The following is a 54,552-nucleotide window of genomic DNA, read 5'->3' as shown; positions in this document are numbered from 1 at the left end:
AGCCATTCAGCCTTTTGACTTCCTTGACACATTCTCCCCGCAGTCGTTCCAGTGACACCGGATTGATGCTGTTATTCGCTGCGACCACGTTCATCATGACCGCCATCTCCACAGCTAACTTGAAGATCATCCGGTTCTGCCGATGATCGCTCTCCGCCACAATGCTTTTTAATGTGGATGTGACGATATTGGGGAGATAGGTTTTGTTGTCCTCTGCGGAAACATATGGAGATGATTGACCGGATATAATGGATTCTCTTTATCGTTCAGCTGTTTTATTTTATTAGATAAATATACTTCATTTTTAATCCTAGTTCTTCAACAAGTATGTTATGAGATTTTTCTTCATCATGAACGATTGTCGAACCTTCGGCTATATGTTTTCCATAGGTTCTCATTGTCGAGGTCCTGGATGGTTTTGATGTTCCTGTCACTATGTAGATGGATGCCTTATCATTGCAGGCAACCCCTACTCCTATTTTGTTCCTGGATATTCCTCGCAGTTCTTTTTCGTCTTTTTTGATCTTGTTCTGTTTGGCTTTTGAAAAATACGTTTCGTCTAAATATACAGTACCATCCAACACTATATCATCTTGGATCCCTTTTAATACTTCAAATACTTTAATAAGCCAGTATTTAGCGGTTGTCTTTGAATTCCTGTTGTCATAAGCTGTGGAATGGAGTGAATGAAATTCAAACAAATGCAGAAGGTATTCGATTCATTCCGAAATAGGTATTTTCTTTGAATCAAAGATTGTATTTGCTAATGGATTAAATTGATGATGACATGTCTTAGAAAAATAAATCTGAATTCCATCTTTTCTATGCCCATTTTTAGTGAATTCTGAAGAATTGCATAGCCTACAATTTTCTATAGGTAAAGAGTTTATAAATATTATTTCTTCCTTTGACATCGTACGATGTTTGGCATCATACCATTCAGAAACTGTAGATTCGACTAAAAGTTGATCCGTTGTTTTGGCTTCGGATTTTGACCACGAAAAAGAACGTAAAGGTGTGTATTTTTTACGTTTCTTAGATTTCATTGTTTTGGCGGTTCAGAGTTTCACGAGATGAACAACCAGAACCGCCAAGTTCTCTTGATGGTTATTCACCTCATGAAGCTCCTCAAGAGCTTGCCTTTCTACAAGCGTCTAAATTATACCACCAAGATTTCATTTTTAATATTTATTCACCCTTTATGTGCAAAGGACGAGCCTTTAAAAATTAGTGATAGATAAGAGTGGTAAATTCACTTAATATCTATCACTTTATTTATTTAAGGTTGATTAAATAATTTTCAAGAATATAATATAAGAGTTTTGAGAGGGATGTGGATATGAGTAGTAAATATACAATGGATATGTGCAATGGGCCTTTATTGAAGAAAATCATATTATTTGCGATTCCTTTAATGTTATCTGGTGTGTTGCAACTATTATTTAATGCAGCAGATGTGATTGTTGTTGGAAGATTTACCGGCAATGAAGCTTTGGCAGCTGTTGGTTCAACAAGTTCGCTTATTAATTTATTGATCAATTTATTTGTGGGTGTGTCTGTAGGTGCTAATGTTTTATTAGGGAAACACATTGGTGCTAGAGATGAGGAAAGTGCTTCAAAGACAGTCCATACAGCGGTAACTTTTGCTCTTGTTGTAGGGATTGCCATGATCTTTGTAGGATTCTTTTTATCACGACCACTTTTGGAATTAATGGGTACGCCAGAAGATGTTATAAATCTATCGGTTTTGTATATGCGAATCTATTTTGTTGGTATGCCAGCATTTATGTTTTATAACTTTGGGGCTGCGTTATTAAGAGCAGTTGGAGATACAAAGCGCCCTTTATATTTTTTAACTTTAGCAGGTATCATTAATGTTATTTTTAATTTGATTTTTGTGATTGTATTTCACATGGGAGTTGCTGGTGTCGCATTGGCAACGATCATTTCAGAAGGAATCAGTGCTTTTCTTGTATTTCTTTGTCTAAAAGGAGCAGACGGAGTTCTTCATCTTGATCACAGGAGTTTGAGCTTTCATAAAGATGTCGCAATACAGATGATGAAGATTGGATTGCCGGCAGGACTTCAAGGATGTATCTTCAGTGTGTCAAATGTATTGATTCAATCAAGTGTAAACTCTTTTGGTTCAATCGCAATGGCAGGAAATACTGCTTCAGCTAATTTAGAAGGATTTGTATATAATGCGATGAACTCTTTATATCAGACTTCTTTAAGCTTTACATCACAAAACATGGGTGCTAAGAAATATAAACGTGTAGATAAGATTTTGATTGAATGTTTAGTTATCGTTATGATCGTTGGTATCGTAATGGGTGGAGGAGCTTATTTAATCGGTACGAGCTTGTTATCTATCTATTCAAGTGATCCACAAGTAATTTCTTATGGTTTGTTGAGAATGTCTTTGATCTGTGTTCCTTATTTCTTATGTGGAATGATGGATGTATTTGTTGGATCTCTTAGAGGCATGGGATATTCTGTTATGCCAATGTTAGTCTCTTTGACAGGAGCTTGTTTATTTAGGATCATATGGATCTTTACAATTTTTGCGACGAATCGAAGTTTATTTGTTTTGTATTTTTCATATCCGGTATCCTGGGCATTAACCGCAACCGCTCATTTGATTTGTTATATGATTGTTCGAAAGAAAGTTTTCAAATAAGTTCTATTTAGATATTTAGGGAATGAAACAACAAAATGGTTCGTTCCTTTTTATATAAATTCGTTTACATTTATTTCATTCAGGCGTAATATATAGATGCATAAAATAAATCTTCAGGGCAGAGTGAAATTCTCGACCGGTGGTATAGCCCACGAGCCGTAAGGTTGATTCGGTGCAACTCCGAAGCCGACAGTATAGTCTGGATGAAAGAAGATGCTTTTTTTGTACATTTTTATAGACAAAAGATGCACCTAGAAGAGTTATTTTAGGCGCATTTTTCTTTGTTTATGGAGGTGTTGTGTTTATGAATAGTCGTACAAAGAAAATTACTACAATAGGAATGATGTGTGCCATGGCCATGGTCATGAATCTATTGCTGCACTTTCCAATCATTCCAGCTGTTTCTTTTTTGAACTATGATCCTAAAGATATTGTCATAGTTATCGCAAGTTTTATCTATGGTCCATTTAGTGCTTTTGTGATGAGTGCTATTTGTGCCGTGTTGGATGTTATGTTGCGTGGAGGAACTATCTTAGATGTTTTGATGAATATGATCGCAACATGTATGTTTTCTTGTGTGGCGGGTGCAATTTATAAAAAAGAGCATACAAAAAAAGGTGCTTTGATTGGACTAGGTACAGGTGTCATCTTAACAACTATCAGCATGCTTTTATGGAATTACATCATTACACCAATTTATTTTGGGATTTCAAGAGAAGCCGTTGCGGCTATGTTGATTCCTGGTATTCTTCCATTTAATTTAATTAAATATGGAATTAATGCAGGAGCAAGTTTATTTTTGTATAAACCAGTCATTGGGGCATTGCGAAGTTCTCATTTGGTCATGACAGAAGAAAAACCACACGAAAAATCAAATGAAATGGTTGTTTTAGGTGCTTTTATTGTTATATCATTAGTTATGTTAATACTGGGATATCAGGGGATTATTTAAAAGGAGAAAATCATGAACTTTTTAGAAGCTAAGAAAATAATGGATGAAAAATTAGGTGATTGGAAAATCATGGCTTTGGCTAGCTGTGTGGATAATTATCCTATGGTAAGAAATGTAAGTTGTGTATTCTATAATGATAAGATTTATTTTAAAACCGATAAAAACTTTAGAAAGACACAGCAATTGTTTAAAAATCCTCAAGTTGCGATGTGTTTTAATGGTGTTCAAGTTGAAGGAAAGGCAGTCAACAAAGGCTTAGTCGTAGATGAGCCAGGAAGAATATTTGAAAAGAAATACAAAGAATTTTTATGGCAGAGCTATAATGCATATTCGCATGTCGACACAGAAATCTTGATTGAAGTCACTCCAGAGTTTGTTGAAATTTGGGATGAAGATCAAGATCGTAAAGCGTTCCAGATTTTTATTGATTTTAAAGATCAAAGTGTTGAATACAAACCATATGACTAATCTTGAAACAAAACGTTTGATCTTAAGAAACTGGAAGAGTGAAGATAAAGATTCTCTGTATGAACTTGCCAAAGATCATGAAATCGGGCCAAGATGTGGCTGGTTACCGCATAAAGATGTTAATGAAAGCTTGAATATCATTTGTAATGTATTTGATGAAAACACATATGCCATTGTATTAAAAGATACCAATCAAATTATAGGATGCATTAGTCTGATGTTTAAAGATAAAGCAAATCTTTCCATTTTAGAAGATGAAGCAGAATTAGGATATTGGATTGGAAGACCATATTGGAATCAAGGTTATGTCAGTGAAGCGGCAAAAACTTTGATTCGTTATGGCTTTGAGTCGTTGCATTTATCTAAAATTTGGTGTCTGAATTTTTCGTACAATCTGGCTTCGGCAAGGGTCAAAGAGAAATTAGGCTTTAAACATGAATACATAATTCCAAATAAATTTGTTACGGCATTAAATGTTTATAAAGAGGATAGAGTTGCACTATTGACAAGAGCAATGTGGGAGAAGTTATGATTCGATTGTTGTTTGTACGTCATGGACAGACGGAATTTAATGTAAAAAAGCGAGTACAGGGATGGTGTGATTCGCCTTTGACACAGGAAGGAATCAAGCAGGCAGAATCTTTGATAGATGTATTAAAGGAAGTGGATATTTGTGCAGCTTATAGTTCAACTTCTGAAAGATGCAGGGATACATTGGATATTATTTTAAATGATCGGGATATTAAAAAATATGATCGAAAAGGCTTAAAGGAAATTCATTTTGGATTAGCTGAAGGAGAGCGTATTGAAAAAGTATTTCCTAATGGAACGGCCAATTTAAGCGGATATCAAGATATACAAGGTGAAAGCAAACAACAGGCTTTAAAACGTTTTGAAGATGAAATTCATTCAATCGTTTCTCTGTATGATGAAGCCAATATTCTGATTGTTACACATGGATCGATCTTGAAGGAATTTTTCTCGCATATCGATCTGGGTTTCAAACAGGCAGCTATAGAAGTCAACGGTTCAGTTAATAGATTGATTTCCAATTGTTCGCTTAGTATCGTGGAATATAATCAAGGAAACTATTGCTTGGTTTCTTATGGCAAGACATATTATTGATCATGGAGGCAATATGAAAATATCCAAACTATTGTCATCTCTTGTTTCGATCGCATTGTTCGTATCGATTGCAGGATGTCAAAATGTAGATGAAAAAACAGCGCATGCAGATTTTGATGCGTTTATGGAACAGGAATTTATCGATACAGTCGAAAGTGATTATTTAACTTACAAGACATTGATCGATGATCCAGAACAATATGATATCAATGTAGAAGAGATTGAGGTCAACCTGGGAGAAAGACTGGATCCTGAAAATTATGAGGATTTGATGTCTGAACCCAATGAATCGTATGAAGAGTTTAAATCCTTTGATTATGATAGCTTAAGTGAAGAACAAAAAGATGTATATGATGCTTATGCCTATATGATGGAAATTGATGAAGCATTGTGCGATAAAAAATTCTGGTATTACACACCGTATTTTGAAAGTATGAGTGGCTTGCATTATCAATTACCAACTTTGTTTGCGGACTGGCAGGTAGATAATGAACAGGAAGTTCAAGAGATGATCTTGTTGGTTGAAGATGTCTTAGATTATGTTAATGGAGCTATTGAATATACAAAAAAACAAGAAGAAATGGGTCTTTTAATGATCGATATTGATGAGGTTTTAAATTATTGTCAAAATATTATTGATACAGCCCAGGATAGTGCTGTTTTATCCGCAATGAAAGAAACAATTCAATCTCTAGGATTATCAAATGAGGTCGACTATATCGCACAGCTTGAAGATGCGTTTTATAATTCATTTATTCCAGCTTATGAAAATATCATAGCTATGCTTAATGAATTTTCACAGTCAGCGCAAAACAATGAGCAGGGACTTGCTTCATTTGAAAATGGAAAGGAATATTTTGAGATTCTTATAAAACAAAATACAGGGTTAGATAAAGATCCTTTGGAAATCAAGGAAATGATGGAAGATGCATATCAAGATCATATTTTATCCTTACAGGTTTATGCTTACAGCAATCCGGATGCAGTGAACACATTCATTCAAGGAACTATGCCGGAAACAGGATTTAACAGTTATGAAGAAATCTTAGAATTTGCTAAACAAAATCTTGTAAATGATTTTCCAGAAGTGAATGATCTTGAATATGAAATTAAAGATGTAAATGAGCAAATTGCTTCGGATACGGGGGTTGCTGCATATTTTAAGGTCCCTACATTGGATGGAAATGAGAAAAAACAATTGAGAGTTAACCCAAAAGGTAGTGATATTTCCAGCATCGATACATATATGACGGTTTGTCATGAAGGATTTCCAGGGCATATGTATCAATATGGTTACATGTATGAAAATGTCTCAAGTAATCTAATTAAAGGATTAGCGCAGTTTAATGCATATACAGAAGGATATGCGGTTTATGCACAATATGAGGCTTTGGATTATTTGACAAATATTGATCCAAATCTGTTGACTTTATATGCAGAAAATGAGCAGGCATCTTATTGTGCTATTGTGGCAGCAGATATTGGAATTCATTATGAAGGTTATACGCTAGAGCAATTTACTGACTATATGAGCCAGTCAGGATTTGCTCTAGATGAAGAAAGTGCTAAAGCCTTATATGCACAACTTCATGCCAATCCAGCTGTATTCGAACCATATTATGTTGGAAATGAAGTGATTCAGGATCTAAAAGAAAGTGCCCAGGAAAAACTAGGTGAAGATTTTACGGATAAAGGATTTAATCAAGCAATTTTAGAATGTGGAAATATGCCTTTTGAAGTTGTACAAAGGCATGTGGATTCATATGCGTTAGGAAATGTTCAAGCCTGATTCACTCATATATGAAAAGAGGTAATTGATATGCAAAAAAAAATCAGGGATGAAATTAAAGCTATTTTTTTTGATATAGATGGAACATATTTTGATCATGAAAAAAATCGAGTTTTACCATCGACTATAAAGGCTATGAAAAAGTTAAAAGAAAACGGATATAAAATTGCTCTTTGTTCAGGTAGGCCCTTATTAATGGCAAAAGAGTTGGATGTATTCAATCATGTTGAATGGGATGGTTTTATTGGTAGCGCCGGTAATACCGTATATGATGAAAACTTGAATAAAATTAAGCACAATGGATTTGGTGATAAAGAATTGGAAACAATTTTTTCCATCGCTAAGAAAAAAGAAATTTGCCTTTATGTAAATGGAAGTTCTGCTTTTTTAACAATGGATGATCCACAGGCGGTACAGGTTCTTCAACAATTTCATGTCCAGATTCCCAAAGAGATTCGCGGTTGGCAAAAGAGCGATAGTGTTGAAATGATAAGTATGTTTAAAGGATACGATTATGATTACTCAGATTTTTTACAGGTTCCACAACTAAGAACACAAAAATCGTCAGGTTGTATCGTTGATTTAATTAAAGAAGGCATCAACAAAACGACAGGAATTCATTCATTACTAAAGTATTGGGGAATGGAAGATGCCAAATATATGGCATTTGGAGATTCTTTAAATGATAAAGAGATGTTGGATAGCGCCAATATCGGAGTTGCAATGGAAAATGGAGATGTAAATCTATATCCATATGCAGATGTTGTATGTGGACCAAGTTTTGAAGACAGCATCTATGCTGTATTGAAGAGTTTTCAGATGATCAAATAGGAGTGCATATGATAGAAGAAAGACTGTTTGTTCCGCGTAAAGATCATGATATTCCTATGGTCTTGTGTGTTCCGCAAGCTGAAGGATCTTATCCTTGTATGCTTTTGCTACATGGATTTCTATCTTATAAAGAAGGAGACGGTTATTTGCTTGCAAAGTGTGCTCAGGCTCTAGCCAAGGCTGGGATCGCAAGTGCCCGCATTGATTTTTGCAGCATGGGAGAAAATCGCTCTTCAAGAATTCATTACGGTACCAAAATCATGTTAGAAGAAACTGAGACGATATATCAATTTCTTCAAAAGGATAAAAGATTTATTTCAGATCGTATTGGGTTACTAGGACATAGCTTTGGTGGGCGAATTGCCTTGCTGAGTACTGGTTTGAACCCTAAATGTATCGTTACATTAAATGGAGCATTAAAGATACAAGATCAAGAAGGATTTAAGTTTTCAAAAGAATATGTAGAAGATATACAAAAAAACGGCCATACGATCGTGAAGACCAGTGATGGACGTTATGAATTGGTATTTGAAACATTCTTAAATGAATTGGATGTAGATCTTGGTCCAGCTTTTGAATATGAAGGAAACACGCTTGTTTGTGTAGGAGACAAAGATGTAACAGTGGAGGCTTCACTAAGCTATCAAATTATCGATATGTTAAAAAAAGCAACTCTTATAGAAATTCATGAAGCTGATCATACTTTTTTAGCCAAGACAGGAAACTATGCTAAAGTGAATGAACTTTTAGAACAAGTCGTTGCATGGTTGAACTTAAATCTTTGATTTAATGTTTTCTTTTGGTATTCATCTCTTTTTCTAAGTCGATGAACATCATTAAAAAAGCAGCAATCAAAAACCAGGAACAAATTATGATGGCATAGCGGTGCATAAAATAGATAAAGAAATTTCCGATAACAGCTCCCATAATAAAACAAAAAATGATCAAGTAGTAGAAGGCACCTTTATCAAAGTAGTGCCTTTCTTTTGTGTGCAGGTATTTAAATAAGTTTTCTGTACCGCTTCTTAAGTTGCCAATACACATGGTCGTGGCAGCAGACAAACCTTGAATTTTTCTAAAAGTTTCAACTTGAATGCCACAGGCAAAAGAAGTAAGAGAGTTGGCAATTAAGTTTAGATCACTGTTAAAAAAGGCAACGCTAATTAAGATAGTCGTTTCTATGATCAAAGCAATTTGGCGCCAATGCAGTTTTTTCCATTGACAGGCTCTAAGTTGTTCTGCCAAGGCAATTCCTAAAGTAAAAGCAACGACAGGAATTGCGTATTGTAAGGCATCTAGAAACTTTAACTGGGAGAGATTGATGCCAAAAAGAAGCATATTCCCGGTTTGCGCATTGGCAAAAACATGGCCTCGTTGGATATAGGAATAGGCATCCATAAAACCTCCAGAAAGAGCTAGAAGAATACCTAATTGTTTTGACTCTGAGATTTGTGTAATACGCATGGTTTTATTTTACACTCTTGCACATAAATAGAAAAGCATCTTTTCGATTTTGAAAAGATGCTTGCGTATTTTATACAGTTCCTTGGGCTTTCATTGCTTCGGCAACTTTTAAGAAGCTGGCGATATTTGCTCCAACCACATATTCTTTTTCGTGACCGTATTCTTTTGCGGTATCACGGCAAGTGTTGAAGATATTGACCATGATTCCTTCAAGTTTTTCATCTACTTCTTCAGCTGTCCATGATAAGTGTTGAGCATTCTGAGACATTTCTAATCCAGAGCATGCAACACCACCAGCATTTGATGCTTTACCTGGGGCGTAGAATACACCGTTGTTCATCAAGTAGTGGATAGCATCTGGAGTTGTTGGCATGTTTGCGCCTTCACAAACAGCAAATACTCCGTTTGCGACAAGTGCTTTGGCATCGTCAAGATCCAATTCATTTTGTGTAGCACATGGTAATGCAATATCGCATTTAATGCTCCATGGACGAGCTCCTTCAGTATATGTTGCATTTGGCTTTGCTTCAACATATTCTTTGATACGTCCACGACGTACTTCTTTGATATCTTTAACTAGAGCTAGGTCGATTCCTTCTGGATCATAGATAAATCCATTTGAATCAGACATCGTTACAACTTTAGCCCCTAGTTGAGTTGCTTTTTCACATGCGTAGATTGCTACGTTACCACTTCCTGAAATCGCAACAGTCTTACCTTCAAAGCTAGTACCATTGTCTTTTAGAAGTGCCTGTGTGAAATAACATAAACCATAACCTGTTGCCTCGGTACGAATCAAAGAACCGCCATATGTAAGTCCTTTCCCTGTAAGAACACCGCTAAATTCATTGCGAATACGTTTATATTGACCAAATAGATAGCCGATTTCACGTCCACCAACACCGATATCTCCTGCAGGAATATCTGTGTTTGGTCCGATGTGGCGGGCAAGTTCTGTCATAAAGCTTTGGCAGAAACGCATTACTTCGCCATCGCTTTTTCCTTTTGGATCAAAATCAGATCCACCTTTACCACCGCCCATAGGCAGTGTAGTCAACGCATTCTTGAAGATCTGTTCAAATCCTAAGAATTTGATGATGCTGACATTTACAGAAGGGTGGAAACGAAGACCACCTTTATATGGGCCAATCGCTGAGTTGAATTCAATACGATAACCACGGTTTACTTGTGTTTTTCCATTGTCATCAACCCATGGAACACGGAATAAAATCTGTCTTTCTGGTTCTACGATGCGTGTTAGAACATCGTCATCTAATTTTTCGGGGTGAACTTGAGCGATAACGTTCAGTGATTCGAAGACTTCCTCTACTGCTTGAAGGAATTCTGTATCATTCGCATTACGCTTTTTAACCACCTCATAAAGCTCTTTTAAATCTGTCATTTGAGTTCCTCCTCATTTAAATACTTTCATAGTATATCACAACGTGAAAAGTTTTCACAAGAACAAAAAGAAAATATTTTCATTCCGTATATTGATTGAAAGATATTCAATAAAATAGTATCTTTAGTAGTATTATATGAGGTGGTAAGATGAAAGAAAAACTATATCGATTTTTAGCCGGAAGATATGGAATGGATGATCTAAACAAGTTTTTATTTGCTCTTGAGATCTTGTTGATCGTGTTGAGCTTCTTTGTTCCTAATGTTATTATCGCAATTTTATTTTATTTGGTTTTGGTGTTGTATGTCTTCCGTTCCTTTTCACGTAATATCGTAGCTAGATCAATCGAGAATCAAAAATATGTTCGTATTCGATCTAAGATTACACATACTTTTAAAGCTTTCTTTAGAAGTTTAAAAGATCGTTCCTATCATTATTATGTATGCCCAAAGTGTTCACAAATTATTCGCGTTCCAAGAAATAAAGGAATGATCACGATTACTTGTCCTTCATGCCGTACACAGTTTGATAAGAAGAGTTAAAAATGACAAAAAGAACGATGATTCAATATTTTGAGTGGTATTTGAAATCTGATCCGCCACTCTATCAAACACTCATGAAAGAAGCATCCAGTTTGTCTAAGATGGGATTCACACATGTCTGGCTTCCTCCTGCTTATAAAGGACAGGCCGGCATCAATGATGTTGGCTATGGAGTTTATGATATGTATGATCTTGGTGAATTTGATCAAAAAGGAAGCATACGGACAAAATATGGAACAAAAGACGAATATATCCAGGCAATTGATGTCTGTCATCAAAATTCTTTACAGGTCATAGCGGATATTGTGTTCAATCATCGTATGGGGGCCGATGAAAAAGAAACAATCAAGGCAACGGCGATGGATTGGAATGATCGTAATCGTGCAGTTGGTCAAGAAAAAATCGTAGATGTCTGGACAAAATATACATTTCCGGTTCGTAATGGCAAGTATTCTAAGTTTCAATGGACATGGAAAGACTTTGATGGTACCGATTATGATGCCAAGACCAACCAAAATGTATTGATGACTTTTGAAGATAAGAAGTGGGACCCAAAAGTTTCCAAAGAAGAAGGTAATTTTGACTTTATCATGGGAGATGATCTGGATTTTCAAAATCCGAATGTGATTGAAGAATTGTATCATTGGGGGAAATGGTATAAAGAATTTACCAACATTGACGGCTATCGTTTGGATGCCGTTAAGAGCATTGATTCCAACTTTTTTAAAGGATGGCTGGATAAACAGAAAAGCTACCACACAAACGATGTGTATGCCGTAGGGGAATATTGGAGTGGAGATCTTAATGAATTAAATACATATTTAAATGACAGTGGTCATTGTATGCATTTGTTTGATGTTCCTTTACATTTTAACCTTTTTAATGCATCAAGTTCATATGATACCTATGATATGTCTAGAATATTGGATCATACACTAGTCAGCTCACAGAATGAGTATGCATGTCCTTTTGTGGATAATCACGATACACAGCCAGGACAGGCTTTATATTCATGGGTACAGGGATGGTTTAAGTTACATGCTTATAGTTTGATCTTATTAAGAAACTTTGACAATCCATGTGTATTCTATGGCGATCTATATGGTATCGAACATGATAATATTGGTCCGGTAACGCATTTAAGTGAGTTGGTTTGGATTCGAAGTCGTATCCTGGAAGATGAGATAGAAGATCGCTTTGATGATTTTCATTGCATTGGCTGGAAAGTGGATGGAAAGCATCCAATTGTTGTAGTGATGACCAATGGACTAGCCAATGGAAAAGAATTTGTCATAAAAAATAAATCGAATATTGAATTTATTGATCTTGTCACTAAAAAAACGATAAAACTTGATGAAAATGGTCGTGGAAAGTTTGACTGTTTTGATGGAGGGTGTAGTATATTTATTGAAAGCGAAGTGTATCAGAAAATGAAGGAGGAACTTGAATTATGAAAATCGCAATCGCATGTGATCATGGAGCATTTGATTACAAAGAAACTATTAAAGAAATGTTGATCGAAGAAGGTCATGAAGTAATAGACTGCGGATGCAATGGAACAGATAGTGTTGATTATCCAGATTATGGCAGCGCATGTGCTAAGCTGGTTGCATCGAATGAAGTAGAACGTGGTATTGTTATGTGTGGTACAGGAATTGGAATTTCTATTTCTGCCAACAAAGTAAAAGGAATTCGCTGCGCATTATGTACAGATGTCACAATGGCGCGTTTAACCAGAGAGCACAATGATGCCAATATGTTGAGTGTTGGACAAAGAACTACAGGTATTGAAACAGTAAAAGACATCGTTCATACATTCTTAAATACACCATTCTCAAATGGAGAAAGACATATTGCGCGTATCCAAAAAATCGCTGAGTTGGAAAAATAATATTCAGGTATATTTATGGAAAAAAAGAAATTTGCGTATGACGTTGAAATCGGCACAATCATGGATTATGTTGAAGATCATTTTATGTTGGTAATTAAAGATGAGACATGGAGTGATGAAGAAATCGAATTAATCAAAAAGGGAGCCACTTTGAATTTTTGTTACACGCAAGATTTGGCAATCTTTGTGCTTGAAGGTGGCGATATTGATTCCAGCGATTTCTATTTCAATATTCAGGATTGTGATCTTAAAGATGAAATCTTAGAAAAAGAATTATTGGATGTTGAACTGATCTTGGTAGATGGTAAAAATAATGTTTGGTATTCAAAACGTAAGACCTTATCTTTAGAACAATCCAAGATCATATTAGATTGTTTGAAAAAGCAGGCACAGGTTGGATTTATGCCAGGTGAATACGAGGTGAATATTGCCGGTATTCAAAGTGCCTATGAACCATTTGAGTTAGAAAAATTTTCGAAAGTATCAATAAAACTATAAAAGGAGAAAAAAATGAAAGCAGTTGTCAGTGTAATTGGAAAAGATAAAATTGGGATTTTGGCAATGATTGCCAATGAATGTGCAAATGCATCCATCAATATTCTAGATGTATCGCAAACGATTGTAGATGGAATGTTTACAATGACCATGAGTGTGGATTTTTCATCTATGTCTGAGTCTTTGGATACCTTCTCAACACATATGGAAGAAATGGGAAAGGAAAAGGGCTTAGTAATTCGTGTTATGCATCAAGATATTTTTGATTCAATGCATAAGATTTAGGAGAATAGTATGCAGACAAATGAAATATTAGAAACAATTAAGATGATTGATGAAGAATATCTGGATATTCGTACGATCACAATGGGAATCAGTTTATTAGACTGCATTGACCCAGATATCAAAAAATCATGTGAAAAAGTTGAAAACAAGATTTGTACACTAGCCAAAGATCTTGTAAAAGTTGGCAATGAAATTGAAAAAACATACGGAATCCCTGTGGTAAATAAACGAATCAGTGTTACACCAATTGCCATGTTGGTTGCAGCCAGCCAAGGTGATCCCGTTGAATATGCCTTGACATTGGAACGTTGTGCTCAAAAACTTGGGGTGGACTTTATTGGAGGATATTCTGCATTGGTTCAAAAAGGCTTTGCTCATGGAGATAAAGAACTCATTGAATCAATTCCTAGAGCTTTAGCGTGCACATCACATGTTTGTGCCAGTGTAAATGTAGGATCGACTAAGGCTGGTATCAATATGGATGCAGTTAAAATGATGGGGCAGGTCGTAAGAGATTGTGCTGAATTAACGGCAAAAGATAACTGCATGGCAGCAGCAAAACTAGTTGTTTTCTGTAATGCACCTGAAGATAATCCGTTTATGGCCGGTGCTTTTCACGGTGTTGGAGAAGCAGACTGTGTGATTAATGTGGGTGTATCTGGCCCGGGTGTTGTTCGTGCAACTTTGGCAAAGGCAGATAAGAACCTTCCAATGGATAAATTAGCTGATTTGATCAAGCGAACAGCTTTTAAGATCACTCGTATGGGGCAGCTTGTAGGAAGTGTAGCTAGTGAGAAATTAGGTGTACCTTTTGGTATCGTAGATCTTTCTTTGGCTCCAACACCAGCAATTGGTGATAGTGTTGCCTATATCTTGGAAGAGATGGGATTAGAAACATGTGGAGCTTATGGAACCACAGCTTGTCTAGCAATGTTAAATGATGCGGTCAAAAAAGGTGGAGTAATGGCTACCAGCAATGTAGGCGGCTTATCGGGTGCCTTTATTCCAGTTAGTGAAGACGCGGGAATGATTGAAGCATCTAAATCTGGTATTTTAACTTTAGAGAAACTGGAAGCTATGACAGCTGTATGTAGCGTTGGTCTTGATATGGTGGTAGTGCCTGGAGATACATCAGCCAGCGTAATTTCTGGTGTGATTGCCGATGAGGCAGCGATTGGTATGGTCAACTCCAAAACAACAGCAGTTCGTATTATTCCTGCAATTGGTAAAAAAGTAGGCGAGACATTAGATTTTGGTGGTTTGTTGGGATATGGGCCAGTCATGAACATTAATCAAACTAAAAATGATGTCATGATCAATCGTGGAGGAAGAATTCCTGCTCCATTACAGGCATTAAAAAACTAGTTTCAGGAACCTTTTTCAGAAAGTTACAATAAATTTACATTTTTAGGCTTGCATAAATAAAGAGCCTGTGTATAATAATTACCATAAAGACGTTGAAAAGAAGTAGTACAGGGCTAGATCTTCAAAGAGAAATGACGGTTGGTGTAAGTCATAAGAGAAAGCTATGGAACGTGTCTTGGAGTCGCATTGTCGAAATTGGGAGGCAATGATCGTTAATTCGCGTTAAGAATGAGGTGTCGCTCATATTGAACGAGCGGAATTAAGGTGGTACCGCGTATATTACGTCCTTTGTGTTGAACACAGAGGGCGTTTTTTTGATAGAGAGGGTGATGCAAATGGAATCAAACGACCGACGTAGCAGTATTGCATTTGCATTAACTTATAAATATGAGAAATGAAAATAGGAGGATAAGGAATATGAATAAGTTATTAAAAGTAGGTACAGCTGCATTATTGGCAGCTACAATGGTAGGATGCTCAAGTGCTCCAGCTGATGATTCAACAAGTAAAGATTCAGAAGTTATCACAATCGGTGTTTCACCAGATTATGCACCATATGAAAGTTTGACTACAGATAATGAATTGGTTGGTTTTGATATCGACATGGCTGCTTGGTTTGAAGATTACTTAACAGAAGAAGAAGGTGTTACGTATTCTTTGGAATTCAAACAAATGAGCTTTGATAACATCATTACACAGATCCAAGGCGATCAGATAGATATTGGTATCTCAGGATTTACATATGATGAAGAAAGAGAAGTCGAATGGTCTGATCCATATATCAAGACGGCACAGGTTGCTGTAGTGCCAAATGGTTCTTCAATCGCATCTGTAGATGATCTAGTTGGAAAGAAATTAGCAGCGCAGACTGGAGCAACTGGTGAAATTGCAGCCAATGAAGTTGAAGGTGCTGAAGTATCTAGCGTTCAAAATGTTCAGGACATCTTCACAGGCTTAGCTGCAAATCAGTACGATGCAGCAATCGTTGACTTAGGTGTTGCCAAACAATATGTATCTAGCGGTAACTTCACAATGATCGATGGTTCTTTATTGGATGAAGAAAACTATGTCATTGCGAAAAAAGGAAATACAGAAATTATTGAAAAAATCAATAAATGTATCAAAGCATTTATCGCAAGTGATGATTATCAGACACTTTGTGATGAATATGATCTTCTACCTTTAGAATAGTGAATATATTAAGGAAAGAGGGATAGTATGTTTGTTGCCTTGGATAAGGTCTTTACTATGGAGAATGTGCTCTACTTAGGTAAGGGAGCATTGATATCATTGGGGATGGCGATACTATCCCTTTTGATTGGTTTAGTGTTAGGTGTTTTAGGAGCCAGCGCAAAAAGATCACGCTTTTTTATCTTACGTGCTATTGGTAATTTCTATGTTGAAATTATTCGTGGAACACCTATGTTATTACAAATCTTGATATTATTTTCAGTCGTGCCATCCATTTACACGGCAATTACAGGAAATGTATTGAGAATCAATGTGTATTTGATCGGTATCATTGCCATGAGCATCAATTCAGGAGCTTATTCTACAGAGTTGATTCGTAGTGGTATCAATGGTGTTGATAAAGGACAGTGGGAAGCATGTGAGACACTTGGATTATCTTCCTGGCAAACGATGAAACTTGTTATTTTGCCACAGGCATTTAAGTTGATCGTTCCACCGGTAATCAGTGAATTTATTACCTTGATCAAGGACAGTTCCTTGACAAGTTGTATTGGAGCAATTGAACTTTTAAAAGCTTCTCAAGTCTTAGGAGCTAGATATTATGATGCCATGTCACCATATACATTGGCTGCAATCTTCTATTTGATCATGACGATTAGTATTTCTTATATAGGAAAACATGTAGAAAAGAGGTTGGCTGCAAGTGATTAGAGTTGAACATTTACAAAAGAATTTTGGGCAGCTTCATGCTTTGAAAGATGTAACTTTAGAAGTTAATAAAGGAGAAATTGTCTCTTTGATTGGTCCTTCAGGATCTGGTAAGAGTACATTGTTACGATGCATTCATGGATTAGAAAAGCCGGATAAAGGAAAGATTTACATGAATGATGAGCTTATGGATCCTCAAAATAAAGAAAAGTATCGTGAGCAAAGAAATCACATGGGGTTTGTTTTCCAACATTTTAATTTATTCCCACATATGACAGTTTTAGATAATTTAAATTTAGCACAGACGGAAGTGTTAGGTCGTTCCAAAGAGGATGCAACCAAAAAATCTCTTGAGCTTTTAAAACGTGTTGGTCTGCAGGAAAAGAAAGATTCATATCCAAACAATCTTTCTGGTGGTCAAAAGCAGCGTGTAGCGATTGCTCGTGCTCTTTGTATGGATCCAGATATGATGTTGTTCGATGAGCCAACCAGCGCACTTGATCCTGAAATGATCAAGGAAGTACTAGAAGTTATGAAAGATTTAGGCAAGCAGGGTATGACGATGATCGTTGTTACGCATGAAATGGGATTTGCCCGCAAAGTAGGAAGTCGTGTCGTTTTCTTGGATCATGGTGAGATCATTGAAGATGCGCCAAGTGAAGAATTCTTCTCAAATCCAAAAAGCGACCGTGCAAAGGATTTCTTGAGCAAGGTGTTTTACGAATGATTTTGAATGATTTTAAAGTTGAACAATGGATGAATGATCATGAAAAAGATGCGGTTTATAATTTGACCGATACATGTGCAGTCAATCTTACTTTGGATCAGCTTTTAGAATTAGAAACGTTAGATTTTTCAGAAATTGTGATGGATTATGGAGATATCACAGGAGATACAGAATTAAAAAAAGAAATTCTTTCTTTGTATACAAGTGGGACCATAGATCAGATCACAACAACTCATGGTTGTATTCAAGCTAATGAACTGGTCATGGCTACTTTGTTGGAAAAAGGAGATCATGTCATAACATGCATTCCTGGTTATCAACAATTCAGTGACTATCCTAGATCAATAGGCTGTACAGTCAGTGAATTGATGCTGAATGAAGAAAAGGGTTGGATGATTGATATTCAAGATTTTGTGAATGCGATTCAAGACAACACAAAAATGATCATCTTGAATAACCCTAATAATCCAACAGGTACTTTGATGAAGGACGAATTTCTTTTAAAGTTAGTTCATCTAGCTAAAGATAAAGGAATCTATATTCTTTGTGATGAAGTATATCGTGGATATGAAACAAATGATGTCAGCAGTATCAGTGATTTATATGAACTAGGGATCAGTACTTCTTCATTGAGTAAACTTTATGGTTTGGCGGCTTTACGACTTGGCTGGATCAAGGCAAATAAAGAGATTATCAATCAAATAAATGTTCGAAGAGATTATGCTTTAATTTCTACCGGACCTTTGCTAGACAAGTTAGGAGCTATCGCGTTAAGACATAAAGAAATCTTGTTGAAAAGAAGTTATGAAACAGTTCAAAAGAATAAACAAATCATAACTTCCTGGTTAAAAGAGAATCCAAAGTTTTCTTTAGTCATGCCAGAATCGGGAACTGTTAGTTTTCTAAAATATTCAATGCCTATATCGAGTGTGGAATTATGTAAAAGATTATTGAAGGAAACAGGTGTATTCTTTGTTCCTGGCAAGTGCTTTGGAATTGAAAATCATTTGCGTTTAGGCTTGGCTAAGCAAAGCGATTTACTAATACAGGGTTTGAATATTTTATCGAACTGGACAAATGAAAGCTTCTTTTGATACAATTGAATTTGTATGGAAGGAGCTTTTTATATGCGCATTTTGAAAATTTTAACAATGATCTTAATGTTAAGCGGATGTATGCGAATCGATGAAGTCATCGATACGGGTAATCAGTCATCTTCATCAAAAGAACCTGAAATACAAGAAGAAGATACTACGAAAAAAACTTTAGTTTGTACTTCAGAAAGTGAAGAAACGATTACCTTTGATGCCAAAGGTGATGAAATCACAAATATGGCACAAACTTTCTATATGACTTTTGATTCATTAGGGATTACTGAGGATATGGATGCCTCACAGATGGAGCAGATCATCAATGATTCTTTATCACAGACATATTCTGATATTGAAGGTGTGAGTGTTTCAGGAACTGTAGAGGACAATCGAGTTAAAGTGACTGTAAACATTGACTATGAAACAGCCGATATGGACGTATTGATTGAAAAGGGTCTTTTAAAAGAAGGTGAGATGGAAAATCAGTACATCTCATTGAAAGAGACACAAAATGATTATACCGATAATGGATATGCATGCAGTCTTGATTAATATATAGACTGCATTTTTTGTTTTAAGAAGGGATAAGGTGGAGTAGGGATATGAGATATTTTATTGCGGATCAGCATTTTTTTCATAAGGCGCTGAATGAAAAAATGGATAAAAGAGGGTTTGAGAGTGTAGAGCAGATGAATGAATATATGATCGAAAAATGGAATGCGAAAATAAACAAGAATGATGAGGTAATCATTCTAGGTGATTTTTCCTGGGGAAATGCCCGGCAAACGCAGGAAGTTTTAGATCGATTAAAAGGTCGATTATATATGATAAAAGGAAATCATGATCGTTTTTTAAGTGATAAAAAATATTCCTGGGATCGTTTTATCTGGATCAAAGATTATGCAGAGCTTAAAGATAATAAACGTAAAGTTATTTTATCGCATTATCCAATCGCCTGTTACAATGGACAGTATCGTAGAGATGAAACAGGACAACCTAAGACATTTATGTTACATGGGCATATTCATAAAACACAGGATCAGATATATTTGGATGCGTATCAAAAGTTTGTACAAAGACAGTCACATGTCTCTGTTTCTGGAAATGTTGAGACGATTCCATGTCAATTTATCAATTGTTTCTGCATGTATTCTGACTATGCTCCAATGACGTTGGATGAGTGGATCGAAATTGATAAAAAAAGGCGACAAAACCCAGAATCAAATGTTATAATGTTATAAAAAGAAAAGGACAATGATTATGGAGAAGTTAACAACAAAAAAAGGTGGAAAAGCACTTTACATTCAAATCAAGGACATTTATCGAGATAAGATTTTATCAGGTGAATTAAAACTAGGGGATAAGATTGAAAGTGAGATGGAAATCCAACAAAAGTATAATGTATCCAGGATCACAGCAAGACAAGCTATCTTAGATCTTGAAAAAGAAGGTATGGTCAAAAGAGGGCGAGGCAAGGGAACTTTTGTTATTTGGCAACCGGCAATTGAAGAGGAATTGTCGCACATCATGTCTTTTACAAAAGAAATGGAACATCGCAATCGAGTGCCGGGAACCAAGGGCTTGAGTGTTTCAATTGAACCATTACCAGAAGGGTTTGGTTCACATTCAAAAGAAAAAATGTATTGTATACGCCGAGTGAGAACTGCAGATGATGTAAAACTTGTTTATTTTGTATCATATTTTCCTTTATCAACAAATTTACCACTGGATCCAGATGAATATTCAGAATCTATTTATGAAATCCTGGATTATACAGGAACAGGGTTGCCAGTACGTATTGAAGAAAAAATTAGTGCGCAGATGCCGGATAAAGAAGTACGCGATGCATTGAATATTCCTAAAACTCTGCCTGTTTTAGTTCGACAGCGCCTTTCTTATAGCGCAACAAATGAATTGATCGAATATACGACATGTTACTATCGCGGTGATCTTTACACATATTCTATTTCAACAACAAATCAGTCTGCTGAGTAAGTAGGCTGATTTTGTGTTATATTATAGTTATGAAAAAGAGTTTAGTTATTATTTTTTCCATACTCTTAGTGATAAATATTGGTTTATTCTGTTATTTGTATGGATATAAGGAAAATGAACCGGCAAGAACTGAAACAATTGTTAAAAAAACATCTAACAAAACAGGCAGTTCTTCTTTCTCTTTTGTCGGTGTAGGGGACAATTTAATTCATGCGGCAATCTGGTATGAACAAAACAGTCAAGGTCTTCCTTTTGATTTCACGGATATATACGAGTATACAAATCCCTATACCCAGAATGCAGATCTTGCATTTATTAATGGAGAAACTATCTGTGCCCCTGGGTATGAATTAAGTCACTATCCAGTATTTAATGGGCCTACTGAAATATTAGACGCAGTACATAGTGCTGGATTTGATTGGATGGCTCTTTCCAGCAATCATTCAATGGATATGTCATCGGATGGACTGATTGCCGAAATCAATTATTTAAAAGAGAACTATCCAGATATACTTTGGACAGGAAGTCATGATACAAAAGAGGATGCTTCTAATTATCGTGTAAAAGAAATCAATGGCATCAAAGTTGGTTTGTTAGGCTATACCTATGGTTTAAATGGCTATAACTTACCTGAGGATAAACCTTGGTTGATAGATTTGATCGATAAAGACAAGATAAAGCAAGATATGGAAGAAATTTCTAAGATCAGTGATGTTCAGATTGTCAGCATGCATTGGGGCCAAGAATACAATACTTCAATCACAGAAGAACAAGATCAATTGGCAAATTATCTAAATGAATTAGGTGTTGAAGTTATAATTGGTCATCATCCACATGTTATTGAACCAGCCGAAATCATTTCAACAGAAAATCAAGATACTTTAGTTTATTATTCCTTAGGAAATTTCTTAAGTGCCCAAGATAGTGCAGAAGGCATGGTTGGAGGAATGGCAAGTTTTACTTTGAATTATGATTTTGATACACAAAAGACAACATTTGATGATGTGAAATTTATTCCAACGATAACGTATTATGATTCAAATTACTATAATTTTAAAACGATGACAATTCATGAATATAATGATGAATTCGCCGCAAGTCATTGTGTAACGGCGAATGGAATCGATATTTCCAAAGCATGGGTTCAGAATTATGTGCAGTCGATCATGCAGAATCCAAAGGGAATTGAAATTGTACTCGAATAGTTTATGAAATTATGGAAATTCGTTCTAAATGAGCATATTTTTGATATAATATAGTAGTTAGTGAAAGGTTTGTGATTTTATGGATGTGAAAAAATATAATATTAAAGATTTAACATTAGCTTATTTCAACAAAAAATCGCAAATATATCGTTCAGGTGGCTATAAACAGGCACGTGTTTTAACTCGTGATAAAGAGGATTATATAAATCATTTTTTTGCCTTTCTGATTGATATTAATATATGTTTATTACCTATATATATATGGGTCATTGAGTTTCTGTTAATATTATGTGGTTTGATTTCTCCACATTTTTTCGATTTATTGTTTTATATTATGTATGGCTGTTTGTTTGTGGTGGCTGTACTTTTGTTAGGTTTGTTTACTGCACGTTCTAAAGGTCAATCTTTTGGATATGTTTTGACAGATCTAAAACTTGTAAGACGTGACAAACGAGAAGCCATGGCTTTAAATTTGATCATGCGTCAGGCTTTAGGTATTGGGATTCCTTTGATGATCTTAGGTTATTTCTTTGGAACGCTGGGAATTTTGGCATGGTGGTTGTTAAATGGAATTATCGTATTGATTACACCAAATCAACAGTCTTTATTTGATCTTGTCTTTGGGCTTGTTACTGTAAATGAACCAGAAATTAATATTACCTTTGACAATAAAAAAACGGAACCAAAAGTACAGCATGATATTTGTCCTATCGATTTACATATCCGCTCTAATTACAGTGATGATGGATATTATGATGTGGAAGAAATCTTTAAGCAGGCTAAGCAGTTAAAAATGGAAGTGATTTCTATTACTGACCATAACTGTGCAAGAGCGAATGCGGCAGCAACTCGATTTGCTGAACTTTATGGAATTCAGTATATTCCAGGGGTTGAATTAGATGCTCAGTACAACGGAACTCGTGTTCGCGTGCTAGGATATTATATAGACTGGACAAAAGATATCTTTGAAATATTAGAAAGTGATTCATTACTCCGTGAAAAGGAATGCTCAATTCAACGTGTGAAGAAATTTGAAGAGTTCAGTGGTATTTCTATTGATGTAGATTCTATAATTTCAAATTCTCGCTTCCAAACAATTACCGCAACAGATATTACCAAGATGGTTTTCAATAATGAAAGAGTTCGTTCTATGTCTTTTGTGAAAAGATACATAGATCAAGCTTCAACACAATCCGAAGCTATGGCACGATTTAAACGGGATTTATTTGGAAAAGGTGGTCCATGTTATGTCAAAGGTAATTATCCTGAGCTGGATTCAGCTATTGAAGCTATTCATCAAGCTGGTGGTATTGCAATCCTTTCCAGCTGGCAGCTGGACAACATTTCAGATGAAATGATCGAAAGAATGATTTCTCTAGGCATTGATGGTGTGGAAGTGTTCAGCCCAAATGTTCACGATGAAACAATTGCAGCGGTTTTAAAAATTGTTCAAAAATATAAATTGCTAGTTTCCTGTGGTAGTGATTATCATGGTCCAACAAAACCAAATCGACGACTTGGGGAAACAAATTGTCCTGAAAAAGGATTGGCACTTGTCAAGATCCTTACTAAGGCGGCGAAAAAAGACTGATAAAAATGCTTCATTTTGGAGCATTTTTTCTTTTTTAGGCTAAAATATAAAAGATGTAGAAAGGAAAATCAAAGTGTCAATAGAAAGAGTAAGAGAAGAATTTAGTTTGTTAGGAATTGATGATCGTATTGTTGAACTCGATGCAAGCAGCGCTACGGTAGAATTGGCAGCAAAAGCTTTAGGATGTGAACCTAAAAATATCGCAAAATCTTTGGCTTTTTTAGTTGGAGATCAGCCTATCTTAATTGTCGCAAGTGGTCATGCCAAGATTGATAATGCCAAATATAAACATTATTTCGGCAAGAAAGCTAAGATGATGCATGGAGATCAGGTTGAAAAATATATAGGTCATGCAGCAGGTGGAGTCTGTCCTTTTGGACTGAATGAAGGTGTCAAAGTTTATCTCGACGATTCTTTAAAAACTTTACAGTATGTATTTCCAGCTTGTGGCAGTTCGAATTCCTGTATCAAATTAACAATAGAAGAACTAGAGCGATATAGTCATTTTATTGAGTGGATCGATGTATGTAGATAAGAGAGGGAAAAATGGAGAAAGAAAAAAACTAGATAAGGAGACACCAGTTAGTAATATCAGTGATGAAAATCTTTATTGTTTAAATGGTCGCGTTCCTTTAAAAAAGGCAATTCCTTTTGGCTTACAGCATGTTTTAGCAATGTTTGTATCAAATTTAGCTCCAGTTTTAATTGTTTGTTCTGCCGCATTTATTCAAGAGACTAATGAACATTTAACACCAGCCGAGATTACTGAAATCTTACAGTGTGCCATGTTTGCTGCAGGACTGGGAACGATTATGCAATTATATCCAGTATGAAAGATAGGATCAAAATTACCGATTGTGATGGGTGTCAGCTTTACTTTTTTAGGAAGTCTTTTAGTGATTAGCACTAATCCAGATCTTGGTTATGAAGGCATGGTTGGTGCTATTATCATGGGTGGAATCTTTGAAGGAATAGTTGGGTTAAGCGCTAAATATTGGAGAAGATTTTTAACTCCAGTGGTATCAGCCTGTGTTGTCATTGCAATTGGTTTATCTTTGTTATCGGTAGGAATGGATTCCTGGGGAGGTGTCAGTGGCGTCGAAGATTTTGGTGCATGGTATCATTTATTTGTTGGAACGTTTACTCTAATCGTGTGTCTGGTTTCGCGTTATTTACTAAAGGGTGTGTATAAAAACTTGAATATCTTGGTTGGTTTAGTTTTAGGGTATTTAATGGCTACTGTTTTTATCGTAAGTGGTATTGCTCCAATGTTAGATTTTTCATCAGTTTCACAGACGATTTCTCAGGTCGGATATTTCAGCCTTCCAACACTCGTCTTTTTTACAGAACATAAACCAATTTTTGATATTGGTGCTTTTTTCACAATCGCAATCGTATTTCTTGTATCTGCTGCCGAAACAACAGGTGCAACAACGGCTGTTTGCACGGGAGCTTTACATCGTGATATCAAGGTGGAAGAATTACAAGGATCGTTGGCCGTGGATGGTTTTTCAAACTCTATTTTCGGTTGTTTGCCTTTAACCTCATTTTCACAAAATGTTGGTCTTGTGACAATGACTGGAGTAATCAATCGATTTACGATTTGTATAGGAGCTTTAATTCTAATTCTTGCTTCTTTATTTCCGCCACTTGGTGCTTTCTTTAATTCGATTCCTCAATCCGTATTAGGAGGATGTACAGTCATGATGTTTGGCTCTATCATGTATGAGGGCATCAAAATGTTGAAAGATTGTGTCTTTGATGATCGAACTATGATCATTGTATCTTTGTCATTTTGTATTGGAGTGGGTCTTACGCAAACCACAGGGAATTTTTTCTCAGCTTTCCCACAGGCAGTTGGTGATGTTTTTAATGGCAATGCAGTTGCAGGCGTATTTATTGTCTCGTTATTATTGAGCTTATTTTTGCCAAAAGAAAAAAATGAAAAATAATTCTCTTTACAAATCTTAGAAATTCAAGTAATATAGTCCTACGATGAGGGAGTAGTCTCACAATAGTGTGATTTAGCCAACAATCTCGAATGTAAATTCTGGCTAATCTTAAAGACAAGACTCGTCAAAGTTTTTCTTTGACGTGTCTTGTCTTTTTTTAGGAGGTTTGTATGAAAGAATACCAAAAAAGTATACAGGAAGTCTTAAGTGAGTTTGATGCCAGTCGAAATGGTTTGACATCTTTTCAGGTTGATGACAGACAAAAACAGTATGGTCTAAATGAGATGGATCAGCAGGAAAAAGAAAGTCCGCTACAGATTTTCCTTTCCCAGTTTAAAGATTTACTGGTCATCGTTTTGATCGTTGCCGGTTTTATTTCTATGGCAACAGGAGAAATTGTGAGTTCAATCGTAATTTTTATCGTTATTACGATCAATGCTATTTTAGGAACTGTTCAAACTTTAAAAGCTAGAAAGTCTTTGGAAAGTCTTTCTAAGTTATCAATGCCACATGTTAAAGTTATTCGTGATGGTCAGCTTCATCAAATCGTTTCCAATGAATTAACGATTGGTGATCTTGTTTATGTCGAAGCGGGAGACGTAATCGAAGGAGATGGCCGTTTGATCGAATGTGCTAATCTACAAGTGAACGAAAGTGCATTAACTGGAGAATCTTTGCCACAAGAAAAACAACTGGAAGTGATTGCAGGGGAAGTGGGGATTGCCGATCAAACGAATATGGTATTCTCCAGTGGTCTGGTTACCAATGGAACTGGTAAATATATTGTTACCAAAATTGGTATGAATACGGAGATTGGAAAAATCGCAACTATGTTAGAAAACGCTAAAGAAAGAAAAACACCTTTACAGTTAACATTGGAAGATTTTTCTAAAAAATTGACAATCAGTATTTGTGTAATTTGTGCCATCATTCTAGCTATGAATGTTATCGTTGCTCATGAAGATATTTGGGATGCCTTATTGATTGCAGTTGCTTTGGCAGTGGCAGCAATTCCAGAAGCATTAAATTCTATTGTAACGATCGTGTTATCTATTTCTACACAGAAAATGGTTAAAGAACATGCAATCATCAAACAATTAAATGCAGTAGAAAGCTTAGGCTGTGTATCTGTTATTTGTTCCGATAAAACAGGGACCTTAACTCAAAATAAGATGAAAGTCATGGAACTATTCTTGAATAATGAAGTCATCAAACCGGAAATGCTGGATGTGAAAGATCATAGCCATGATGTGTTGTTGAAATCATGTTTGTTGTGTAATAATGCAGTATCGAATGGATCCACTCAAATTGGGGACCCTACTGAAATTGCCTTGTTAGATTTATTTGATCGTTATGGTGAAAAAGATGCAGATTACCATGTTGAAGCGATTCGAATCAAAGAACTTCCTTTTGATTCAACACGTAAGATGATGTCTATTAACTCGGAAAACCACCTTTATACAAAAGGGGCTGTAGATGTTATTTTGGATCGATGCGATCAGATTTTGATTCATGATAAAAAGCGTCCAATTACTGAAGAAGATATTAAATTGATCAAAGAACAAAATGAAAGTTTTGCCAAAGAAGGACTTCGTGTATTGGGCTTTGCGTATAAAACGATGAAACCAAAAGAATTAAGTTTGGAAGATGAAAACAATTTAACGTTTGTAGGTATGGTTGCTCAAATGGATCCACCTCGTCTTGAAAGCAAGGATGCAGTTTCTAAGTGTAAGATGGCTGGTATCAAACCAATCATGATCACAGGAGATCATATCATTACCGCAACTTCAATTGCCAAAGAGATTGGAATCTTTGAAGATGGGGACATTTGTTTGGAAGGAAAAGAATTGGAAACAATGTCGGATTCGGCTTTAGATGAAATTTTACCAAAAGTATCCGTATATGCGCGTGTTGCTCCAGAACATAAAATTCGTATCGTAGAAGCATGGCAAAAACGCAATGAGATCGTTGCCATGACCGGAGATGGTGTCAACGATGCTCCAGCCTTAAAACAGAGTGATATCGGAGTAGCAATGGGTATTACCGGTACAGAAGTTTCAAAAGACGCAGCCAGCATGATCTTAACAGATGATAACTTTTCTACGATCGTTAAGGCTGTTATTACCGGAAGAAATGTGTACGCTAATATTAAGAATTCCATTACGTATTTATTGTCAGGAAACTTCTCAGCTATTTTAGCCGTTGTCTTTACTTCATTGGCATTGTTGCCAACACCATTTATGGCAGTTCATTTATTGTTTATTAACTTAATTACCGATTCTTTACCAGCGATAGCTATTGGAATGGAAAAAGGAAAAGATGATGTGTTGAAACAAAAACCACGTAAGCGTGATGATTCAATCTTGAATGCGAAAACAATGATCAAAATTGGCTATGAAGGTTTGATCATATTTTCCGGTGTTATGGCGGCTTACTTTATTGGATTGCAGACAAGTGATCTTATGGCAAGCACGATGGCTTTTTCAACTCTATGTCTTTCTCGTTTGTTGCATGGTTTCTCTTCAAGAGGAAATGCTCCATTCTGGAAATTAGGTAAGAATGAATCTAGTATTTATGCTTTCTTAACTGGTGCTGTACTTCTTGTGCTGATTTTATTTATTCCAAATATGCACGGATTATTCTCAATTGGTCCAATTACTTTAACACAATTCTTTATTGTTGTTGGATTATCATTAGCAACTTTTGTTATTGTGCAGATTACCAAAGTAATTCAGTATAGAGGCTAAAGATATGAGTGATAAAAAACAAAATGCTGTAAAAACAGGAATCACGTTTGGCAGTGCATTAGCTATGGTCATTAGTTATACGACATGGAAATCTGTCGGATGGGCCATTTTTCATGGTTTATTGAGCTGGGTATACGTTATCTACTTTATTTTACGTTACTAGAATACGATTTAACTTGCTCAAAATGTCGGTGTTATCGTATAATACATGCATAAAACAGTGAAAAGAAGAGTAGTATCTTGTGATTGTTTCAAAGAGAGCGATTGTATGGTGAAATTTCGCAGCATAGCAGATATGAAGATGGTCTTGGAGTTTCTCTTTTGAGACGTAAGTTTAGAAAGGGACGTATTTCGGCGTTATCGAATTGAGGTGCATTGTGCACAAACTAAGGTGGTACCACGAAAAGCTTTCGTCCTTTGATGGAAGCTTTTTTTATAGAAAGGAAATGAAATTATGTGTAAGAAAGAACCATTTTATTTAACAACGGCAATTGCCTATACTTCTGGACGCCCACACATTGGGAATACTTATGAAATTATTTTGAGCGATTCTATTGCTCGATTTAAAAGAGCACAGGGATATGATGTTTTCTTCCAGACAGGTACAGATGAGCATGGTATCAAGATCGAAGAAAAAGCGCGTGAAGCAGGTGTAAGTCCTCAGGAATTCGTAGATAAAGTAGCAGCTCAAATTAAATCAAACTGGGATCTGATGAATACAAGTTATGACTATTTTGTACGTACTACAGATGATTATCATGTAAAACAGGTACAGAGAATCTTTAAACGTCTTTATGAGCAAGGAGATATTTATAAAGGAGAATATGAAGGCTGGTATTGTACTCCTTGTGAAAGTTTCTGGACTGAATCTCAATTGGTTGATGGAAAATGTCCGGACTGCGGTCGTCCTGTAAAAAAAGCCAAAGAAGAAGCCTACTTCTTTAATATGCAAAAATATGCAGATCGTTTGATCCAATATATTGAAGATCATCCGGATTTTATTCAGCCAGAATCTCGTAAAAATGAGATGTTAAATAACTTCTTGCGTCCAGGGCTGCAAGATCTTTGTGTATCTCGTACTTCATTCAGCTGGGGTGTTCCAGTGGATTTTGATGATAAACATGTTGTTTATGTTTGGATCGATGCTCTAAGCAACTATATCACGACACTTGGATATGATGCTCTTGGTGAAAGTGATGAAAAATTCCACAAATACTGGCCAGGAACACATATCATTGGAAAAGATATCTTGCGTTTCCATACGATTTATTGGCCAATTATTTTAATGGCTTTGGATCTACCTTTACCTAAGAAAATCTTCGGGCATCCATGGTTATTAATTGGTGATGGAAAAATGTCTAAATCAAAAGGTAATGTAATTTACGCAGAAGATTTAGTAGAACACTTTGGTGTCGATGCAGTTCGCTACTATTGTTTGCATGAAATGCCTTTTGCTCAGGATGGAACAATTACCTGGGAACTTGTAGTAGAGCGTATCAATTCAGATCTAGCCAATATCCTTGGAAACTTAGTATCTCGTACGATCGCCATGTCAAATAAATATTTTGGCGGAATGATCACAAATCCACAGGTAAAAGAAGCTGTGGATGAAGAGTTGATTTCTTTAGCTGAAAGCACAAAATCAAAAGTAGAATCGAAGATGGAACAATTCCGTGTTGGTGATGCTTTAGATGAAATCTTTACATTATTAAGAAGAACAAATAAATATATCGATGAAACAATGCCTTGGGCTTTGGCTAAGGAAGAAAGTAAGAAAGATCGTCTTGCGACAGTATTATATAACTTGTTGGAATCTATTCGAATCAGTGCTGTTCTTTTGGAAAGTTTCCTGCCTGAAACAAGTCAGAAAATCTTGGATTATCTTAATACTTCTAAACGCGACTTTGATTCTATTGATACATTTGGTCAATTGGAAACTGGAATTCAAGTGGTAAAGAAACCAGAAGTTTTGTTTGCACGTATTGATGAAAAAGATTTTATGGAAAAACTAGCGAAGGAAAAAGAAGAAAAAGCAAAAGAAGAAAATGAGAAAGAAGAAAACTTGATTACGATCGATGATTTTGCCAAAGTTGAAATGAAGATTGGTACAATCGTGGATTGTAAACCACATCCTAAGGCAGACCGCTTATTGGTTGAACAGATTGATCTAGGAAATGAAGTTCGTCAGGTTGTCAGCGGTATTGCCAAATACTATAAACCAGAAGATTTAATTGGTAAGCAGGTTGTTGTGGCAACAAATCTAAAACCAGTAAATCTTAGAGGCGTAGAGTCTAATGGTATGATTCTTTGTGCAACGAATGATAAAGAGCTTTCATTTTTAACAATTGAAAAAGAAGTGAAGAATGGATCTAAAGTTTCTTAATCATGAATGATAAACAAAAAGCTTTATTTAAACAGATACAGCTTGCTGGGTTAGGTATTGTAATTGCGGTATTTGGATTCTTCGTGAATCATACAGCTTTGATGATCATTGGGGCTGGTGTATTTATCTTTGGTATCGCTCGAACGATCCTAATAAAAAAGTTGATCGATGAATTAGAAGAAGATGATTGATCTTCTTCTTTTTTTATATGAAAAAGATCATATCACTTGGATATGATCTGGTTACTTGTGTAATTTCATATAGCTTGTTAGTCCGTATGCCGCTTTGGCTTTGGTAGCAGCATTTACGATTGCCATTTCAATGGCTTTAGTAGCCATAATACCGACAACATCAGGATCTGCTTTTACTTTTTTAGAGCCTAAGGCAAAAATCGTATCTCCATCATTAGATGTATGTACTGGGCGAATGCAATGAGCATAGCCATTATGGGCAACACTGGCAACTTTATTCATTTGCGCTTTGGTTAGATCAGCGTTTGTAATGATGCAACTGATAGTTGTATTAGCCATTGGATCTTTCATGATCTTTTCATACATTTCTAAAATGGCTTCTTCAGAATTGATTTCTAGATTGTTTTCTTGATCATAGATTCCAGCAATTCTCTTATCAGAATTAGGAAAATAAATGTCACCGCATGCGTTTAATGCAACGATCGCACCTACTTTTAAATCGTGTACTTGATATGCAGCATAACCTAGACCGGTTTTCATGGCTTTATCAAATCCTAAAAATTTACCCACACTAGCTCCTGTTCCGGCTCCTACATTGCCTTGTTCCGGCATGTTTTTTTCTGCGTTGATACATGCTTGATAACCCATTTCTTTATCTGGGTATGCCTTTGGATTTGCTACGCTACAGTCAAATAAACTTGCTTGACATACAATAGGAATGGTGATTCCTTTCATTGCAAATCCTATATCATGCTCACTAAGATATTGCATGACACCACTGCTTGATTCCAGACCAAAGGCACTTCCTCCACTTAATACAACTGCATGGACTTCTTCAACCATATTTTTAGGATTTAATAAATCTGTTTCACGAGTTGCAGGTCCACCTCCTCGAACGTCAACTCCAGCAACGGCTCCTTCTTTTGAAATGATGACTGTACATCCTGTGGCGTTTGTATCATCCTGAGCATGTCCTACTTGAAAACCTTCGATGTCTGTAATGTTGATTTCTTTCATTGTTTTGGTTCCTTTTCTACTAAATCATAGATATCTTTTCGACGAATCTTCCAAAATGGCATTCGCTTACGAATTTTATCGATCATGGCTAGATCAATATCATAGACGATGTAATCATTTTGGTTGGCATCGATCAATACTTTTCCAAATGGATCACAAATCAAAGAGTGTCCATATGATTTAAATTGTTTATAAACATAATGCTGGGGATTTGCCCCGACGATGAAGACTTGATTTTCCATTGCTCTTGTCTGTAAAAGCGGTTGCCAATGTGCTTTTCCTACACTTTCGTTAAAAGCGGCAGGGCAAAAAATCACTTTTGCCTGCTTCATTGCCAGTAATCTTGTCTCTTCAGGGAAACGAATGTCATAGCATACTAAGATACCAAATCGTCCGTATTTGGTATCAAATGTTTTGATTGAATTTCCTGGAGTGAACACTTCGCTTTCGCTGTAAAGCTTATGTCCTTCGATATTTACTTCAAATAGATGCATCTTATCATATTGACAAATGTGCTTTCCATTTTCAAAAATATGACATGTATTGTAAATCTTATTGTTTTCTTTTCTGGCAATCGTGCCTCCTATGATAATGATCTGGTGTTTTCTAGATTCTTCCTGTAACAGTTGATAGCATTTGTCATGTGTTTTGTAAGACAGCAAGATTTGTTCATTATCGTAGGGCGCATTCCACATTTCATTTAAAACAATGATTTCAGCATGTTCTTTTATGCATGATTGTATGTGTTTTGCGACAAAGGAAAGGTTTGCCTTTATATCAGAGCTGACTTTCACTTGTATGATACCTATTTTCATATTTATTCCAACTTTTAAAAATCTACGATTTTCGTATCATCATTATAGCAAAACTATTACTTTTTTACTATAATAACTATATCAGTAGTCAGCAAAGGAGAGATATTATGGCTATCGTTAAATTGGCTCCAGCTTTTAAAGATTATTTATGGGGTGGAACAAAATTAAAAGAGTCTTATGGAAAGAAAACAGATTTAGATATCGTGGCAGAAAGTTGGGAGCTTTCTACACATCCAGATGGTGAAAGTGTGGTAACTACTGGACCTTATGCAGGAATGAAATTATCTGAATACGTTAATGCCTTAGGCAAAGATTGTCTTGGGACAAAGGGGAATGCATTTGAATTTTTCCCAATTTTGATCAAATTCATTGATGCGAAACAACCATTATCTATTCAGGTTCATCCGGATAATGAGTATGCATTACGTGTTGAAAAAGAATACGGAAAAACAGAAATGTGGTACGTATTGGATTGTGAAGAAGGCGCTTCTCTTTATTTTGGTGTAAACAAAGAAGTGACAAAAGAAGAGTTTGCTCGTCGCATTCAAGATGGAACATTATTGGAAATCTTAAAAAAAGTTCCAGTTCATAAAGGTGATGTGTTCTTCATCAAAGCTGGTACGATCCATGCGATTGGGGCAGGTATCCAGATTTGTGAAATTCAACAGAATTCAAATACAACATATCGTGTATTCGATTATGGACGTGTTGGCAAGGATGGAAAACCTCGTGAACTTCATATTGAAAAAGCAATTGATGTTTCTAATCTATCTCCAATTGAATCAGACTTCAAGCCATGTGGTCCTCAAACAACAAATGGAGATGCAAAGACTGTCATGTTAGCAACATGTGATTTATTTACAACATACGAAACAACATTAAATGGTTCAACGACATTGAACGTAGATAAAGAAAGTTTTGGATCAATCGTAGTTCTTGAAGGCGCTGGCACAATCGAAAATAATGGTGAAACACTCACTTTTGCGAAAGGAGATTCAATTTTCATTGCAGCTAACAGTGGTGAAGTTAAGATCACTGGAAATTGTCAATGGATCTACAGCAGGGTTTAATACCCTGTTTTTTTAGAAATGATACGTGAATTATTAAGTTGGTATGATGTAAATAAAAGAGAACTACCATTTCGAAAGGATAAAGATCCGTATCGAATCTGGATCAGTGAGATCATGGCTCAACAGACTCGTATTGAAGCAATGCTTCCTTACTATGATCGGTTTATTGAAAAATATCCGGATGTCAAATCATTAGCCAATGCTGATGATGAAGAACTTCATAAAATGTGGCAAGGCTTAGGATATTATTCCAGGTGTCGAAATTTAAAGAAGAGCGCTATTGAATGTATGGAAAGATACGATGGAAAACTGCCAGGATCCAAAGAAGAATTAGTTAAACTTCCGGGAATCGGTCCTTATACAGCAGGCGCAATAGCTTCAATTGCGTATGATGAAAATGTCAGTGCAATTGATGGAAATGTCATTCGTGTCTTTTCTAGATTATATGATATTCATGAAGATGTAACACTTTCTAGTACAAAGAAGAAAATCGAAAAACTTGTGAATGAAAGTTTACCAGGCTCAGAATATATCAGTGATTATAATCAAGCTTTGATGGAGTTGGGAGCTTTGATTTGTATTCCACAAAATCCGCGTTGTGACAAATGTCCGTTACAAAATGAATGCGAAGCAAAAGATCCTTCATCTCTTCCTGTCACACCGCCAAAAAAGGGAAGACCTTGTCTTGAAAAACAAATTTTTATTTGGGTGTGTGACGAGAAGATTCATTTGAAGAAAAGAGAAGAAAAAGGCCTGTTGCATGGATTATATGGTTTTGATGAAACAGAACCGGAAAACATTATAAAAGAAATACGTTTAAATCCATATTCACATATCTTTTCACATGTAACATGGAAAATGGATGCCAAGGTTGTCTATGTAGATTCATGCGTAGATACATGTTTTTACACCCTTGATCAGATTGTTGAAAAATACGCAATACCTAGTGCTTTCAAACCGTTTTTAGATGAAATTATTGATAGAAAATTAGTTAAGTATAAGCCCTGAATGCAGGGCTTTTTTCTTTACAACATCTTAATACGGATATTGTTGATTTTTGGTATAGCAGGCATATAATTTACTTAGTAATACTAAGTAGGTGATGCGATGAATCCAAAGTATGAAAGACAATTAAAAAAAGGTGTATTGGAAATGCTGGTATTAAAGCTTTTATCGAAAGAAAAGATGTATGGATTTCAATTGATTCAAAAACTCCAGTTATGTAACAGCAAGTATTTCTCATTAAAGGAAGGTACTTTATATCCGATTTTGTATCGTTTAGAAGATGATGGTTTAGTAAAAAGTGAAAAGATCGTAAACAAACCTAAAGAGCTAGCTAAAAAATATTATGTAATCACAGATCAAGGTGTTGAAGTTTTAAAGGAATTAGAAATTCTTTGGAAAGATTTTTCTAAGGAAGTATCAAAGATCATGGAGGATTAAGGATATGAATAAAGAAAAATATCTGCATAAAGTAATCAAATATCTGAGCTGTTCAAAAAAAGATAAAAAACGCATTTATGAAGATTTAAGTGCGGATATTGATGAAGCTTTAGAAAATGGTGAAAGCTGGCAGGAGATTGAAATGCGATTCGGCGATCCAAAAGATTTAGCTGATGAATTGATGGAAAACTTGGAAGTGGATACAAAAGGCAGACATAAAAAGCTTTGGATTGGTTTGATTTGCGGTGTATGTATTGTTGTAGCTATTGGTTTTCTAGCTTATAAGATGTTTATTCCAACGACAATTTTGTTAAAGGACTCCACATATTTTAATTATGATGAAGTTCATGATAAAGCAATGGAAGTGATTGAATATGCATCGAATGATGATTATGAAGCCATTGCCAATATAGGAATTGATGAATTTAAACAGGATTCTGTTAAAGAACAAATGAAAGAGACAATGACTATGATGAAACATGGAGCCTTTTTAAAGATTTCAAGTGAGCAGTATGTAGAGAATTCAACATTGACTTCTAAATATGCAGCTGCTTCGATCACGGTAATGTATGAAGACAATGCGATCACGTATACTTTAGCTTTTGATGAAAATTTGAATCTAAGTGCTTTCTATATGAAATAGAGATGATTTATATGACTTTGATTAAGAAACTTGCATTAACGATAGTTTTATTGAATGTTTTGATATTTTTATTAATTAATTTGATTTATACAGATGATATTTATCTTTTCTATAATGGTGTATCTATGGAGAATAATTTTAATAAACCATTTTTGGCAATCGGCTATCCAATGATTTCAATTTTTATTTATTATTTTCTTTCCCATATGCCGGTATATCTATTTTCAAGTTCAAAAATGGTATGGGCTTTTAAAGGAACGATAGCAGTCTTAGATAATGAGAAAAATAGGAAAATTATTCAAAAAAGAGGAAAAGAATTATTCGAACAAGTAAATGTGTTGATTCAAAGCATAATTCTTATGGCAAGTTTTCAAGTCTTATTTCAACAAAATATCTCCAGTGTTTTTGTGTATAGCTGTCTAGGATTGATAATGGTTGCGATGGTTCGTACAGTTTATCTGATTCATAAAGAAACGATACTTTCCTGAGGTGTAGAAGTCATGAAGAAAATGATATTTTGTACATTGTTTATAACTGCAGTAATGTCGATTATGATCTTGATCATATATCAAAATGATATAGTGGTGCATTACAATTCACTAGGACAAGCAGATGGTTATGCTCCTGCATATCAGGTGATTTTCTTACCACTATTCGGCGTTTTAATACATTTTTTGTTTTCTAGAATAAACAAGAGTCACGTGATCAAAGGTGAATCAATTCAATTGTTTCAATATCGTCTTCCTATAATGGTGACAAATAATAATGCAAATAAGGTGCAAAAAGTAATTTCTGATTTTATTTGGAGCATTGATTTAGTGATTCAATTGATCATGTTATGGGTAACATTTATATTATTGATTCAAAAGAATATATGTTCATGGATGGGGTATATCTTTATTCTATTTATAGTTTTAAGTTTGATTTTATTTATATATCGTCTATATCGATATACATATCGATTCGATTAGGAGGATTTAATATGAGGATCGAATTAATCACAGGTTTATTATTTTTAGCGCTAGGTATTTTATTTCTTTTGGGTAAAGGTAGTTTTCTGATTGCAGGATATAATACTTCCAGTAAAGCAGAGAAGGCTAAATATGATGAAAAGAAGATATGTCGTTATGCTGGTATTGCTATGTTGATAGCCAGCATTGGACAATTTGTCCTTCTTTGGAACAAAAATTTAATGTGGTTAACCTTGCTTGTGAGCTTTATCGCTGTTGCCGTTGCCATTGTTGGTACCAATTTCTTCTCTAAGAAAAAAATTGAGGATATAAATGAAGCAGAAATCAAACCAGATGATAACAATGCCTCTAAGATTGTAAAGATTGGTAGTTTAGTGTTTACTTTGATTATTTTAGCTGGTGCTGGTGGACTTTTATTTGCTGGAGATGTCAGTGTAAGTGTTGGCAAGAATGCAGTAGAGGTCAATGCATTCATGGCCGCAGGTTCAACTGTCAAATATACAGATATAGAAGAAGTGTATTTATCGGATGATGTACATTATGGATCTCGTGTTGGCGGATTTGGTGGATTAAAGATTAGTTCAGGTAATTTTGAAAATGATGAATATGGAAGATATAAACTGTATGTATATAATGACAATGATACTTTAATTGTATTAAAAACAAACGAAGATAAATATATAGTTTTCAACCAATCAAGTCAAAAAAACACAGAGAAAGTGTATGAATCCATTTTAGAGAAGGTGAGTTAAGATGTTTTGGTTTATGCTGTTGATGAATTTGTTGATTCCATTAACGATGGTGTTCGTGGGTATTTACTTTAAAAAAGCAGCATTACCTGAAATTAATCCATTATTTGGTTATCGAACTAGACGTTCAATGGCAAGTTTAGAAGCGTGGCAGTTTTCAAATCGTTTAATGGGCTCGTACTGGTTTAAATATGGATTGGCTTTAAGTATGATTTCGATTATTTTTTCTTTCTTGTTGAAAGACCAAATAGAATATGGCTCCTTATTTATCATGCTTGTTCAGATGTGTGTAATGTTTTATACGATTTATTTGGTTGAAAAAGCTTTAAAACAAAAATTTGGAAATTAAAAAGAACGATCGCTTTGATCGTTCTTATTGTGTTATATAGGCGATGACTAATTTGATCGTGTTTTCAACTCCATCCCAATGTGTTCTCTCCATACCGTGACTAGCGTTGACTCCAGGTCCAACCAGTCCACCTTTAATATTGTTTCCACCTTTTAAGGCGGCTGAAACATCAGAACCATATTGAGGGTAGATATCTACTGCGTATTTTAGATTGTTTTCTTTTGCAAGCTTTATAAGCTTCGATGTGATTTCGTAATCATAAGGCCCACTAGAATCTTTAGCACAGATAGATACATCTTGTTCTGTGCAGGCAAGATCTAATCCTATGCATCCCATATCTACGGCAATGAATTCTTCAATGTCTTTTGGAATCCAACTGGATCCATGTCCAACTTCTTCATATGTACTAAATACAATTTTGATGTTACAGCTAGGTTGTATTTGATGTGTATGTAAATATTCTAACACGCCCATTAAAGCACTGGCAGAAATCTTATCATCCAAAAATCTAGATTTGATAAAGCCGCTTTCGGTGACTGTAAATTTAGGTTCAATGGCAATGATATCACCATTTTGGATACCTAGTTTTTCCGTATCTTCTTTTGAGTAAACAATTTCATCAATGCGAATTTCCATTGTGTCTTCTTTTCTTGGCGCGCTGGTCGCATCTGGGAATACATGGGCTGCTGGAGTTGTCGATAAAATCGTTCCAGTGTAGATTTTACCTTCGCGTGTCAAAATGCGACAATATTCACCGTCCAGTGTTGGCAGCATTGGTCCACCAATTCGTGTGAAGGCAAGTTTACCATCACTTTTGATTGAACGGACCATAAGTCCTAATGTGTCCACGTGAGCACTTAATCCTATTGTGTGGCTTGTGTCTTTGCCAGGTATGGAAACAATCAGATTTCCTTTATTGGATAGGGTTGTTTCAAAGTTAAACTTGGCAATATTTTCTTTTAGATAATTGATAGCTGATTTAGTATAGCTGCTTGGTGAATCAATGTTAATTAACTCATTGGCAACTTTCAGCACATATTCTTTGTTTATTGATTCCATTTCGAAATACCTCCGTTACTAGTATATAACTTTTTTGAATATTTCTATAATAAAAAAAATATTATTCTAGCGTTAAATGATTTTATTATGGAGTATAATAGAAATGAAAAACTATTACATATGAATAATGATCATGAATATTTAAAGAAAGTTACAATAGGTATTCCGAAAAAACATAATGCGACAATTTATCTTAGTGAATATGATCCAAATTGGCCTTTGGTTTATAAACAACTTTCAAAGGAAATTCAATCGGTTTTACAAGAGAAAGTTATTTTGATCGAGCATGTGGGATCAACGTCTGTACCAGGTCTTTGTGCCAAGCCAATCATAGATATTTTATTAGAGGTCGAAAATAGTGCTAATGAAAACCAGTATGTTTCTAAATTAGAAAGTATAGGGTATGTATTGAAAATCAGAGAACCTGATTGGTATCAACATCGTTGTTTCAAACATTTTGATCCTGAAGTGAATTTACATGTGTTTTCTAAAGACTGTAAGGAATCAAAACGAATGATTTGGTTTAGAGATCATTTAAGAAATAATGAAGCAGATCGAACACTTTATGCAAATGCAAAAAGAGAATTAGCTTTGCGAAAATGGGAATATATTCAAGATTACGCAGACGCGAAGAGTCGTGTTGTATCGAATATAATGTCACATATGGAGGTGTTATCATGAGTGAAAAAATTATTACGATTACGCGTGAATTTGGTAGTGGAGGACGAACAATAGGGAAAAAAGTAGCCCGAAAACTGGGCATTCCTTGTTATGATGAAGAACTGCTGGAAAAGATGGTTAAAGAAAGTGGGTTCGTCAAAGAATATATTGAAGAACAAAGTGAAGATAGTGTTGGATGGTTAAATTCTATTCTTTCTTATAATGGTCTTACTATGACGAATCAAGATAAGCTTTGGATCATTCAACAAAATCTGATCTTAGATTTAGCACAACAAGGTTCATGTGTAATTGTTGGACGTTGCGCTGATTACATTTTAAGAGACGAAAATATTTTAAGCGTTTTTATCCATGCGGATATGGAACATCGTGCCAATCGTATCGTTACAGAATATGGAGAAAGAGAACAGTCTCCTCAGCAACGATTGAATGACAAAGATCGACGTAGAGCGGCTTATTATCGTTTCTATACAGATATGAAATGGGGTAAGGCGCAAAACTACCATTTGTCCTTAGACAGTGGAAAATTTGGGATCGATAAATGTGTCGATATAATCATTTCAGCTTTTCAGGATTGATCATTCATGATCGATCCAAAGTTCAGGTAAAAGCTCTTTTAAAGGTATTTCTTTGAAATCAGGCAGGATGATCAAAGTGTTTAAATTATCTTTATTCACTTGTATCATAAACTCTCGGCATCTACCGCAGGGAGGAAGGATGTTACCGTTTTTGTAGACGGCTATCAGTCGTTTGATTTTCATTTCGCCATGTTTAAGCATGTCGGCTATAGCAGCCTGTTCCGCACAAAATCCCAAGTTGCAGGCAAGGTCTATATTGATACCAGTATAGATATTGCCACTTTCGCTTTCTAAAGCACAGCCAACTTGTCCACATTCGCCATCATGTTCCAGCGTTAAATGTTGAATCGTATTTTTTGCGATAGTATAAAGTTCAGTCTTAGTCATATTTAGTATCTCCTGAAATTATTTAAATATAATTGTGAGATCAATACAAGGTAAAGTGTGAAAAACATTTTTAAAAAATTGTGTTATAGTTTTTCCATCAATAATAAGGAGAATTGTATGGTTAGAGATATTGTGAAAGATACATTTATTTTGAGTCGAATTTCTGTGTTGGCTAATAAAGATGATTTATCAATTGCTCAGGATTTGATTGATACTTTAGAAGCACATAAAGAAAGTTGTGCTGGTATGGCAGCTAACATGATTGGCTTTCATAAAAGAATCATTGCCTTTCAGGATGAGGGAAAGATCGTAGTGATGCTTAATCCGGAAATAATAAAAAAAACACAAATCTACTCAGCAAAAGAAGGATGTCTATCTTTATCTGGTCAAAGAGAAACAAAACGATATCGAAGTATCAAAGTTCGTTATTTAGATATGCAGATGAAGATAAAAATAAAAACATTTAAGGATTTTACAGCGCAAGTCATTCAACATGAAATTGATCATTGTGATGGTATATTGATCTAGCATTTCATCTTGAGATGATTTGCCTTTTTTTAGTTTACAATATCGTGTATCGATATTATAATGAAAGTGAAGATATCGAGTGTCGATATTAGATGAAGAAAGAAGTGATTCTATGGCAAAAGAAACTTTGGAAATACTAACAGAATCTATGTTTTATGTGTTGATGGCGCTTTTAAAACAACCAAAATGTGGAACGGAAATTGCGCAGTTTGTTTTAGAAAAAACAAAAAAAAGAGTGGAAATTGGTCCGGGAACTCTGTATACGATCTTATCTAAATTTGAACAGTCTGAATATATTGAAGAGATTGCCGTTGAAGGAAGAAAACGAACGTATCAGATCACGGATATAGGTAAAAAAGCTTATGTAAAAGAAAAAAGCAGACTTTATCAAATGTTGGATGATGCGGCTGCGGAGGAAATGTCATGAAAAGAAAATATCGATTAATGCGTGTCATGATTTATGAAAGAAAAGCTTTGGAAAATTATATAAATTCTATGGCTAAAGACAATTGGCACGTGGATAAACTAGGATTAAATTATATTCGTTTTGAAAATAGGGAAGATTCAATTCATTATGTAGTTGTCTTAAATGGGGATATAGAAGAGAAAGATATGATGTATGAAACGAATGCACAGAAGAAATTAAGATCTTTTATGGAAGATTTTGATTTAAATTTTGTGTGTTCAAATGGAATGTTCCAAATATATTCTTCAAGACAAGATTTGGATATCTATACGGATGAGCAGACGGAGTTATCAACGATTTGTTAAACAAAAATTAAAAACGGATATCCTTCATGCTACCACTGGGCCTTCTTGTGGCTGGCTATTGTAGTTGCAGGAATTTGGGCGATGTATGCTGGGATGCTTTCATTAAATAGCAATGCCAATCTTGCAAAAGCATTATTGATCTTGGTCTCTTTTTTTGGATTTATATTTGCGACCCGAGAAATTATAACACTATATCGATACAAAAAAAGACAGATACTTCAAGATGATCCAGGTGTATTTCATACAAGATGGTGCTTTTCTGTAATGGTGATTCTCAGTATATTGCACATGACTTGTTTTTTGGAATTTAAGTATTTGTTCTTTCTTTCTTATATATTTTTAGGAAAGTATATAATTTTTCCGTTATTAAAAACGGTATCAGAAGAAACAAAAGAAAAAGTATTTTTTGGACTATTGATCATATTAACGATCATCGTTTGTCTATAAGATAATAATTAAGAAGCCTTAATATTCGACTTTATGTATGAAAAGTGAGAGAATAGGGAAGCAGGAGGAATTTATGCATACAATTAAATGTCCAAATTGTCATACGATGTTTGAACTGGATGATTCTATTTATATGGATATCGTTAAACAGGTTCGTGATGAAGAATTTGAAAAAGAAAAGAAATCTATTGAGAGTTATTATAATGAAAAAAGCCAAAGCATGGTCAATGAAGCTAGAAGCGATTTAGAAAAAGAGATTGTTTTGTTGAAATCACAAATCAATGAGATGAAAAATACAGCATCTGTCGATAAAGAATTGGCAATTTCCAAGGCTCGTTTAGAATTCGATGAACGACTTAATGAAAAAGAAAAGATGATTCAAAAACTTGAAAGTCAGATCAAAGAAAATGAAGTCAAGGCAAAATATGAATTAACTCAACAAATATCTGAACTAACAAATCAATTAACGTCGCAAAAGACACAAGCCAAGCTTTTGGAGACAAATTTAAAAGAGAAGTATGAAACTCAATTAAAACTAAAAGACGAACAAATTGCCTACTACAAAGATTTTAAAGCAAAACAATCGACCAAAATGGTAGGAGAAAGCCTTGAACAGCATTGTGAAATTCAGTTCAATCAATTAAGAGCGACAGGATTTCAAAATGCATATTTTGAAAAAGATAATGATGCCCGTACAGGCAGTAAAGGGGATTACATTTATCGTGAAAATGATAATCAGGGTAATGAGATCATCTCTATTATGTTTGAAATGAAGAATGAAAATGATGAAACGGCTACGAAAAAGAAAAACGAAGATTTTTTAAAGGAACTAGATAAAGATCGTAATGAAAAGCATTGTGAATATGCAATCCTTGTTTCTTTGTTGGAACCGGATAATGAACTGTATAATTCTGGAATTGTAGATAAATCACATCGATATCCAAAAATGTATGTGATTCGACCACAATTTTTCATTCCAATGATTACTTTATTAAGAAATGCAGCACTAAATTCAATGCAGTATAAACAGGAACTGGCGATTGCGAGGGCTCAAAATATTGATATTACACATTTTGAAGAGAATATGATGAAGTTCAAAGAAGGATTTGCGCGAAATTATGAATTGGCCAGTCGTAAATTTAAAACAGCTATTGATGAAATTGACAAGACAATCTCGCATTTACAGAAGACAAAGGATGCTCTGATATCCAGTGAGAATAACTTACGCTTAGCCAATAACAAGGCGGAAGATCTAACGATCAAAAAATTAGTAAGAAATAATCCTACGATGAAAGCAAAATTTGATGAATTAAAAAATGAATGATAATTAAGTTGACAAAAAAGCAATTTGATTTATAATGTGAACGGTTCACAAAGAGAACTAATAGAAAGAGTGTATATGAAAGATTTCAATGAAGAACTTTTAGATGCCTGGTTAAATTTAACTGGAGCTATTAATAATGAGAAAATTGTTTCTCAATTACCATATAATGAGGTAATCATCTGCCGAATCTTATATAGAAACCGATCAAAACAGATTACGGCAACTGATTTATGCGAGATGACAAAGATGCAAAAATCTCAAATGAATCGTACGTTGACCTCAATGGAAAATAAAAAAATATTGACTAGAACAAGATCTAGTGGTGATAAGCGAAAAATCTATGTAACTCTAAATGAAGAACAGATCAAAGTCTACGAAGATGAACATGAACGGATTTTAAAAATCGTGGACAAGTTGATTGAACGGGTTGGTAAGGAGAATGCACAAAAGGCATTGGAGTTGTTCGAATTGATTGCTCATATCGCTAAAGAGGAGATTAAATGATACGCTTATTAGTGGATTCATCAGCTGATTTTTCAAAAGCAGAAATAGAAGAAAAAAAACTGTTATTTGTTCCTTTACAAGTGACGATTGAAGACAAAAACTATTTAGATGGTATTGATATTTTTACAAATGAATTTTATGAGAAGATGATCGCAACAGATGGTTTCTTTAAAACAAGTCAACCATCACCGCAGCAGTTTCTTGACCATTTTCAAAAAGCAAAAGAAAACAATGATACATTAATTTGTGTTTTGATTTCAAGTGCATTAAGTGGAACGATTCAAAGTGCAATACTTGCCAAAAATATTGTTGAATATGACAATATCTATATTGTTGATGCTCTAACTACCACAGTAGGTATTCGAGTGATGATCGATAAGGCGATAGAAATGATCAAAGAAGGCAAAGAAGCAAAAGAAATCGTAACTTACCTTGAGGAAATGCGTTCACATATCAAAATTCTTGCAGCTGTCGATACACTTGAATATTTATGTAAGGGTGGTCGTGTTTCTAAGACTACGGCTGCCATTGGAGAGATGGCAAATATCAAGCCAATCGTTACAGTGAGTTTAGATGGAAAAGTAGATGTCATTGGAAAACGTTTAGGAATCAATAAAACCATTAGCTATATTTGGAGTAAAATGGAAGAATTTAAGATTGATAAAAACTATCCGATTTACTCTTTGTTTACATATGGCACAGAAAATTGTGAGAAACTGGAAGCTCGCTTTGAAAAGAATGGTATCAAAGCTTCTGGTAGATTACAAATAGGGCCTACAATTGGAACCCATGTTGGACCAGGCGCATTTGGTGTGTGCTTTGTGGAAGAATTCTAAAAGACCTTTTGAGGTCTTTTTTTATGGGGTCTTGGTTTAAAAGAATGATAAGATAGTTATCAGAATAATATATTTAGAAAGTAAGAGGAATGTCATGAGGAAAAGATATAAGGTTGCCTTTATTTGTGTACATAATTCTTGTCGAAGTCAAATTGCAGAAGCGTTAGGGAAGTATTATGCCTCAGATGTGTTTGAAAGTTATTCGGCAGGCACTGAAACGAAACCTATGATTAACCAGGATGCCGTTCGTATCATGAAAGAGCTTTATGGTATTGATATGGAAAAGAGTCAGCGAAGTAAACTGTTATCTGATATACCTCCTGTGGATGTAGTGATTACCATGGGGTGCAATGTACATTGTCCCTATCTGCCTTGTTCTCTTAGAGAGGACTGGGGTTTAGTGGATCCAACTAGAAAAAGTGATGAAGAATTTATTAAGGTTATTGAAGAAATAGAAACTAAAATCTTGGAATTAAAGAGAAAACTTAGTGTATAGAAATCGGCATATATATTATCAATGCAACTTTTCTTAAGTCGTTCTTAATGTGTGTACAAAAGTGAAAAATGTATATGAAGGCATAAAAATTTATGTTAGATTTACAATCTTTCATGTATAATAAAATCATAAAAGTATTAAAAGCAGTAAGGAGGTTTTATCATGAAGTATGCTGCTGCAGTGGATATCGGAAGAGTAAAAGTTCAAGTGGCTCTTTTCGACGAATCGTATAATATCGTAGATCATCAAAGTTTTGATAGCTGTATCGATGATCCAAACAAAACTTTAGATGAGATTGCCAGTCGTGTTTTGAAGTTTACTAAGACGATTTGTGGTATTGGAATTTCATGTCCGGGAATTCTGGATGCGATGAAAGGTACTCTGCTTTATACACCAAATTTAGGTGATAAATGGTGCGGTCTTCATGTTACGGAAGCTTTATCTAAGCGTACGGGCTTACCTGTATATTTGGAAAATAATGCAAATCTTGCCGGCCTGGCTGAAGCTGTTATTGGAAAGGGGAAGGATTGTAAAGTGATTCAATTCTTGCGCCTTTCAACAAATGTTGGAGCTGGTTTGATCATTGATAAGAAAATTTTTAAAGGAGCTCATGGCTTTGCCAATGAATTCTCTCCAATCCGCATAACCTCTTCTTCCGGGAAAGAGTCGGATAAAATTGGAAATCATATTTCAGAAACTGGAATTCTTGATAAAGCAAAAAAAGCTGGTTTAACTGCAGAAACTGTAAAAGAAGTGGATGACTTGGCTAAAGCAGGAAATGAGAAAGCAGTTTTGATCATGAAAGAAGCCAAAGAGCATTTAGCAAATTTGATCAATGCCATCATTGCTTTTGCTGATCCGGATATGGTGGTACTTGGTGGCTCGGTTCCTTTTGAAATTGAAGGATTCACTGAAGAAATTGAGGAAATGGTAAAATCGCAAATGCCAGAAGTAGTTTGTCCTATGGTTAGAATCTGTCGTTCTGGATTAAATGAAAATAGCAACCTTATCGGTGCTTGTAATTTGGCTTTTTCAAAAGAAGTATATGGTTCAAGATAAAAAAGAAAATCAGGAAGTTGAATGGCTTTCCTGATTTTTTTGTGCAATTTTTTTTAATTTTTGAACAATTTGTTTAGCTCTTTTTAAGTCCTCTTTAAATTGTTGATTATGTTGGATCACAGGTTCTTTTGAAATATAAACATAGACAGGATCTTTATTTAATAATTTAATTTCAATGCCTATATACACCTTCTTCATCTCGATAAATAAACTGTTATTGAAGGTGGAAATCAAAACTCTGTGGGAGAACATCTTGGATTTTCCTTTGTATGGCGCGTGTTCATATAGAATTTGACTTTTTATGATATCTTTGTAGGTATATGTGCCTATGCTTCCATCGAATATCTGGATCGTTTGATTTTGAGGATCAAAAAGAATGTCCTGTCTCGGGTTCATAATGATGCCTCCTCTCTTTTAGTATAACAAAAAAAGCGTGTATTAAACACGCATATCAATAGAATAGTTGTAAACCAATATAAGCTATCAATGCCATAGCAATTAAGAAACCAAGCCCATATGGAAGGATCTTAGATAATAAGATTGAATCCTTTCCTTTTTGATCAACCGAGCTTAATGCGATTGCAATACTTTGTGGAGAAAGCATTTTACCAGCTGCAACACCTAGTGAGTTTAAAGCAACAATCCAATATGGATCTGCATTTAATGAAACGGCTGCATTTTGTTGAACAGCACCAAATAAAACACCTGAACTTGTTCCTGAACCAGTAACGAAAGTACCTAGACATCCAAGGCAAGGAGCAACGAATGGATAGAAACTTCCGGTAACCGCAATCGCAAATGTTGCGATGGAAGCAATCATACCGGCATATCCCATGATCTTGGCACAACCCAGAACGCATAACATAGTAATGATGGTTTCTTTCATCTGTTTTAAAGTAGCAATAAAAACTTCTTTAAAATCATTGAAAGAGGCTTTTTGAATTAATCCTCCTAAAATAGCAGAAAGGAAGATCCAAACTCCAGCTGTATTGATCCATGTAAATGTCATCGCATTTGGATTTTCTCCGGAGTACACATAGATTGTAGAAGCAAACTGTGCTAAAAAATCATTTACCGGCGCAATCAATTTTGATGTTGATAACAAGAAAATAAATATGAAAATGAAAGGACTGCAGCTTTTTAAAGCGTCTTTTGCGTTAATTGAATGTTTTTCCACTTTCATCTCATATGCAGGATCTGTTTTCTTTTTAGAGGCAAGTAGGACTGTAACCAATAAAGAACAAACACTTCCTACAACAACAGCAAGTTCAGCCCCCACAAAATAACTGACGGCAAGCTGCGGAATGACAAAACTGATACCAGTTGCCAAAGTGATTCCAGTTACACCTTTTAAAGCTTTAGGACCTTTTCCAGTGACCATAACGATCAAGAAAGGAATAACCAGCATAAATGGTGCAAGCTGTAAAGATGTAATGAAAGAAAGTTGCGTATTTTCTAACCCAACTAGATTTGCCAAAGTTACAGTTGGAATACCAATTGATCCAAAGGGCGTAGGAGCACCGTTGGCAATCAAACAAACTAGGCAAGAGAAAATTGGATCAAATCCAAGTGTCAATAACATTCCAGCTGGAATAGCAATCGCTGTTCCAAACCCAGCCATACCTTCCATAAATCCGCCAAAACACCATGCGATCAATAATACAAGGATACGTTTGTCGTTTGAAACGGATGTAATCATTTGTTTGATGACATCAATACCACCTGTTCTTAATGACAAGTTATATGTAAATACTGCTGCAATAATAACGACGACGATAGGCCAAATTGCCATTAGGATACCCTCAAGAGCAGCCGTTAAAACTTCCATTGCAGGCAATTGCCAAACAATAAAGGCTAAAACACCAGCTACGATCAGACTGCCCAATGCAGCTTTATAAGTTGGCATCTTCAAAACAGTTAAGGCAAATATCAGCCATAAAATCGGGCATAAACCCAGAATAAAATATAAAAGTTCCATAATTTAATCCCTCTTTCTTGAGCATTATATCAGAAAAAATAGATAGTTAAAAAAAATTGCAATATTTTTTAAAAATTTATGGATAATACAGCCAATTTGATGTATTATAGTGGTACAAAGTAGCGGTTTGTGTCAGAAAGTGGGGGTGATGGCACGTGTTTATGGGGGAATATGCACATAATATTGATCGTAAGGGGCGATTGATTATGCCTGCAAAATTTCGAGAAGAACTAGGTGAACACGTTGTCGTCAATCGAGGCTTAGATGGCTGCTTGTATGTGTATACTGTTGAACAATGGCAGGCAGTATATGAAAAACTTTCCACTTTACCATCAACGAATAAGGATGCTCGTATGTATCAACGTATGATGTTATCAAAAGCGGCAGAGTGTGAAATGGATGGACAGGGAAGAATATTGATACCATCTTCTTTAGTGGCGTTGGCTGGCCTTGAAAAAGAATGTTTGATTATTGGGGTTGCCAATCACTTGGAGATTTGGTCAAAAGAAAGATGGGAACGTTTGGAAGAAGAACAGAGTGCATCTTTTGAAGAAGCAGCTGAACATCTTTCCGGCTTGATGGGTTAGTTATGGAACATGTTAGCGTATTACTAAATGAATCTATAAAAATGCTTCAAATCAAAGATGATGGTGTCTATGTGGATTGCACACTTGGTAGAGGGGGCCATAGTAGTGAAATCTTAAAAAGATGTGCCAAAGGTTATTTATATGCGTTTGACTGCGATCAAAACGCAATTGATGAAAGTACACCTCGACTTCAGAAAATAGGGGATAACTTCACTTGTATTCATGATAGTTTTGAACACCTGAAAGAACAATTGGATTCATTGAATGTAGATAAGGTTGATGGAATCTTGTTGGATCTAGGGGTTTCCAGTCCACAGTTCGATGATGCAAAAAGGGGATTTAGTTATCGATTTGATGCAAGATTGGACATGCGCATGAATCAGGAACAAAAATTGGATGCCTGGACAGTGGTCAATGAATATTCATTGGAAGACCTATGTCGTATATTGAAGGATTATGGTGAAGAACCATTCGCTTATAAAATTGCATCCAAAATTGTAGAAAAACGGAAAATGAAGTCGATTGATACGACATTTGAGCTCGTAGATGTTATTAAATCAGCACTTCCCAATGCAGTATTAAGAAAAAAGGGACATCCAGCCAAACAAAGTTTTCAGGCAATACGAATGGAAGTAAATCAAGAACTTCCACAGTTGGAGGTTGTTTTAAAAGAGGGGTTAAAACGATTGAAACCACATGGCCGAATGTGTGTGATCACATTTCATTCTTTAGAAGATAGGATCGTAAAGAAAATCTTTAAAGAAGTGGCAGTGCCAAAAAAAGTGGATAAAAGATTGCCGAGTCTTGGGATAGAAAATTTAGAATATCAACTTGTGAATAGGAAACCGGTGCTGGCTTCGAAACAAGAATTAGATACGAATTATCGTGCACATAGTGCCAAATTAAGAGGGATAGAAAGGAATGAGTGCAATGGACAAGAAACGAATTAATAAAAAACATAATAGAAAGCCAAAGATTCGTCCGGAATCTTTGTTGTGCATTGCGTTTGCTCTTTCTTTCTGTTTTTATTGTGTTACTAAGATTGGATTGAATTCTTATAACATCACCTTATCTGTAGAAGATCAAAAATTAGCGGCTGAAGTAGAAGAAAAACAGCAGCAGATTGATGAACTTCAAAGTGAAGTAAACAACTTGGAAGATAAGACTAGAGTACTTGGTATGTTAGGTGATGAGGTTAAGGATAATCAGGATAATGTTTACATCATTGATTAATAATGTATAATTAATTATTAGAAGGATTGATGTGAATGAGTGTTAAAAAAAGCAATAAACAGCTTTATAGAGTAATACAAATCATGACTTTAACGGGAACATTAGTAGTTGCTAATGTTCTTTTTACCATGGTCACACATAGACATATTTGGTCTGGGCAGGATGTTTTGGATACACAAATTGCCAGCAGTATTGTTAATACAAGCGTAGAGGCAAAGCGTGGTACAATCTATGATAGAAATCACAATGTAATTGCACAGGAAGTGACGGCATATACTGTTGTAGCTTATTTGGATGATAGTTTGGAAGATGAGGATGGCAACCCGGATTATGTCAAAGATGCTGACTATACAGCCAAACAATTAGGTACTGTTCTAGATAATATTAATGAGGAAAAAGTTGCTAAGATCATAGAGGATGCAATTGATGATGAGCGTTCACAAACAGAATTAGGTACGGGAACAAAACGCTTGGATAAAGATACAATGGAAAAAATAAAGGATCTAAATCTGCCGGGAATTGACTTTATTGAAACGACAAATCGTAATTATCCAACTACACCTTTTTCTAGCAATTTAATTGGATTTGCAGCTTATGATGAAGAAAAAGAAAAAATTTCTGGTGTTATGGGTCTAGAACAGACACTGGACGAATATCTGAGTGGAAAAGATGGACAGGTTCAGTATCAACAAACAGTAGATGGTTCTATATTGCCAGGAACTACGCAAGTTTTTGAGGAAGCTGAAGATGGAAAAGATGTGGTTTTAACATTAGATGCTTCTTTACAAAGAACGGTAGAAGAACAGATGCAGATCACAATGGAACAAAATAATGCAGAAGCTGCCTGGTGTGCAGTCATGGAAGTTGAAACTGGAAAGATCCTAGCTTGGGCTAGTTATCCAACTTTTGATCAAAATAAGCACCTGGAAATACCAAGTTATCAAGATCGGATTTCCCAGGCGGTTTATGAACCTGGTTCTGTTATGAAACCATTTACTTATGCAATTGCCTTAGATACGGGTGTTTTTCCACGAAACACAACTTTCAGAGCTGGAACATTTACATATACTTTTGACCCAAATACAAATAAGATCACTCGCGTTGCTAATGGAACTGAAACAGCATATCCACCAATTTCCGATGCCTTAGAAGAAGATTTTGGTGTAATTACATTTGAACAAGGTCTTGCATTCTCCAGTAACGTAGGTATTTGTGAATTGTTATCAAATTATGTAAACTATAATCAATATGTAGATTATATGGATAAATTCGATTTCTTTAAATATGTTGACAGCCCATATGTTTCAGAATCTTTGGGCGTAAACAATATTGCAAATTTACCACAGGATTACTTGTCCAGTGGATTTGGTCAATCAAGTTCAATTACTATTTTGCAACTATTGCAAGCTTATACTGCAATATTCAATGGTGGAACGATGGTTAAACCATATGTTGTGGATTCAATTGTAGATTCCACAACTGGAGAAGTCGTCGAAGAATATGATACAGAAGTTGTTGGAACCCCAATTTCAGAAGATACAGCTAACCAGGTCGTTGATCTAATGGAAGGGGTTCTACAAGATGGAGCAAGTGGTGCACGTTTTCGAATTGATGGTGTTGATATGGCCGCTAAGACAGGTACAGGTGAAATTTATAATGAAGAAACAGGAGTATATGATAAATATAAATACACGTCTTCAATTATGGCAGCAGCTCCATCATCAGATGCGAAGATCATGGTCTACTATGGAATGGTTTCAACTAACTATGTTAACTATTCAGCGGAACCATTTAAGCAGATCATGCAGGCAGCATTGATCGCAAATGGTATTTCTGGAAGTGAATCAGATACATCATCTGAAGAAGAAACTTACGAAAAATGGGAAACCTACGCTATGCCGGGATTAACCAATCACAGTTTAACTTATGCAAATAACAAATTAGCTGATAAAAAAGTCCATGTCACAGTGATTGGGGATGGACAAAATGTTGTGGATCAATACCCAGCTAAAGATAGCACGATCAATTCCAATGATAGAGTCTTTATTTTGACAGATGGTCAGACAATCACTATGCCGGATATGACAGGCTGGACTCGAAAAGATTTAACAGCTTTCTGGCAGCTGACAGGAATTAGTATTGAAACAACCGGCTATGGAAAGGTAAAATCCCAGAATATCGAAACGGGACAGACAATATCCACAGATACAGAAATCCAAGTGGAATTAGAATAAATTTCATTTTTTCGATAATTTCTTTCATGAATTCTCGAATAATATGATATTATTATACCGAAGTGGTTAAAGGAGAAGTCGAATGAGTAAGAAAAGAGTGTATGCGTCTATTGAAATCGCGGATCAGGAAATTCGTCTTGTTGTATTGGAGATATTTGAATCGCGATACAACGTGCTTCGAGTTGAGAGCGTAGCTTGTTCAGGCGTTCAAAATCAAACCATTGTAAACGAAGCCAATGTCGTTAGTGCAATTAGAACGGCAGTTACCAATGCGCAGGCAGCTTTAGGATATAGAATTGAAAGAGTTCTTTTGGCAATTCCTAGTGTTAATGTTATGCGCAGTAATCAAAAAGTGCATGTACAGATCGAAGATGGAACCAAATCAATTCGTTTATTTCACATTCAACAGGGTTACAACAAAGCCATTCAAAAAAAGCTTGGGGATGATGTTGAATTTGTTAATGCGAATCGCATTTCCTATATTGTCAATGGACAGGAAACAAAAAAGATTCCTTTGTCACAGACCTGTGAAGAATTTACTATGGATATAGATCTTCTTTATGCGAATAAAGAGATGATCTATGCTTATGCTCGTTGTATTGAACAGGCAAATTTAGAGATTTTGGATCTATGTTTGGATAGTTATGCGATCGCACAGGAAACAGCTGTGCTAGTTCAGTCCAATGATCGTCCGATCATTCAGTTAGATTTAGAAAAAGATCACTGTACGATGGGTTTCTTTACAAACGGGCGTTTGATTAGTTGTGCTAACCTGGAAAATGGATATAATTCATTTGTTGAAGATATTACGAAAAAGTATCGTCTATCTGATGAAGTAGGATATCGCTTGTTGCAGAATATCTTTTCAGGGAATGAAGACGAAAATTCTGATGTAATCGTTTATATTGAACAAAAAGAAGATATGCGTGTAGAAATTACCGCTAAAGAATTGGCTAATGTTTGTTTACCAAAGATTCGTCAATGGATTGCCAATGTGAATGAAGCTTGTACGCCAATTGTTCGTCAAGGTAATGCAAAATATGTCATTACAGGAAAGGGGAGCAATATCTCTGTTTTGAAAGATATGGATAAAGCGTTTAATGCTGAAGCTCTTATTTATGAAGAACAAAGTATTGGTGCAAGAGATGGCAGCTACGTATGCGGTTTAGGTATGGCATATGCATGGCAGGATATCAATCGTATTCGCCATTCAGATAAAATCAGTGCAAACAACAATGAGTTGGAAGCAAGCATTGATTCGATCAATCAACAGTCAAAAAATGGTGAAGGCGGATTTACAAAAAAATTAAAGAGTGTTATCTTATCTGAAAATGATTAAAGGGGTGTAAAAAATGACAGAATTCAATCAAGTAGCAAACATTAAAGTATTTGGTGTTGGAGGCGGAGGTTCCAATGCCGTTAACCGAATGGTAGCCGATGGGGTAAAAGGTGTAGAATTTTATATCTGCAACACAGATGTGCAGGTAATGAAAAACTCACCTTGTCAGAATAAAATCGTTCTAGGCCGTGAAACAACAAAAGGTCTGGGAGCTGGTGGAAATCCAGAATACGGTCGTAAAGCGGCTGAAGAAAGTGAAAGCGAAATTCGTGAAGCCATCAAAGGTAGTGATATGGTATTCATCACTGCTGGAATGGGTGGTGGAACAGGTACTGGTGCTGCACCGCTAATTGCGAAGATCTCTAAAGAAGAAGGCGCTTTAACTGT

General features: G+C 35.4%; 62 protein-coding genes, 2 pseudogenes, 1 riboswitch and 2 other annotated features. Of the genes and pseudogenes, 54 read left to right on the top strand and 10 right to left on the bottom strand.

Annotated features, from left to right (window positions below; translation table 11 throughout):
- Positions 1–275: 275 nt before the first annotated feature.
- A complete protein-coding gene (locus HMPREF0367_RS02985) occupies positions 276–701 on the bottom strand; it encodes a transposase (RefSeq protein ID WP_148449353.1) in 426 nt (141 codons plus the stop codon).
- Positions 702–719: 18 nt separating this feature from the next.
- Positions 720–1,046, bottom strand: a complete 327-nt coding sequence (locus tag HMPREF0367_RS02980) for an IS1/IS1595 family N-terminal zinc-binding domain-containing protein (RefSeq protein WP_035401045.1) — start codon at positions 1,044–1,046, stop codon at positions 720–722.
- A 293-nt stretch (positions 1,047–1,339) separates the two neighbouring features.
- Here HMPREF0367_RS02980 and HMPREF0367_RS02975 point away from each other — a divergent pair, with 293 nt between their 5' ends.
- The 8 genes from HMPREF0367_RS02975 to HMPREF0367_RS02940 all read left to right on the top strand — a co-directional run bounded on the left by HMPREF0367_RS02975 (position 1,340) and on the right by HMPREF0367_RS02940 (position 8,630).
- Positions 1,340–2,680, top strand: a complete 1,341-nt coding sequence (locus HMPREF0367_RS02975; RefSeq protein WP_035401043.1) for an MATE family efflux transporter — start codon at positions 1,340–1,342, stop codon at positions 2,678–2,680.
- A gap of 105 nt (positions 2,681–2,785) precedes the next feature.
- Positions 2,786–2,899: riboswitch (FMN riboswitch) on the top strand.
- Positions 2,900–2,984: 85 nt separating this feature from the next.
- On the top strand, positions 2,985–3,632 hold the full coding sequence (locus HMPREF0367_RS02970) for an ECF transporter S component (protein WP_015536199.1): 648 nt from the start codon (positions 2,985–2,987) through the stop codon (positions 3,630–3,632).
- Positions 3,633–3,644: 12 nt separating this feature from the next.
- On the top strand, positions 3,645–4,100 hold the full coding sequence (locus HMPREF0367_RS02965) for a pyridoxamine 5'-phosphate oxidase family protein (protein WP_022355446.1): 456 nt from the start codon (positions 3,645–3,647) through the stop codon (positions 4,098–4,100).
- Positions 4,093–4,632 (top strand): GNAT family N-acetyltransferase, encoded by a 540-nt coding sequence (locus tag HMPREF0367_RS02960; protein WP_035401041.1) that lies wholly within the window; start codon positions 4,093–4,095, stop codon positions 4,630–4,632. Before HMPREF0367_RS02965 ends, HMPREF0367_RS02960 begins: the two co-directional genes overlap by 8 nt.
- Positions 4,629–5,225: a histidine phosphatase family protein gene (locus tag HMPREF0367_RS02955; protein ID WP_022355448.1), complete on the top strand. Its 597-nt coding sequence runs from the start codon at positions 4,629–4,631 to the stop codon at positions 5,223–5,225. Before HMPREF0367_RS02960 ends, HMPREF0367_RS02955 begins: the two co-directional genes overlap by 4 nt.
- A gap of 13 nt (positions 5,226–5,238) precedes the next feature.
- On the top strand, positions 5,239–7,014 hold the full coding sequence (locus HMPREF0367_RS02950; RefSeq protein WP_035401053.1) for a DUF885 domain-containing protein: 1,776 nt from the start codon (positions 5,239–5,241) through the stop codon (positions 7,012–7,014).
- A gap of 30 nt (positions 7,015–7,044) precedes the next feature.
- The gene (locus tag HMPREF0367_RS02945; protein ID WP_035401039.1) at positions 7,045–7,845 is read left to right on the top strand and encodes a Cof-type HAD-IIB family hydrolase; all 801 of its coding nucleotides are present in this window, start codon (positions 7,045–7,047) and stop codon (positions 7,843–7,845) included.
- 8 nt (positions 7,846–7,853) lie between these two features.
- Positions 7,854–8,630: an alpha/beta hydrolase family protein gene (locus HMPREF0367_RS02940; RefSeq protein ID WP_035401036.1), complete on the top strand. Its 777-nt coding sequence runs from the start codon at positions 7,854–7,856 to the stop codon at positions 8,628–8,630.
- 1 nt (position 8,631) lies between these two features.
- Here the strand turns inward: HMPREF0367_RS02940 and HMPREF0367_RS02935 are convergent, their stop codons facing one another.
- Both HMPREF0367_RS02935 and gdhA read right to left on the bottom strand, forming a co-directional pair.
- Positions 8,632–9,309 carry a YoaK family protein gene (locus HMPREF0367_RS02935; RefSeq protein ID WP_035401033.1) on the bottom strand — a complete coding sequence of 226 codons (678 nt, stop codon included), beginning with the start codon at positions 9,307–9,309 and terminating at the stop codon, positions 8,632–8,634.
- Positions 9,310–9,379: 70 nt separating this feature from the next.
- Complete coding sequence (gdhA, locus tag HMPREF0367_RS02930; RefSeq protein ID WP_015535282.1) at positions 9,380–10,711, bottom strand: NADP-specific glutamate dehydrogenase; 1,332 nt, start codon at positions 10,709–10,711, stop codon at positions 9,380–9,382.
- A gap of 149 nt (positions 10,712–10,860) precedes the next feature.
- On the opposite strand from gdhA, the gene HMPREF0367_RS02925 reads away from it, so the two are divergent.
- From HMPREF0367_RS02925 to HMPREF0367_RS02830, 21 genes and pseudogenes are all read left to right on the top strand, one after another.
- On the top strand, positions 10,861–11,253 hold the full coding sequence (locus tag HMPREF0367_RS02925) for a hypothetical protein (protein WP_035401030.1): 393 nt from the start codon (positions 10,861–10,863) through the stop codon (positions 11,251–11,253).
- A 2-nt stretch (positions 11,254–11,255) separates the two neighbouring features.
- Positions 11,256–12,707 carry an alpha-amylase gene (locus HMPREF0367_RS02920; protein WP_035401027.1) on the top strand — a complete coding sequence of 484 codons (1,452 nt, stop codon included), beginning with the start codon at positions 11,256–11,258 and terminating at the stop codon, positions 12,705–12,707.
- A complete protein-coding gene (rpiB, locus tag HMPREF0367_RS02915) occupies positions 12,704–13,144 on the top strand; it encodes a ribose 5-phosphate isomerase B (protein ID WP_015536192.1) in 441 nt (146 codons plus the stop codon). Before HMPREF0367_RS02920 ends, rpiB begins: the two co-directional genes overlap by 4 nt.
- 15 nt (positions 13,145–13,159) lie before the next feature.
- The gene (locus HMPREF0367_RS02910) at positions 13,160–13,642 is read left to right on the top strand and encodes a hypothetical protein (protein WP_022355455.1); all 483 of its coding nucleotides are present in this window, start codon (positions 13,160–13,162) and stop codon (positions 13,640–13,642) included.
- A 12-nt stretch (positions 13,643–13,654) separates the two neighbouring features.
- The gene (locus HMPREF0367_RS02905; RefSeq protein WP_015536190.1) at positions 13,655–13,924 is read left to right on the top strand and encodes an ACT domain-containing protein; all 270 of its coding nucleotides are present in this window, start codon (positions 13,655–13,657) and stop codon (positions 13,922–13,924) included.
- Positions 13,925–13,933: 9 nt separating this feature from the next.
- Positions 13,934–15,289, top strand: coding sequence for a PFL family protein (locus HMPREF0367_RS02900; protein WP_022355456.1), 1,356 nt, complete (start codon positions 13,934–13,936; stop codon positions 15,287–15,289).
- 83 nt (positions 15,290–15,372) lie between these two features.
- Positions 15,373–15,581, top strand: a binding site (T-box leader).
- Positions 15,582–15,706: 125 nt separating this feature from the next.
- Positions 15,707–16,480 (top strand): transporter substrate-binding domain-containing protein, encoded by a 774-nt coding sequence (locus HMPREF0367_RS02895; RefSeq protein WP_035401024.1) that lies wholly within the window; start codon positions 15,707–15,709, stop codon positions 16,478–16,480.
- 27 nt (positions 16,481–16,507) lie between these two features.
- Entirely contained in the window at positions 16,508–17,191 is a 684-nt protein-coding gene (locus tag HMPREF0367_RS02890; RefSeq protein ID WP_035401022.1) for an amino acid ABC transporter permease, read from the top strand.
- Positions 17,184–17,915, top strand: coding sequence for an amino acid ABC transporter ATP-binding protein (locus tag HMPREF0367_RS02885; RefSeq protein ID WP_022355459.1), 732 nt, complete (start codon positions 17,184–17,186; stop codon positions 17,913–17,915). Before HMPREF0367_RS02890 ends, HMPREF0367_RS02885 begins: the two co-directional genes overlap by 8 nt.
- Positions 17,912–19,009 carry an aminotransferase class I/II-fold pyridoxal phosphate-dependent enzyme gene (locus HMPREF0367_RS02880; protein WP_015536186.1) on the top strand — a complete coding sequence of 366 codons (1,098 nt, stop codon included), beginning with the start codon at positions 17,912–17,914 and terminating at the stop codon, positions 19,007–19,009. The genes HMPREF0367_RS02885 and HMPREF0367_RS02880 overlap by 4 nt, the downstream gene beginning before the upstream one ends.
- Positions 19,010–19,042: 33 nt before the next feature.
- Entirely contained in the window at positions 19,043–19,558 is a 516-nt protein-coding gene (locus HMPREF0367_RS02875) for a DUF1307 domain-containing protein (protein ID WP_035401019.1), read from the top strand.
- Between the two features lie 50 nt (positions 19,559–19,608).
- A complete protein-coding gene (locus HMPREF0367_RS02870; protein WP_035401016.1) occupies positions 19,609–20,247 on the top strand; it encodes a metallophosphoesterase in 639 nt (212 codons plus the stop codon).
- Positions 20,248–20,266: 19 nt separating this feature from the next.
- Complete coding sequence (locus HMPREF0367_RS02865) at positions 20,267–21,001, top strand: GntR family transcriptional regulator (RefSeq protein WP_035401013.1); 735 nt, start codon at positions 20,267–20,269, stop codon at positions 20,999–21,001.
- 29 nt (positions 21,002–21,030) lie between these two features.
- Entirely contained in the window at positions 21,031–22,206 is a 1,176-nt protein-coding gene (locus tag HMPREF0367_RS02860) for a CapA family protein (protein WP_022355464.1), read from the top strand.
- Positions 22,207–22,285: 79 nt separating this feature from the next.
- Positions 22,286–23,797 (top strand): PHP domain-containing protein, encoded by a 1,512-nt coding sequence (locus HMPREF0367_RS02855; protein ID WP_035401011.1) that lies wholly within the window; start codon positions 22,286–22,288, stop codon positions 23,795–23,797.
- Between the two features lie 73 nt (positions 23,798–23,870).
- Positions 23,871–24,332 (top strand): YbaK/EbsC family protein, encoded by a 462-nt coding sequence (locus HMPREF0367_RS02850; protein ID WP_035401008.1) that lies wholly within the window; start codon positions 23,871–23,873, stop codon positions 24,330–24,332.
- Positions 24,319–25,749, top strand: a pseudogene (locus tag HMPREF0367_RS02845) (uracil-xanthine permease family protein). Before HMPREF0367_RS02850 ends, HMPREF0367_RS02845 begins: the two are co-directional and overlap by 14 nt.
- Positions 25,750–25,919: 170 nt before the next feature.
- Positions 25,920–28,496 (top strand): cation-translocating P-type ATPase, encoded by a 2,577-nt coding sequence (locus HMPREF0367_RS02840; RefSeq protein WP_035401006.1) that lies wholly within the window; start codon positions 25,920–25,922, stop codon positions 28,494–28,496.
- A 4-nt stretch (positions 28,497–28,500) separates the two neighbouring features.
- On the top strand, positions 28,501–28,659 hold the full coding sequence (locus HMPREF0367_RS10525) for a hypothetical protein (protein ID WP_022355473.1): 159 nt from the start codon (positions 28,501–28,503) through the stop codon (positions 28,657–28,659).
- 48 nt (positions 28,660–28,707) lie between these two features.
- Positions 28,708–28,917 (top strand) — a binding site (T-box leader).
- Positions 28,918–28,950: 33 nt separating this feature from the next.
- Positions 28,951–30,879: a methionine--tRNA ligase gene (metG, locus tag HMPREF0367_RS02835; RefSeq protein WP_035401004.1), complete on the top strand. Its 1,929-nt coding sequence runs from the start codon at positions 28,951–28,953 to the stop codon at positions 30,877–30,879.
- Between the two features lie 2 nt (positions 30,880–30,881).
- A complete protein-coding gene (locus tag HMPREF0367_RS02830) occupies positions 30,882–31,070 on the top strand; it encodes a hypothetical protein (RefSeq protein WP_015536181.1) in 189 nt (62 codons plus the stop codon).
- A 51-nt stretch (positions 31,071–31,121) separates the two neighbouring features.
- On the opposite strand, the gene HMPREF0367_RS02825 is transcribed toward HMPREF0367_RS02830, so the two are convergent.
- The gene (locus HMPREF0367_RS02825; RefSeq protein ID WP_035401003.1) at positions 31,122–32,087 is read right to left on the bottom strand and encodes a P1 family peptidase; all 966 of its coding nucleotides are present in this window, start codon (positions 32,085–32,087) and stop codon (positions 31,122–31,124) included.
- Positions 32,084–32,902, bottom strand: a complete 819-nt coding sequence (locus tag HMPREF0367_RS02820) for a nitrilase-related carbon-nitrogen hydrolase (protein WP_035401000.1) — start codon at positions 32,900–32,902, stop codon at positions 32,084–32,086. Before HMPREF0367_RS02820 ends, HMPREF0367_RS02825 begins: the two co-directional genes overlap by 4 nt.
- 107 nt (positions 32,903–33,009) lie before the next feature.
- Between HMPREF0367_RS02820 and HMPREF0367_RS02815 the strand changes: the two genes are divergently transcribed.
- The 8 genes from HMPREF0367_RS02815 (at position 33,010) to HMPREF0367_RS02780 (ending at position 38,127) form a co-directional block, all read left to right on the top strand.
- Complete coding sequence (locus HMPREF0367_RS02815) at positions 33,010–33,972, top strand: type I phosphomannose isomerase catalytic subunit (RefSeq protein WP_015536176.1); 963 nt, start codon at positions 33,010–33,012, stop codon at positions 33,970–33,972.
- Between the two features lie 18 nt (positions 33,973–33,990).
- Positions 33,991–34,980, top strand: coding sequence for an A/G-specific adenine glycosylase (gene mutY / locus HMPREF0367_RS02810; protein WP_035400996.1), 990 nt, complete (start codon positions 33,991–33,993; stop codon positions 34,978–34,980).
- A 99-nt stretch (positions 34,981–35,079) separates the two neighbouring features.
- Positions 35,080–35,415: a PadR family transcriptional regulator gene (locus HMPREF0367_RS02805; RefSeq protein WP_015536175.1), complete on the top strand. Its 336-nt coding sequence runs from the start codon at positions 35,080–35,082 to the stop codon at positions 35,413–35,415.
- Between the two features lie 4 nt (positions 35,416–35,419).
- The gene (locus tag HMPREF0367_RS02800) at positions 35,420–36,058 is read left to right on the top strand and encodes an HAAS signaling domain-containing protein (protein WP_035400993.1); all 639 of its coding nucleotides are present in this window, start codon (positions 35,420–35,422) and stop codon (positions 36,056–36,058) included.
- Between the two features lie 11 nt (positions 36,059–36,069).
- Positions 36,070–36,546 (top strand): hypothetical protein, encoded by a 477-nt coding sequence (locus HMPREF0367_RS02795; RefSeq protein ID WP_035400991.1) that lies wholly within the window; start codon positions 36,070–36,072, stop codon positions 36,544–36,546.
- 12 nt (positions 36,547–36,558) lie between these two features.
- Positions 36,559–37,029 (top strand): hypothetical protein, encoded by a 471-nt coding sequence (locus HMPREF0367_RS10380; RefSeq protein WP_035400988.1) that lies wholly within the window; start codon positions 36,559–36,561, stop codon positions 37,027–37,029.
- 11 nt (positions 37,030–37,040) lie between these two features.
- Positions 37,041–37,781 (top strand): DUF3784 domain-containing protein, encoded by a 741-nt coding sequence (locus HMPREF0367_RS09970; protein WP_015536172.1) that lies wholly within the window; start codon positions 37,041–37,043, stop codon positions 37,779–37,781.
- A 1-nt stretch (position 37,782) separates the two neighbouring features.
- Positions 37,783–38,127 (top strand): SdpI family protein, encoded by a 345-nt coding sequence (locus tag HMPREF0367_RS02780; protein WP_015536171.1) that lies wholly within the window; start codon positions 37,783–37,785, stop codon positions 38,125–38,127.
- Positions 38,128–38,151: 24 nt separating this feature from the next.
- Here the strand turns inward: HMPREF0367_RS02780 and HMPREF0367_RS02775 are convergent, their stop codons facing one another.
- A complete protein-coding gene (locus HMPREF0367_RS02775; RefSeq protein WP_035400986.1) occupies positions 38,152–39,186 on the bottom strand; it encodes a M42 family metallopeptidase in 1,035 nt (344 codons plus the stop codon).
- 87 nt (positions 39,187–39,273) lie between these two features.
- Between HMPREF0367_RS02775 and HMPREF0367_RS02770 the strand changes: the two genes are divergently transcribed.
- Complete coding sequence (locus HMPREF0367_RS02770; RefSeq protein ID WP_051335143.1) at positions 39,274–39,867, top strand: GrpB family protein; 594 nt, start codon at positions 39,274–39,276, stop codon at positions 39,865–39,867.
- Positions 39,864–40,442 carry a cytidylate kinase-like family protein gene (locus HMPREF0367_RS02765; RefSeq protein WP_035400982.1) on the top strand — a complete coding sequence of 193 codons (579 nt, stop codon included), beginning with the start codon at positions 39,864–39,866 and terminating at the stop codon, positions 40,440–40,442. Before HMPREF0367_RS02770 ends, HMPREF0367_RS02765 begins: the two co-directional genes overlap by 4 nt.
- Here the strand turns inward: HMPREF0367_RS02765 and HMPREF0367_RS02760 are convergent, their stop codons facing one another.
- The gene (locus tag HMPREF0367_RS02760; protein ID WP_035400980.1) at positions 40,443–40,829 is read right to left on the bottom strand and encodes a cytidine deaminase family protein; all 387 of its coding nucleotides are present in this window, start codon (positions 40,827–40,829) and stop codon (positions 40,443–40,445) included.
- Positions 40,830–40,946: 117 nt separating this feature from the next.
- On the opposite strand from HMPREF0367_RS02760, the gene HMPREF0367_RS02755 reads away from it, so the two are divergent.
- The 9 genes from HMPREF0367_RS02755 to HMPREF0367_RS02715 all read left to right on the top strand — a co-directional run bounded on the left by HMPREF0367_RS02755 (position 40,947) and on the right by HMPREF0367_RS02715 (position 46,794).
- On the top strand, positions 40,947–41,357 hold the full coding sequence (locus HMPREF0367_RS02755) for a peptide deformylase (RefSeq protein ID WP_035400978.1): 411 nt from the start codon (positions 40,947–40,949) through the stop codon (positions 41,355–41,357).
- A gap of 79 nt (positions 41,358–41,436) precedes the next feature.
- Positions 41,437–41,784, top strand: coding sequence for a PadR family transcriptional regulator (locus HMPREF0367_RS02750; RefSeq protein ID WP_239414212.1), 348 nt, complete (start codon positions 41,437–41,439; stop codon positions 41,782–41,784).
- Positions 41,781–42,128 (top strand): DUF2812 domain-containing protein, encoded by a 348-nt coding sequence (locus HMPREF0367_RS02745; protein WP_035400976.1) that lies wholly within the window; start codon positions 41,781–41,783, stop codon positions 42,126–42,128. The genes HMPREF0367_RS02750 and HMPREF0367_RS02745 overlap by 4 nt, the downstream gene beginning before the upstream one ends.
- A 45-nt stretch (positions 42,129–42,173) precedes the next feature.
- Positions 42,174–42,575: a hypothetical protein gene (locus HMPREF0367_RS02740; protein WP_148449352.1), complete on the top strand. Its 402-nt coding sequence runs from the start codon at positions 42,174–42,176 to the stop codon at positions 42,573–42,575.
- Positions 42,576–42,648: 73 nt separating this feature from the next.
- Positions 42,649–43,899 (top strand): DUF2130 domain-containing protein, encoded by a 1,251-nt coding sequence (locus HMPREF0367_RS02735; protein WP_035400973.1) that lies wholly within the window; start codon positions 42,649–42,651, stop codon positions 43,897–43,899.
- Positions 43,900–43,974: 75 nt separating this feature from the next.
- Positions 43,975–44,403 (top strand): MarR family winged helix-turn-helix transcriptional regulator, encoded by a 429-nt coding sequence (locus tag HMPREF0367_RS02730; RefSeq protein WP_022355493.1) that lies wholly within the window; start codon positions 43,975–43,977, stop codon positions 44,401–44,403.
- Positions 44,400–45,239, top strand: coding sequence for a DegV family protein (locus tag HMPREF0367_RS02725; RefSeq protein ID WP_035400971.1), 840 nt, complete (start codon positions 44,400–44,402; stop codon positions 45,237–45,239). The genes HMPREF0367_RS02730 and HMPREF0367_RS02725 overlap by 4 nt, the downstream gene beginning before the upstream one ends.
- Before the next feature lie 94 nt (positions 45,240–45,333).
- Entirely contained in the window at positions 45,334–45,735 is a 402-nt protein-coding gene (locus HMPREF0367_RS02720) for an arsenate reductase ArsC (protein WP_035400968.1), read from the top strand.
- Between the two features lie 162 nt (positions 45,736–45,897).
- Positions 45,898–46,794, top strand: a complete 897-nt coding sequence (locus HMPREF0367_RS02715) for an ROK family protein (protein ID WP_035400966.1) — start codon at positions 45,898–45,900, stop codon at positions 46,792–46,794.
- 9 nt (positions 46,795–46,803) lie between these two features.
- Here HMPREF0367_RS02715 and HMPREF0367_RS02710 read toward each other — a convergent pair whose 3' ends face one another.
- Together HMPREF0367_RS02710 and HMPREF0367_RS02705 are read right to left on the bottom strand one after the other, a co-directional pair.
- A complete protein-coding gene (locus tag HMPREF0367_RS02710) occupies positions 46,804–47,190 on the bottom strand; it encodes a hypothetical protein (RefSeq protein WP_051335142.1) in 387 nt (128 codons plus the stop codon).
- Positions 47,191–47,245: 55 nt separating this feature from the next.
- Entirely contained in the window at positions 47,246–48,772 is a 1,527-nt protein-coding gene (locus tag HMPREF0367_RS02705) for an L-lactate permease (protein ID WP_022355498.1), read from the bottom strand.
- Between the two features lie 161 nt (positions 48,773–48,933).
- On the opposite strand from HMPREF0367_RS02705, the gene mraZ reads away from it, so the two are divergent.
- The 6 genes and pseudogenes from mraZ to HMPREF0367_RS02675 form a co-directional block, all read left to right on the top strand.
- The gene (mraZ, locus tag HMPREF0367_RS02700; protein ID WP_015536302.1) at positions 48,934–49,359 is read left to right on the top strand and encodes a division/cell wall cluster transcriptional repressor MraZ; all 426 of its coding nucleotides are present in this window, start codon (positions 48,934–48,936) and stop codon (positions 49,357–49,359) included.
- A 2-nt stretch (positions 49,360–49,361) separates the two neighbouring features.
- The gene (rsmH, locus tag HMPREF0367_RS02695) at positions 49,362–50,309 is read left to right on the top strand and encodes a 16S rRNA (cytosine(1402)-N(4))-methyltransferase RsmH (RefSeq protein WP_035400963.1); all 948 of its coding nucleotides are present in this window, start codon (positions 49,362–49,364) and stop codon (positions 50,307–50,309) included.
- Positions 50,281–50,592: an FtsB/FtsL family cell division protein gene (locus tag HMPREF0367_RS02690; RefSeq protein WP_022355501.1), complete on the top strand. Its 312-nt coding sequence runs from the start codon at positions 50,281–50,283 to the stop codon at positions 50,590–50,592. The genes rsmH and HMPREF0367_RS02690 overlap by 29 nt, the downstream gene beginning before the upstream one ends.
- A 35-nt stretch (positions 50,593–50,627) precedes the next feature.
- A complete protein-coding gene (locus HMPREF0367_RS02685) occupies positions 50,628–52,826 on the top strand; it encodes a penicillin-binding protein (RefSeq protein WP_035400960.1) in 2,199 nt (732 codons plus the stop codon).
- 82 nt (positions 52,827–52,908) lie between these two features.
- Positions 52,909–54,165, top strand: a complete 1,257-nt coding sequence (locus HMPREF0367_RS02680; RefSeq protein WP_035400957.1) for a hypothetical protein — start codon at positions 52,909–52,911, stop codon at positions 54,163–54,165.
- A gap of 13 nt (positions 54,166–54,178) precedes the next feature.
- Positions 54,179–54,552, top strand: a pseudogene (locus tag HMPREF0367_RS02675) (cell division protein FtsZ); the annotation flags it as partial.

The sequence above is a fragment of the Faecalitalea cylindroides ATCC 27803 genome (assembly GCF_000469305.1).
Classification (GTDB): domain Bacteria; phylum Bacillota_I; class Bacilli_A; order Erysipelotrichales; family Erysipelotrichaceae; genus Faecalitalea; species Faecalitalea cylindroides.
The sequence above is the reverse complement of the archived record's forward strand: the minus strand, read 5'-3'. Positions and strand labels throughout refer to the sequence as shown.

Bases quoted from the DNA above. Each gene is read 5' to 3' on its own strand.
- HMPREF0367_RS02795 (WP_035400991.1), top strand. From the start codon at position 36,070: ATGACTTTGATTAAGAAACTTGCATTAACGATAGTTTTATTGAATGTT.
- HMPREF0367_RS02950 (WP_035401053.1), top strand. From the start codon at position 5,239: ATGAAAATATCCAAACTATTGTCATCTCTTGTTTCGATCGCATTGTTC.
- HMPREF0367_RS02975 (WP_035401043.1), top strand. From the start codon at position 1,340: ATGAGTAGTAAATATACAATGGATATGTGCAATGGGCCTTTATTGAAG.
- HMPREF0367_RS02765 (WP_035400982.1), top strand. From the start codon at position 39,864: ATGAGTGAAAAAATTATTACGATTACGCGTGAATTTGGTAGTGGAGGA.
- HMPREF0367_RS10525 (WP_022355473.1), top strand. From the start codon at position 28,501: ATGAGTGATAAAAAACAAAATGCTGTAAAAACAGGAATCACGTTTGGC.
- HMPREF0367_RS02875 (WP_035401019.1), top strand. From the start codon at position 19,043: ATGCGCATTTTGAAAATTTTAACAATGATCTTAATGTTAAGCGGATGT.
- HMPREF0367_RS02745 (WP_035400976.1), top strand. From the start codon at position 41,781: ATGAAAAGAAAATATCGATTAATGCGTGTCATGATTTATGAAAGAAAA.
- HMPREF0367_RS02685 (WP_035400960.1), top strand. From the start codon at position 50,628: ATGAGTGTTAAAAAAAGCAATAAACAGCTTTATAGAGTAATACAAATC.
- HMPREF0367_RS02815 (WP_015536176.1), top strand. From the start codon at position 33,010: ATGGCTATCGTTAAATTGGCTCCAGCTTTTAAAGATTATTTATGGGGT.
- HMPREF0367_RS02895 (WP_035401024.1), top strand. From the start codon at position 15,707: ATGAATAAGTTATTAAAAGTAGGTACAGCTGCATTATTGGCAGCTACA.
- HMPREF0367_RS10380 (WP_035400988.1), top strand. From the start codon at position 36,559: ATGAAGAAAATGATATTTTGTACATTGTTTATAACTGCAGTAATGTCG.
- HMPREF0367_RS02710 (WP_051335142.1), bottom strand. From the start codon at position 47,190: ATGAACCCGAGACAGGACATTCTTTTTGATCCTCAAAATCAAACGATC.
- gdhA (WP_015535282.1), bottom strand. From the start codon at position 10,711: ATGACAGATTTAAAAGAGCTTTATGAGGTGGTTAAAAAGCGTAATGCG.
- HMPREF0367_RS02800 (WP_035400993.1), top strand. From the start codon at position 35,420: ATGAATAAAGAAAAATATCTGCATAAAGTAATCAAATATCTGAGCTGT.
- HMPREF0367_RS02960 (WP_035401041.1), top strand. From the start codon at position 4,093: ATGACTAATCTTGAAACAAAACGTTTGATCTTAAGAAACTGGAAGAGT.
- HMPREF0367_RS02905 (WP_015536190.1), top strand. From the start codon at position 13,655: ATGAAAGCAGTTGTCAGTGTAATTGGAAAAGATAAAATTGGGATTTTG.
- HMPREF0367_RS02770 (WP_051335143.1), top strand. From the start codon at position 39,274: ATGGAGTATAATAGAAATGAAAAACTATTACATATGAATAATGATCAT.
- mutY (WP_035400996.1), top strand. From the start codon at position 33,991: ATGATACGTGAATTATTAAGTTGGTATGATGTAAATAAAAGAGAACTA.
- HMPREF0367_RS02935 (WP_035401033.1), bottom strand. From the start codon at position 9,309: ATGCGTATTACACAAATCTCAGAGTCAAAACAATTAGGTATTCTTCTA.
- HMPREF0367_RS02775 (WP_035400986.1), bottom strand. From the start codon at position 39,186: ATGGAATCAATAAACAAAGAATATGTGCTGAAAGTTGCCAATGAGTTA.
- HMPREF0367_RS02760 (WP_035400980.1), bottom strand. From the start codon at position 40,829: ATGACTAAGACTGAACTTTATACTATCGCAAAAAATACGATTCAACAT.
- HMPREF0367_RS02705 (WP_022355498.1), bottom strand. From the start codon at position 48,772: ATGGAACTTTTATATTTTATTCTGGGTTTATGCCCGATTTTATGGCTG.
- HMPREF0367_RS02980 (WP_035401045.1), bottom strand. From the start codon at position 1,046: ATGAAATCTAAGAAACGTAAAAAATACACACCTTTACGTTCTTTTTCG.
- HMPREF0367_RS02735 (WP_035400973.1), top strand. From the start codon at position 42,649: ATGCATACAATTAAATGTCCAAATTGTCATACGATGTTTGAACTGGAT.
- HMPREF0367_RS02715 (WP_035400966.1), top strand. From the start codon at position 45,898: ATGAAGTATGCTGCTGCAGTGGATATCGGAAGAGTAAAAGTTCAAGTG.
- HMPREF0367_RS02755 (WP_035400978.1), top strand. From the start codon at position 40,947: ATGGTTAGAGATATTGTGAAAGATACATTTATTTTGAGTCGAATTTCT.
- HMPREF0367_RS02725 (WP_035400971.1), top strand. From the start codon at position 44,400: ATGATACGCTTATTAGTGGATTCATCAGCTGATTTTTCAAAAGCAGAA.
- HMPREF0367_RS02805 (WP_015536175.1), top strand. From the start codon at position 35,080: ATGAATCCAAAGTATGAAAGACAATTAAAAAAAGGTGTATTGGAAATG.
- HMPREF0367_RS02680 (WP_035400957.1), top strand. From the start codon at position 52,909: ATGAGTAAGAAAAGAGTGTATGCGTCTATTGAAATCGCGGATCAGGAA.
- HMPREF0367_RS02920 (WP_035401027.1), top strand. From the start codon at position 11,256: ATGACAAAAAGAACGATGATTCAATATTTTGAGTGGTATTTGAAATCT.
- HMPREF0367_RS02925 (WP_035401030.1), top strand. From the start codon at position 10,861: ATGAAAGAAAAACTATATCGATTTTTAGCCGGAAGATATGGAATGGAT.
- HMPREF0367_RS02910 (WP_022355455.1), top strand. From the start codon at position 13,160: ATGGAAAAAAAGAAATTTGCGTATGACGTTGAAATCGGCACAATCATG.
- HMPREF0367_RS02825 (WP_035401003.1), bottom strand. From the start codon at position 32,087: ATGAAAGAAATCAACATTACAGACATCGAAGGTTTTCAAGTAGGACAT.
- HMPREF0367_RS02840 (WP_035401006.1), top strand. From the start codon at position 25,920: ATGAAAGAATACCAAAAAAGTATACAGGAAGTCTTAAGTGAGTTTGAT.
- HMPREF0367_RS02945 (WP_035401039.1), top strand. From the start codon at position 7,045: ATGCAAAAAAAAATCAGGGATGAAATTAAAGCTATTTTTTTTGATATA.
- HMPREF0367_RS02820 (WP_035401000.1), bottom strand. From the start codon at position 32,902: ATGAAAATAGGTATCATACAAGTGAAAGTCAGCTCTGATATAAAGGCA.
- HMPREF0367_RS02855 (WP_035401011.1), top strand. From the start codon at position 22,286: ATGGATGTGAAAAAATATAATATTAAAGATTTAACATTAGCTTATTTC.
- rsmH (WP_035400963.1), top strand. From the start codon at position 49,362: ATGGAACATGTTAGCGTATTACTAAATGAATCTATAAAAATGCTTCAA.
- HMPREF0367_RS02965 (WP_022355446.1), top strand. From the start codon at position 3,645: ATGAACTTTTTAGAAGCTAAGAAAATAATGGATGAAAAATTAGGTGAT.
- mraZ (WP_015536302.1), top strand. From the start codon at position 48,934: ATGGGGGAATATGCACATAATATTGATCGTAAGGGGCGATTGATTATG.
- rpiB (WP_015536192.1), top strand. From the start codon at position 12,704: ATGAAAATCGCAATCGCATGTGATCATGGAGCATTTGATTACAAAGAA.
- HMPREF0367_RS02860 (WP_022355464.1), top strand. From the start codon at position 21,031: ATGAAAAAGAGTTTAGTTATTATTTTTTCCATACTCTTAGTGATAAAT.
- HMPREF0367_RS09970 (WP_015536172.1), top strand. From the start codon at position 37,041: ATGAGGATCGAATTAATCACAGGTTTATTATTTTTAGCGCTAGGTATT.
- HMPREF0367_RS02970 (WP_015536199.1), top strand. From the start codon at position 2,985: ATGAATAGTCGTACAAAGAAAATTACTACAATAGGAATGATGTGTGCC.
- HMPREF0367_RS02870 (WP_035401016.1), top strand. From the start codon at position 19,609: ATGAGATATTTTATTGCGGATCAGCATTTTTTTCATAAGGCGCTGAAT.
- HMPREF0367_RS02900 (WP_022355456.1), top strand. From the start codon at position 13,934: ATGCAGACAAATGAAATATTAGAAACAATTAAGATGATTGATGAAGAA.
- HMPREF0367_RS02890 (WP_035401022.1), top strand. From the start codon at position 16,508: ATGTTTGTTGCCTTGGATAAGGTCTTTACTATGGAGAATGTGCTCTAC.
- HMPREF0367_RS02830 (WP_015536181.1), top strand. From the start codon at position 30,882: ATGAATGATAAACAAAAAGCTTTATTTAAACAGATACAGCTTGCTGGG.
- HMPREF0367_RS02690 (WP_022355501.1), top strand. From the start codon at position 50,281: ATGAGTGCAATGGACAAGAAACGAATTAATAAAAAACATAATAGAAAG.
- metG (WP_035401004.1), top strand. From the start codon at position 28,951: ATGTGTAAGAAAGAACCATTTTATTTAACAACGGCAATTGCCTATACT.
- HMPREF0367_RS02780 (WP_015536171.1), top strand. From the start codon at position 37,783: ATGTTTTGGTTTATGCTGTTGATGAATTTGTTGATTCCATTAACGATG.
- HMPREF0367_RS02720 (WP_035400968.1), top strand. From the start codon at position 45,334: ATGAGGAAAAGATATAAGGTTGCCTTTATTTGTGTACATAATTCTTGT.
- HMPREF0367_RS02955 (WP_022355448.1), top strand. From the start codon at position 4,629: ATGATTCGATTGTTGTTTGTACGTCATGGACAGACGGAATTTAATGTA.
- HMPREF0367_RS02865 (WP_035401013.1), top strand. From the start codon at position 20,267: ATGGAGAAGTTAACAACAAAAAAAGGTGGAAAAGCACTTTACATTCAA.
- HMPREF0367_RS02940 (WP_035401036.1), top strand. From the start codon at position 7,854: ATGATAGAAGAAAGACTGTTTGTTCCGCGTAAAGATCATGATATTCCT.
- HMPREF0367_RS02880 (WP_015536186.1), top strand. From the start codon at position 17,912: ATGATTTTGAATGATTTTAAAGTTGAACAATGGATGAATGATCATGAA.
- HMPREF0367_RS02730 (WP_022355493.1), top strand. From the start codon at position 43,975: ATGAAAGATTTCAATGAAGAACTTTTAGATGCCTGGTTAAATTTAACT.